The organism is Pseudomonas sp. RW409, from assembly GCF_003184125.1.
Lineage (GTDB): Bacteria > Pseudomonadota > Gammaproteobacteria > Pseudomonadales > Pseudomonadaceae > Aquipseudomonas > Aquipseudomonas chlororaphis_I.
Map to the genome: position 1 here is coordinate 1,329,445 of NZ_QHHP01000041.1, position 57,297 is coordinate 1,386,741.

The 57,297-nt window shown below is 65.6% G+C and carries 49 protein-coding genes (2 of these 49 cut by a window edge); 17 read left to right on the top strand and 32 right to left on the bottom strand.

Going from position 1 to position 57,297, the window contains the following annotated elements; translation table 11 throughout:
• The 10 genes from DK261_RS26480 to DK261_RS26525 all read right to left on the bottom strand — a co-directional run.
• Positions 1-433: the beginning of an FAD-binding oxidoreductase gene (locus tag DK261_RS26480; protein ID WP_009049171.1), read on the bottom strand. It extends 722 nt beyond the left edge of the window; the window shows 433 of its 1,155 coding nt (coding positions 1-433); its start codon is at positions 431-433; its stop codon lies off the left edge, out of view.
• Positions 430-1,836: an NAD(P)/FAD-dependent oxidoreductase gene (locus DK261_RS26485; protein WP_110176891.1), complete on the bottom strand. Its 1,407-nt coding sequence runs from the start codon at positions 1,834-1,836 to the stop codon at positions 430-432. Before DK261_RS26485 ends, DK261_RS26480 begins: the two co-directional genes overlap by 4 nt.
• Complete coding sequence (locus DK261_RS26490) at positions 1,818-2,126, bottom strand: (2Fe-2S)-binding protein (protein ID WP_009049173.1); 309 nt, start codon at positions 2,124-2,126, stop codon at positions 1,818-1,820. Before DK261_RS26490 ends, DK261_RS26485 begins: the two co-directional genes overlap by 19 nt.
• A complete protein-coding gene (locus DK261_RS26495) occupies positions 2,123-3,964 on the bottom strand; it encodes an ABC transporter ATP-binding protein (RefSeq protein ID WP_110176893.1) in 1,842 nt (613 codons plus the stop codon). The genes DK261_RS26490 and DK261_RS26495 overlap by 4 nt, the downstream gene beginning before the upstream one ends.
• A gap of 1 nt (position 3,965) precedes the next feature.
• Entirely contained in the window at positions 3,966-4,841 is an 876-nt protein-coding gene (locus tag DK261_RS26500) for an ABC transporter permease (RefSeq protein ID WP_028684087.1), read from the bottom strand.
• On the bottom strand, positions 4,838-5,794 hold the full coding sequence (locus DK261_RS26505) for an ABC transporter permease (RefSeq protein ID WP_009049176.1): 957 nt from the start codon (positions 5,792-5,794) through the stop codon (positions 4,838-4,840). Before DK261_RS26505 ends, DK261_RS26500 begins: the two co-directional genes overlap by 4 nt.
• A 48-nt stretch (positions 5,795-5,842) precedes the next feature.
• Positions 5,843-7,480: an ABC transporter substrate-binding protein gene (locus DK261_RS26510; RefSeq protein WP_016705154.1), complete on the bottom strand. Its 1,638-nt coding sequence runs from the start codon at positions 7,478-7,480 to the stop codon at positions 5,843-5,845.
• Positions 7,481-7,569: 89 nt separating this feature from the next.
• Positions 7,570-8,844, bottom strand: a complete 1,275-nt coding sequence (locus tag DK261_RS26515; RefSeq protein WP_009049178.1) for an FAD-binding oxidoreductase — start codon at positions 8,842-8,844, stop codon at positions 7,570-7,572.
• Positions 8,845-8,886: 42 nt separating this feature from the next.
• A complete protein-coding gene (locus DK261_RS26520) occupies positions 8,887-9,555 on the bottom strand; it encodes a haloacid dehalogenase type II (RefSeq protein WP_009049179.1) in 669 nt (222 codons plus the stop codon).
• A gap of 452 nt (positions 9,556-10,007) precedes the next feature.
• The gene (locus DK261_RS26525; protein ID WP_110176895.1) at positions 10,008-11,480 is read right to left on the bottom strand and encodes an aldehyde dehydrogenase; all 1,473 of its coding nucleotides are present in this window, start codon (positions 11,478-11,480) and stop codon (positions 10,008-10,010) included.
• 267 nt (positions 11,481-11,747) lie between these two features.
• On the opposite strand from DK261_RS26525, the gene DK261_RS26530 reads away from it, so the two are divergent.
• Both DK261_RS26530 and DK261_RS26535 read left to right on the top strand, forming a co-directional pair.
• Positions 11,748-12,605 (top strand): GNAT family N-acetyltransferase, encoded by an 858-nt coding sequence (locus DK261_RS26530; RefSeq protein ID WP_110176897.1) that lies wholly within the window; start codon positions 11,748-11,750, stop codon positions 12,603-12,605.
• A 61-nt stretch (positions 12,606-12,666) separates the two neighbouring features.
• Positions 12,667-13,392, top strand: coding sequence for a cupin domain-containing protein (locus DK261_RS26535; protein WP_110176900.1), 726 nt, complete (start codon positions 12,667-12,669; stop codon positions 13,390-13,392).
• Between the two features lie 78 nt (positions 13,393-13,470).
• On the opposite strand, the gene DK261_RS26540 is transcribed toward DK261_RS26535, so the two are convergent.
• From DK261_RS26540 to DK261_RS26580, 9 genes are all read right to left on the bottom strand, one after another.
• Entirely contained in the window at positions 13,471-13,719 is a 249-nt protein-coding gene (locus tag DK261_RS26540; protein WP_041983638.1) for a hypothetical protein, read from the bottom strand.
• A gap of 195 nt (positions 13,720-13,914) precedes the next feature.
• A complete protein-coding gene (locus tag DK261_RS26545) occupies positions 13,915-14,814 on the bottom strand; it encodes a polysaccharide deacetylase family protein (protein ID WP_028684093.1) in 900 nt (299 codons plus the stop codon).
• A 157-nt stretch (positions 14,815-14,971) separates the two neighbouring features.
• Positions 14,972-15,658 (bottom strand): phosphoribosyltransferase, encoded by a 687-nt coding sequence (locus DK261_RS26550; RefSeq protein ID WP_016705148.1) that lies wholly within the window; start codon positions 15,656-15,658, stop codon positions 14,972-14,974.
• A gap of 23 nt (positions 15,659-15,681) precedes the next feature.
• Positions 15,682-16,572, bottom strand: coding sequence for a universal stress protein (locus DK261_RS26555; RefSeq protein WP_016705147.1), 891 nt, complete (start codon positions 16,570-16,572; stop codon positions 15,682-15,684).
• 130 nt (positions 16,573-16,702) lie between these two features.
• Positions 16,703-17,470 carry an ABC transporter permease gene (locus DK261_RS26560; protein ID WP_038632653.1) on the bottom strand — a complete coding sequence of 256 codons (768 nt, stop codon included), beginning with the start codon at positions 17,468-17,470 and terminating at the stop codon, positions 16,703-16,705.
• Positions 17,470-18,669, bottom strand: a complete 1,200-nt coding sequence (locus tag DK261_RS26565) for an ABC transporter substrate-binding protein (RefSeq protein ID WP_009049188.1) — start codon at positions 18,667-18,669, stop codon at positions 17,470-17,472. The genes DK261_RS26560 and DK261_RS26565 overlap by 1 nt, the downstream gene beginning before the upstream one ends.
• 141 nt (positions 18,670-18,810) lie before the next feature.
• A complete protein-coding gene (locus DK261_RS26570; protein WP_110176902.1) occupies positions 18,811-19,620 on the bottom strand; it encodes an ABC transporter ATP-binding protein in 810 nt (269 codons plus the stop codon).
• Positions 19,617-20,687 carry an acyl-CoA dehydrogenase family protein gene (locus tag DK261_RS26575; protein ID WP_110176904.1) on the bottom strand — a complete coding sequence of 357 codons (1,071 nt, stop codon included), beginning with the start codon at positions 20,685-20,687 and terminating at the stop codon, positions 19,617-19,619. Before DK261_RS26575 ends, DK261_RS26570 begins: the two co-directional genes overlap by 4 nt.
• A gap of 63 nt (positions 20,688-20,750) precedes the next feature.
• The gene (locus DK261_RS26580; protein ID WP_110176906.1) at positions 20,751-21,311 is read right to left on the bottom strand and encodes a carboxymuconolactone decarboxylase family protein; all 561 of its coding nucleotides are present in this window, start codon (positions 21,309-21,311) and stop codon (positions 20,751-20,753) included.
• 104 nt (positions 21,312-21,415) lie between these two features.
• Here DK261_RS26580 and DK261_RS26585 point away from each other — a divergent pair, with 104 nt between their 5' ends.
• Positions 21,416-22,339: an AraC family transcriptional regulator gene (locus DK261_RS26585; protein ID WP_101282560.1), complete on the top strand. Its 924-nt coding sequence runs from the start codon at positions 21,416-21,418 to the stop codon at positions 22,337-22,339.
• 24 nt (positions 22,340-22,363) lie between these two features.
• On the opposite strand, the gene DK261_RS26590 is transcribed toward DK261_RS26585, so the two are convergent.
• Entirely contained in the window at positions 22,364-23,311 is a 948-nt protein-coding gene (locus tag DK261_RS26590) for an ABC transporter substrate-binding protein (protein ID WP_110176908.1), read from the bottom strand.
• Positions 23,312-23,649: 338 nt separating this feature from the next.
• Between DK261_RS26590 and DK261_RS26595 the strand changes: the two genes are divergently transcribed.
• From DK261_RS26595 to DK261_RS26610, 5 genes are all read left to right on the top strand, one after another.
• Entirely contained in the window at positions 23,650-24,642 is a 993-nt protein-coding gene (locus tag DK261_RS26595) for an aliphatic sulfonate ABC transporter substrate-binding protein (RefSeq protein ID WP_110176910.1), read from the top strand.
• A 64-nt stretch (positions 24,643-24,706) separates the two neighbouring features.
• Positions 24,707-25,555 (top strand): ABC transporter permease, encoded by an 849-nt coding sequence (locus tag DK261_RS26600; protein WP_028684098.1) that lies wholly within the window; start codon positions 24,707-24,709, stop codon positions 25,553-25,555.
• A gap of 18 nt (positions 25,556-25,573) precedes the next feature.
• A complete protein-coding gene (locus DK261_RS26605; RefSeq protein ID WP_028684099.1) occupies positions 25,574-26,287 on the top strand; it encodes an ABC transporter ATP-binding protein in 714 nt (237 codons plus the stop codon).
• Positions 26,288-26,420: 133 nt separating this feature from the next.
• The gene (locus DK261_RS33260; protein WP_009049197.1) at positions 26,421-26,582 is read left to right on the top strand and encodes a hypothetical protein; all 162 of its coding nucleotides are present in this window, start codon (positions 26,421-26,423) and stop codon (positions 26,580-26,582) included.
• 53 nt (positions 26,583-26,635) lie between these two features.
• Complete coding sequence (locus DK261_RS26610; protein ID WP_371356831.1) at positions 26,636-27,226, top strand: helix-turn-helix domain-containing protein; 591 nt, start codon at positions 26,636-26,638, stop codon at positions 27,224-27,226.
• A 142-nt stretch (positions 27,227-27,368) separates the two neighbouring features.
• On the opposite strand, the gene DK261_RS26615 is transcribed toward DK261_RS26610, so the two are convergent.
• On the bottom strand, positions 27,369-27,878 hold the full coding sequence (locus DK261_RS26615; protein WP_016705135.1) for a hypothetical protein: 510 nt from the start codon (positions 27,876-27,878) through the stop codon (positions 27,369-27,371).
• 66 nt (positions 27,879-27,944) lie between these two features.
• Between DK261_RS26615 and DK261_RS33090 the strand changes: the two genes are divergently transcribed.
• Complete coding sequence (locus DK261_RS33090; RefSeq protein ID WP_016705134.1) at positions 27,945-28,118, top strand: hypothetical protein; 174 nt, start codon at positions 27,945-27,947, stop codon at positions 28,116-28,118.
• 129 nt (positions 28,119-28,247) lie between these two features.
• On the opposite strand, the gene DK261_RS26620 is transcribed toward DK261_RS33090, so the two are convergent.
• Positions 28,248-28,463, bottom strand: a complete 216-nt coding sequence (locus DK261_RS26620; RefSeq protein ID WP_009049200.1) for a molybdopterin-binding protein — start codon at positions 28,461-28,463, stop codon at positions 28,248-28,250.
• 207 nt (positions 28,464-28,670) lie between these two features.
• Here DK261_RS26620 and DK261_RS26625 point away from each other — a divergent pair, with 207 nt between their 5' ends.
• From DK261_RS26625 to DK261_RS26650, 6 genes are all read left to right on the top strand, one after another.
• Complete coding sequence (locus DK261_RS26625) at positions 28,671-29,492, top strand: aldo/keto reductase (RefSeq protein WP_041983615.1); 822 nt, start codon at positions 28,671-28,673, stop codon at positions 29,490-29,492.
• 146 nt (positions 29,493-29,638) lie between these two features.
• Complete coding sequence (locus DK261_RS26630; protein WP_028684101.1) at positions 29,639-32,467, top strand: response regulator; 2,829 nt, start codon at positions 29,639-29,641, stop codon at positions 32,465-32,467.
• A complete protein-coding gene (locus tag DK261_RS26635) occupies positions 32,454-33,644 on the top strand; it encodes an EAL domain-containing protein (protein ID WP_009049203.1) in 1,191 nt (396 codons plus the stop codon). Before DK261_RS26630 ends, DK261_RS26635 begins: the two co-directional genes overlap by 14 nt.
• Before the next feature lie 111 nt (positions 33,645-33,755).
• Positions 33,756-36,971, top strand: coding sequence for a hybrid sensor histidine kinase/response regulator (locus DK261_RS26640; RefSeq protein WP_110176912.1), 3,216 nt, complete (start codon positions 33,756-33,758; stop codon positions 36,969-36,971).
• 74 nt (positions 36,972-37,045) lie between these two features.
• Positions 37,046-37,693 (top strand): response regulator, encoded by a 648-nt coding sequence (locus DK261_RS26645; RefSeq protein WP_009049205.1) that lies wholly within the window; start codon positions 37,046-37,048, stop codon positions 37,691-37,693.
• Between the two features lie 43 nt (positions 37,694-37,736).
• Complete coding sequence (locus DK261_RS26650; RefSeq protein ID WP_028684103.1) at positions 37,737-38,150, top strand: TIGR03067 domain-containing protein; 414 nt, start codon at positions 37,737-37,739, stop codon at positions 38,148-38,150.
• Positions 38,151-38,175: 25 nt separating this feature from the next.
• Here the strand turns inward: DK261_RS26650 and DK261_RS26655 are convergent, their stop codons facing one another.
• Positions 38,176-38,802 (bottom strand): TetR/AcrR family transcriptional regulator, encoded by a 627-nt coding sequence (locus DK261_RS26655; protein WP_110176914.1) that lies wholly within the window; start codon positions 38,800-38,802, stop codon positions 38,176-38,178.
• Positions 38,803-38,875: 73 nt separating this feature from the next.
• On the opposite strand from DK261_RS26655, the gene DK261_RS26660 reads away from it, so the two are divergent.
• On the top strand, positions 38,876-40,084 hold the full coding sequence (locus DK261_RS26660) for a serine hydrolase (protein WP_110176916.1): 1,209 nt from the start codon (positions 38,876-38,878) through the stop codon (positions 40,082-40,084).
• Here DK261_RS26660 and DK261_RS26665 read toward each other — a convergent pair.
• Both DK261_RS26665 and DK261_RS26670 read right to left on the bottom strand, forming a co-directional pair.
• Complete coding sequence (locus DK261_RS26665; protein WP_110176918.1) at positions 40,069-42,357, bottom strand: ATP-dependent DNA helicase; 2,289 nt, start codon at positions 42,355-42,357, stop codon at positions 40,069-40,071. The two genes, DK261_RS26660 and DK261_RS26665, sit on opposite strands and share 16 nt — an antisense overlap.
• The gene (locus DK261_RS26670; protein WP_038632671.1) at positions 42,354-44,006 is read right to left on the bottom strand and encodes a VRR-NUC domain-containing protein; all 1,653 of its coding nucleotides are present in this window, start codon (positions 44,004-44,006) and stop codon (positions 42,354-42,356) included. Before DK261_RS26670 ends, DK261_RS26665 begins: the two co-directional genes overlap by 4 nt.
• A gap of 218 nt (positions 44,007-44,224) precedes the next feature.
• Between DK261_RS26670 and DK261_RS26675 the strand changes: the two genes are divergently transcribed.
• Positions 44,225-44,449, top strand: coding sequence for a YgdI/YgdR family lipoprotein (locus DK261_RS26675; protein WP_007922767.1), 225 nt, complete (start codon positions 44,225-44,227; stop codon positions 44,447-44,449).
• Between the two features lie 21 nt (positions 44,450-44,470).
• Here DK261_RS26675 and DK261_RS26680 read toward each other — a convergent pair whose 3' ends face one another.
• The 7 genes from DK261_RS26680 to DK261_RS26710 all read right to left on the bottom strand — a co-directional run.
• Complete coding sequence (locus tag DK261_RS26680) at positions 44,471-44,863, bottom strand: hypothetical protein (RefSeq protein ID WP_016705125.1); 393 nt, start codon at positions 44,861-44,863, stop codon at positions 44,471-44,473.
• Between the two features lie 310 nt (positions 44,864-45,173).
• Positions 45,174-47,027 (bottom strand): polyurethanase, encoded by a 1,854-nt coding sequence (locus DK261_RS26685; RefSeq protein WP_038632672.1) that lies wholly within the window; start codon positions 47,025-47,027, stop codon positions 45,174-45,176.
• A 106-nt stretch (positions 47,028-47,133) separates the two neighbouring features.
• Entirely contained in the window at positions 47,134-48,834 is a 1,701-nt protein-coding gene (locus tag DK261_RS26690) for a polyurethanase (RefSeq protein ID WP_028684109.1), read from the bottom strand.
• Between the two features lie 37 nt (positions 48,835-48,871).
• Positions 48,872-51,955, bottom strand: coding sequence for an autotransporter serine protease (locus tag DK261_RS26695; RefSeq protein WP_110176920.1), 3,084 nt, complete (start codon positions 51,953-51,955; stop codon positions 48,872-48,874).
• 196 nt (positions 51,956-52,151) lie between these two features.
• Entirely contained in the window at positions 52,152-55,139 is a 2,988-nt protein-coding gene (locus DK261_RS26700) for an autotransporter serine protease (protein WP_110176922.1), read from the bottom strand.
• A gap of 72 nt (positions 55,140-55,211) precedes the next feature.
• Positions 55,212-56,567 carry a TolC family outer membrane protein gene (locus DK261_RS26705; RefSeq protein ID WP_009049216.1) on the bottom strand — a complete coding sequence of 452 codons (1,356 nt, stop codon included), beginning with the start codon at positions 56,565-56,567 and terminating at the stop codon, positions 55,212-55,214.
• A gap of 2 nt (positions 56,568-56,569) precedes the next feature.
• Positions 56,570-57,297 carry the 3' portion of an HlyD family type I secretion periplasmic adaptor subunit gene (locus DK261_RS26710; RefSeq protein ID WP_009049217.1) on the bottom strand. It continues 589 nt past the right edge of the window, so only the last 728 of its 1,317 coding nucleotides appear in the window; its start codon lies off the right edge, out of view; its stop codon occupies positions 56,570-56,572.

The following is a 57,297-nucleotide window of genomic DNA, read 5'->3' on the forward strand; positions in this document are numbered from 1 at the left end:
CGTCATGGGGCGCGTAGGAGCCGCCCTTGACGTCCGGCCCGAGGAACGGAAAACGCTCATGCAGCTCGCGGCCGCGGTAGATCTTCAGGTCCAGCTGCCGCGCCTCGGGCGCCGCGGCATAGGCCTCGAGCTCAGCGATCTCGTCCTCGCGGTAACACACCCGCATATGGCCGCTGGCGATGAATTCCAGGTCGTCGTCGATCAGTTCCGGCAGGCGCCTCCACAGGGCCCAGGAACGGTTGGCCAGCTCCAGCTGGCCGAGATAACGCCCCTGGCGCCGCACGTTGCCGAAGTTCACCCCGCTGGCGTACTGGCCGATCTGGTCGCGCTCCAGCAGGGTCACCGACTGGCCGCGCTGGCGCAGGAAAAACGCCGCCGCCGAGCCCATCAGGCCGCCGCCGACAATCAGTACATCGGACTGTTGCACCGTCATGGCGTCACCTCCCCGGTGAGCATCGAAAGGGGCTTGACCGGGGCCTGGCCTCGCTGCCGGCCCACCTCCTGCACCGCGACCCCGGCCGCGGCGGCGATCACCTCGGCCCCGGCCTGGGAACAGTAGCGACCCTGGCAGCGGCCCATGCCGACCCGGCTGAAGGCCTTGGCGCGGTTGACTTCGCAGGCGCCCTTCTCGCGTACCGTGCGCCGCAGTTCGCCGGCGCTGATCATCTCGCAACGGCAGACGATGGCGGTGTCCGGCAGCGCCTCGGCCTGGGCGCTCGGCCAGGGAAAGGCCTGGGCCAGGCCGAGGCGGAACTGGTCCATCACCGCCAGGGCCTGGCGCTGTTCGTCGCGTTCCGCGGCGTTGACCGGCAGTTGCAGATCCTCGAGCAGGGCCAGCGCCGCGAGGCGCCCGGCGTGTTCGGCGGCGTCGGCGCCACGGATCTTCGCCCCGTCGCCGGCGGCATAGACCCCGCTGACACTGGTGCGCCCGGCCTCGTCGAGCTCCAGCAGCCACTGGCTGGACGCCGGGTCGAAGGCCAGGCGGCAACCGGCAAGGTCGGCCAGCTGGGTTTCCGGACGCAGGTGATAGCCCAGGGCCAGGGCATCGCACTCGACATCCAGGCTGTCGCCCTTGGCGGTCTTGACCTGCACCAGGCTGACCCCGCCCAGGGCATCGCCCAGCACCCGGACCGGCTGGATCCCCAGGTGCACCGGCACCCGGGCCAGGCACAGTTGCGCCAGCAGCTTCATGCCGGTCCAGAGCAATCCCGGGCGTGCCAGCAGTTTCGGCAAGGCGCCGATGCGCTTGCCCAGCGACGAGGTGTCGAGCACCGCGGCGACCTGCGCCCCGGCCTTGAGGTACTGGCTGGCCACCAGATACAGCAGCGGCCCGCTGCCCATGAACACCACGCGGTGACCGATGGACACCGACTGCGCCTTGAGGGCGATCTGCGCGCCGCCGAGGCTGTAGGTGCCCGCCAGTTGCCAGCCTTCGAGCGGCATCAGGCGGTCGGTGGCGCCGGTGCAGAGGATCAGCGCGTCATAGTCCAGGGTGAAGTGCCGGCCCTGGCTGACGCAGCACAGCTGCCCGGGGGTCAGGTTCCACACCAGGGTGTCCGGGCGATAGTCGATGCGCGGGCGCAGGCGCTCGAAGCTGTCGTGCAGGGCCCGCGCCTTGTGCGCTTCGCTGCCGTACAGGGTGGCGTAGTCGCGGCGAAAACCTTCGGGCTGGCGGCGGTAGATCTGCCCGCCGTCGCGACGGTTCTCGTCGACCAGGGTCGGCACCAGGCCGGCCGCCAGCAGGGTTTCGGCGCAACGGACACCGGCCGGGCCGGCGCCGACTATCACGACCCGCGGCGCGGCGCCGGACGGGATGTTCAGCCGTGCAGTGGCCATACCGCCTCCGGTTGTGTGGTGAGGATATCCAGGCCCTCGCGGACCTCGCTGGAACAGGCGCGCAGGCGTTCGCCGGCACGGGTCCAGACCCAGCAGTCCTGGCAGGCGCCCATCAGGCAGAAGCCGGCGCGCCGGCCGGAATCGAACTCCGACTGGCGCAGGGCCGTCCCCTGGGTCAGCAACGCCACCATCAGCGTGTCGCCCTGCAACGCCTCGATCGGCGCACCATCCACCCACAGTCTGACCGGCGCCCGTTCGCGCTCGCCCAACCGTACAAAACGCCCCTTCATGCGTAGGCTCCCTCGGTCATGCCATTGAAGTTCTGTTGGCTCTGCAGCAACTCGCCGCTGTCGCGGTGGCAGAGAATCTCGCTGCCGCCGTCGATGGCGCGGCGGTTCGGCGCGGTGCGGTTGCACAACCCGTCGATGCGCACCGGGCAGCGATTGAGGAAGGTGCACAGCTCCGGCACGTTGGCCTTGGCGCCGATCGGCGGCAGGCTGGCGCAGGTGCTGCCGCAGCTTTCCAGCCAGCCCTGGCGCAGCTCCGGCACCGAGTGAATCAGCAGGTCGGTATAGGGATGGAACGGCGCCTGGGCAAAGGCCGCGCGGCTGCCCGCCTCGACCTTGTGCCCGCTGTACATCACCACAATGTCGTCGCACAGCGCGCGCACCGTGGAAATGTCGTGGCTGATGAACAGGTAGGACACCCCCAGTTCCTGGCGCAGGTCGCGCAGCAATTCGAGAATCGCCGCCCCAACCACCGTATCCAGGGCCGAAGTCACCTCGTCGCAGAGGATCAGGTCGGGCTTGGCCGCCAGCGCGCGGGCCAGGTTGACCCGCTGTTTCTGCCCGCCGGACAGCTCGCTGGGCCGCCGGTCCGCGAGATTGCGCGGCAGCCGCACCAGGTCCAGCAGTTCGTCGATGCGCTGGCGCAAGGCCGCGCCCTTGAGGCCGAAATACATCTTCAGCGGCCGGCTGAGAATGGCGCTGACGCTGTGCATGGGGTTGAGCGCGGTGTCGGCGTTCTGGAACACCATCTGGATCCGCCGGAACTGCTCGTCGGTGCGGCTCGACAGGCTGCAGCCCAGGGGCTGGCCGTCAAAGCTCAGCTGGCCCAGGGCCGGGCTCAGCAAACCGGCCACCACCCGCGCCAGGGTCGACTTGCCGGAGCCCGACTCACCGATCACGCCGATGGCCTGGCCACGGCGCACGGTCAGGTCGATGTCCTCCAGCACGCGGATCATCGGCATGCCTTGCAGGTTCTTGTTGCCGTAGCCGGCGGTCAGGCCCTTGATGGTCAGCAGCGGCTGGTCCTCGGCGATATCGCTGGGCGGGCGAATGGTCGAGTCCGGGCGCGCCGCCGCCAGCAGGCTGCGGGTGTAGTCGTGGGCCGGGCCCTCGAGCAGCGGCGCGGTGGCGCTCTGCTCGAGGATCTGGCCGCCGTTGAGCACCACGATCTGATCGGCCATCTGCGCCACCACCGCCAGGTCGTGGGACACATACACCGCCGTCGCTCCGCGTTCGCGCACCACCCGCTTGAAGGCCCGCAGCACGTCGATCTGGGTGGTGACGTCGAGCGCGGTGGTCGGCTCGTCGAGGATCACCAGCAGCGGGTCGCTGATCAGCGCCATCGCCGCCATCACCCGTTGCAACTGGCCGCCCGAGACCTGGTGCGGGTAACGCTGGCCGATGTGTTCCGGGTCCGGCAGGGCCAGGTCGCGGAACAGTTCGATGGCCTTGGCCTCCAGGTTGGCGCGGCTGTCCAGGCCATGGATCAGGGCGCCCTCCACCACCTGGTCGAGGAGTCTTTTCGCCGGGTTGAAGGCCGCCGCCGCGCTCTGGGCAATGTAGGACACGCGATTGCCGCGCAGGCCCTGCAACTGCTCCTCGCCCAGGGCCAGCATGTCATGTTCGCCGACCCGCACCACCCCGGACGCCAGGCGGCAACCGCGGCGGGCATAACCCAGCAGGGCCAGGGCGATGGTGGTCTTGCCGGAGCCGGATTCGCCGATCAACGCCAGCACCTCGCCCTGCTCCAGGGCGAAGCTCACGCCCTTGACGATCTCCACTTCGCCGCTCTCGCCGCCGGCGACCACCCGCAGGTCTTCCACTCGAATCAACTGGCTCATCTCAATGACCTCCCGGACGGCGGCTGCGGCGCGACGAGATCCTGTCGATGAACAGGTTCACGCCAATGGTCAGGGTGCCGATGGCCAGCGCCGGGATGACGATGGCCGGCGCGCCCTGGTTGAGGCCGCCGATGTTCTCGCGCACCAGCGAGCCGAGGTCGGCGTCCGGCGGCTGCACGCCGAGGCCGAGAAAGCTCATGCCGCTGAGCAGCAGGACGATGAAGCCAAAGCGCAGGCCGAGGTCGGTGAGCACCGGGTTGAGCATGTTCGGCAGGATCTCCACGCAGGCGATGTACAGCCGGCGCTCGCCCCGGGTGCGAGCCACCTGCACATACTCCAGGGCCTCGATATTCACCGCCAGGCTGCGGGCGATACGGAACGCCCCGGGGGTGAAGCTCAGCACCGCGGTGCACACCAGCAGCACCACCGAGGAGCCGAAGGCCGAGACCATGATCAGCGCCAGCATCTTGCTCGGGATGGAGATGAAGGCATCCATCAGGCGGCTGATGACTTCATCCAGCCATTTCGGCGCGACCACCGAGAGCAAGGCGCAGGCGGTGCCCAGGCCGCTGGCCAGGACCGCGGAAATCAGCGCCAGGCCGACGGTGAACCGCGCGCCCACCAGCACCCGGCTGAGCATGTCGCGGCCCAGGTAATCGGTACCGAACGGATAGGCCGCGCCCATGGCGTCGAACACATTGGCGGACACCACTTCGCCCACCGGGTGTGGCGCCAGCCAGGGGCCGAACAGCGCCACCAGCAGCCACAGTACACACATCGCGGCCCCGGTCAGGCCGAGCCAGGACGGCCCGTGGGACACCTTGCCAAGCGCCAGGTCGGGCGTGGCAGGCGTCGACTTCAGCATGAGATTGCTCATTGGTTTCTCAGCCTCGGATTGGAAAGAATCGCGCACAGGTCGGCAATCAGCACCAAGCCCAGGTAGGCCGTGCAGAACAGCATGGTGCAGGCCTGGACCAGCGCCATGTCGCGGTTGGTCACCGCGTCGACCATCAGGCTGGCGATCCCGGGATAGTTGAAGATGGTCTCGACGATCACCACCCCGCCCAGCAGGTACGACAGGCTCAGCGCCACCGCGTTGGCAATCGGCCCGATGGCGTTGGGCAAGGCGTGGCGCAGCACGATGCGCACCGGGCTGACGCCCTTGAGCCGGGCCATTTCCACGTAGGGGCTGTCGAGCTGGTCGATCACCGCGGCGCGGGTCATGCGCGCCATTTGCGCGACGATGACGAAGCACAGGGTCATCACCGGCAAGGCGTAGGTGCGCAGGAACTGCAGCGGCGAGTGGGTTTCGCTGGCGTAGGACAAGGCCGACAGCCAGCCCAGGTTCACCGCGAACACCAGCACCGCCAGGGTCGCCACCAGGAACTCCGGCACCGCCACCAGGGCCAGGGTGATAAAGCTCAGGACGCTGTCCAGGCGCCCGCCGCGGCCCATGGCCGAGCCGATGCCCAGGGTCAGCGCCACCGGCACCGAGACCACCGCGGTCACCGCCGCCAGCATCAGGGTGTTGGGCACCCGCCCGGCCATCAGTTCGCTGACCGGCATGGCGTTGGACACCGAGGTGCCCATGTCGCCGGCCAGCAGGCTGAGCAACCAGTGCAGGTAACGCACCACACCGGGCTGGTCCAGGCCCAGTTTCAGGCGCAGCGCCGCCACCTGTTCCGGCGTGGCGAACTGCCCCAGGGCCTGTTGCGCCGCGTCCCCCGGCAATACCGCGGTGATGGCGAACACCACCATGGAGACGATCAACAAGGTCACGACCGCGGCGCCCATGCGCCGCCCGATCAACCACAGTGTGTTGCTATTCATCGCCCTTCCCTCCTGCCTTGCAGCTCCGACGGAACCCGCTTTCGCCCCTCACGCGTCCAGCCACACCTGCTCGGCGAACATGTAGCCCATGAAGCCGCCCAGGGGGTTGCTGCCATAGCCCTTGATACGCTGGTCGACCCCGTCGATGTTGCTGATGAACACCGGGATGCCGATGCCACAGTGGTCGTGCACCAGGGTCTGCATGTCGGCGTACATGGTGCTGCGCTTGGCGTCGTCGGTCTCGCCGCGGGCCAGCATCAGCAACTGGTCGAACTGCTCGTTCTTCCAGCCCGACTCGTTCCATGGCGCGCTGGACTGGAAGAACTGCGAGAAGATCACGTCGGCGTTCGGCCGCGGGTTGATGTTGCCGAAGCTCAGCGGGTGCTTCATCCAGTGGTTGGACCAGTAGCCGTCGCTGGGCAGGCGGTTGACGTTGAGGGTCAGCCCGGCCTGCTTGGCCGACTGCTGCAGGAGCACGGCGATGTCCACCGAGCCGGTGGCGGCCGGCGAGGCCACCAGCGGCATGCTGACCTTCTCCATGCCGGCCTTCTTCAGCAGGAAGCGGGCCTTTTCCGGGTCGTACACGGTCTGCGGCAGGTCGGCGTTGTAGTAACGCGAACCGGGCGCGATCGGGTGGTCGTTGCCGACCACGGCGTAGCCGCGGAACACCGCGGATTTCACCTGTTCGCGGTCCAGCAGGTGCTTCAGCGCCTGGGTGAATTCCGGGCTCTGGCCAGGCAACTGGTCCTGGCGAATGATCAGGTCGGTGTAATTGCCCGACGGCGCGTCCACCACCCGGTGCCCGGCGCTGGCGGCGATGCGCGCGGTGGAGCGCGGGTTGACCTCGTTGATCAGGTTGACATCGCCGGAGAGCAAGGCGTTGACCCGCGAAGGCTCGTCGGCGATGGCGATGAACTCGATCTCGTCCAGGTACGGCAGGCCCGGCTTCCAGTAGTTCGGGTTGCGCGCGGAGACCGAACGCACGCCCGGCTTGAACTCCTTGACCTTGAACGGCCCGGTGCCGATGCCCTGGCTGAAGTCGGTGGTGCCTTCGGGCACGATCAGCAGGTGCGAGACCGCGAGGATCGACGGCAGCTCGGCGTTCGGCGCCTTGAGGCGGATCTGCACCTCATGGGTGCCGGTGGCCTTGATCTCGGCGAACTGCTCCATCAGCGGCATGACCTTGGAGCCGGTGGCCGGGTCCTTGTGCCGCGACAGCGAGAACACCACGTCGGCGGCGGTCAGGCCCTTGCCGTTGTGGAAGGTCACTTCCTTGCGCAGGGTGATGATCCACAGGGTGGCGTCGGTATTGTCGATGCGCTCGGCCAGCTCCAGCTGCGGTACCAGGTGGCTGTCGAAGCGGGTCAGGCCGTTGTAGAACATGAAGTGCCGCACATAGTCGGTGGACAGTGCGCCCCGGGCCGGGTCGAGGGTGTCGGCGGTGGAACTGGACATGCCGGCGACGCGGATGCGTCCGCCCGGCTTGCCCTTGCCCGGCGCCGCGCTGTCGCTGGCGAGCAAGGTGCCGGCACTGCCGAACAGGCTGCCGGCGCCCGCGGCGGCGACACCGGCCACGCCAAGCATGCGCAAGGCACTGCGGCGGGACATGCCACGGTTCAGGCCCTCGAAAACCCGCAGGCTTTCTTCGCCGGAAATCAGTTGCGGATCGACTTTGTTGTCAGTCATAGCAGTTCTACCTGTCGAATAATGAGAAGGCTCGAGTGCTCGCGGTTGACCGGAGCGTCCTGGAAACGCAAAACGACGGTGCAGCAAACTCAGTGCAGATAGTCCTGGAAGCGGTAGTAAGCCCCTACCAACGGCAGGAACCAGGGCTTGCCGAAGTGCCCGGGAATCGCCGGCCACGCCAGGTCTTGCCAGGGGTTGGCGCTGGCCTTGCCGTCCATGACCTCGGCCATGACCTGGCCCATGTGCACCGACATCTGCACGCCATGGCCGCTGTAGCCCATGGCGTGGTAGATGCCGTTGCGTTCGCCGGCCCGGGGCAGCCGGTCGCTGGTCATGTCCACCAGCCCGCCCCAGCAGTAGTCGATCCCGACCCCGGCCAGTTGCGGGAACATCTGCACCATGGCCGCCTGCAGCACCTTGCCGCTCTTGGCGTCGGAGCTGGGGCTGGACATGGCGAAACGCGCCCGGCCGCCGAACAGCAGGCGGTTGTCCGGGGTCAGGCGGAAGTAGTTGCCGATGGTGCGGCTGGTGACATAGGAACGCTGGTGCGGCAGCAGCCGCTCGACCAGGGCTTGCGGCAGCACCTCGGTGGTCACCACGAAGCTGCCCACCGGCACGATGCGCCGCCGGTACCAGCCGAGGTCGCCATGCTGGCAGGCGCCGGTGGCCAGCAGGATCTGCCGCGCCTGCAACGAACCGCGCGCGGTGTCGAGCCGGTAGCCGCCACTGTTGCCCTGCCAGCCTTTGACCGCACAGTCCTGATAGATCAGCGCGCCATGGCGCGCCGCCGCCTGCGCCAGGCCGACGCCGAAGCGCCCGACATGCATCTGCACGCCGTTGCGCTGCAACAGGCCGCCGTGAAAACCGGCGGAATCGACTTCGCCGCGCACCTGCTCGGCGGACAGCAACTCGACATCGGCATCGACCTCGCGGCGAATCAGCTCGCAGGTGCGCGCCAGCCCTTCGTAATGCAAGGGCTTGGCCGCCAGCTTGAGCTTGCCGTTGCGCTTGAGGTCGCAACCGATGCCCTCCTGCTCCACCAGCGCCACGACGCTCTGCACCGCCCGCTCGTAGGCCTGGTAATAGGCCCGCGCCCGCTCGGCGCCGAGGCTGGCGCTGAGGGCGGCATAATCCTGGGCCACCCCGGTGTTGCACTGGCCGCCGTTGCGCCCGGAGGCTTCGCCGATCACCCGGCCGGCCTCCAGCACCACCACCCGGGCGCCCTTCATGGCCAGCGCGCGGGCCGCGGACAACCCGGTGAACCCGCCACCGACGATCGCCACGTCGACGCTGTCCGGCAACGCGCCGGCCTGTGCCCCGGTGAACGCCGGCGCACTGTCGAGCCAATAGGATTCACTGCCCATGCCTGACTCCCTGACCATGCCTTGAAGAGCGCCCATGACCGATCAGAGACCGACCAGCGCGGCCAGGCCGCCGATGTCGGGGATCTGCTGGTAGCCGTAGATGGCGTTGGCCGGCTGTTCGTGGCCACGGGCGACGAAGGCCTTGTGCTTGATCTTCATGTCGTGGGCCGGCATCAGGTCGTAACGGAAGCTGGAAGACACGTGGAGGATGTCTTGCGGGCCGCAGCCGAGGTTGTCGAGCATGAACTCGAAGGCCGCCAGGCGTGGCTTGTAGGCCTGGGCCTGTTCGGCGGTGAAGACCTTGTGGAACGGCGCGCCGAGCTTGTCGACGTTGGACATGATCTGGCTGTCGCTGGCGTTGGAGAAAATCACCAGGGGGATCTTGTCGGCGATCTTCGACAGGCCGGCCGGCACGTCGGGATGGGGGCCCCAGGTCGGCACCGCGTCGTAGTACAGCTGGCCTTCGTCACGGTACTCGACGCCCCAGCGTTTGCAGGTCCGCGCCAGCGCGGTCTTGAGGATCTCGTCGTAGGGCCTCCAGTCGCCCATCACCTGGTCCAGGCGATAGGCCGAGAAGTCCTTGACGAACTGGTCCATCTGCTCGGGGCTGACGCGGTCGGCGAACAGCTCGCGGGTCATGGTGCCCATGTGGAAGTTGGTCAGCGTACCGTAGCAGTCGAACGTAATGAATTTGGGACGAAGAAAGCTCATTGAGTGCGGTCCTGAAGTTCGTTGAGGTCATGGCGTGACACGCAAGAGCGCGGCTGCCGGAGCCCTGATGCAGCGTTGCAATCACAGCTTCATTACAACACCGTGAAATCAGCAGATGGCGTTAAAAGCGCGGGCTGCTCGATACAAACCACCGTTTTTCGGGGTGCCCTCAGCAGACTTTGCGGGGCGCGCCAGCCTTGGGCAAAGCCCGTATTCATGCGCTTTTATGGACCTTTTCCAGCCTCTGGGGCTCAAGCCAGGGCCCGACCGCCGCAGAACCTGCGCCGCCCCAACAAAAACGGGCGCCCCCGTCTGGAAGCGCCCGTTTCGCTGAATCGCAGAGTGTGTCCCGGTCAATCCCCAACCGGTGGCGGCCGGCCTTCGGCCGCGCCGGAAGGTTCAATGCATACTTCGTACCGCCCCGCTCAGCCGCCGCCCGCCGGTCATGGCTTTCAGCCGGCGATATCGATCAGCACGCTCTTGAAGCGCAGGTTGGCCTCGAAGGCTTCGCGCCCCAGGTCCTTGCCGATGCCGGAACGCTTGTAGCCGCCGGTGGGCAGGATGTAGTCGTTGCTGCGCCCGTAGCGGTTGACCCACACCGTGCCGGCCTCCAGGCGCCGGACCAGGCGCAGGGCGCGGTTGATGTCGGCGGTGTGCACCCCGGCGGCCAGGCCGTAGGTGGCGTGCTCGGCCAGGCCCAGGGCCTCGGCTTCGTCGTCGAAGGCCTGCACCGTCAGCACCGGGCCGAAGATCTCCTCGCAGACCGCCGGGTTGCTGTTGTCCAGGCCGGTCAGCAGGGTCGGCTGGTAGTAGGCGCCGCCCAGGCCATCGAACAAGCCGCCGCCACAGAGCACCTCGGCGCCGGCCTGGCGCGAACGCTGGACGATGCCGTCGATGCGGTTGGCCTGCTGCCGGGAAATGATCGGCGACAGCGTGCTGGCCGACGACCAGGTCGGCCCCGGGCGTAATTGTTCGAAGTACGTCCGCAGGTGCTCGACGAAGGGCTGCATGATCGAGCGTTCGATCAGCAACCGCGAACCGGAGACGCAGACCTGCCCGGCGTTGCCGGTAATGGCCATGGCCACGGTGCGCGCGGTCCTGGCGATGTCCGGTACGTCGGCGAACACCAGTTGCGGGCTCTTGCCGCCCAGCTCCAGGGTCACCGGCTTGGGCCCGACCAGGGCACAGGTGGACATGATGCTCGAACCGGTGGCGGTGGAGCCGGTAAAGGTCACCTTGGCCACCCGCGGATGGCGACACAGGGCATCGCCAGTGACCCGGCCGTCGCCCTGTACCACGTTGAAGATGCCCGCCGGGATCCCCGCTTGCAGCGCCAGTTCGGCGAACCGCAGGCTGGAGAACGGCGTCAGTTCCGACGGCTTGAGCACCACCGCATTACCGGCGGCCAGGGCCGGGGCGACTTTCCACGAGGCCATGCTCAGCGGGAAATTCCACGGCGCGATGGCGGCGATCACCCCATAGGGTTCGGCGATCTGCATGCCCAGGCGGTCGGTCTGGGTGGCGGCCAGCGAACCGCCGTGCTTGTCCGCCAGCTCGGCGAAAAAGCGGATGCCTTCGGCGACATAAGGAATGTCCCAGGCGATCACGTCCTGGTGCGGACGGGTCGAACCCACGGCCTCCAGCGGCGCGAGGATCGCCGCGTCGGCTTCCACCAGGTCGGCCCAGCGCCGCATCACCCGCGCCCGCTCCCGGGGCGGACGGCTGGCCCAGTCGGAGCGGGCGAATGCCTGCCAGGCGTTGTTCACCGCCTCGTCCACCCATTCGGCGTCGGCGATCGGCAACTGTCCATAGGCCTGGCCGTCCGACGGGCGCAAGACTTCCAGCCCGGGCGCGGCGTCGCGGTACTGGCCGGCGATGAAATGAGCGCTGCGCACAGCGACAAGACGAGGATCGAAGCTATCCATGGAGCACTCCACTAAAGGCGGCAATAAGGTCGGCGAAGGCCGGTCCGGAAGGTAAAAACCAGGCCTCCATCCTAGGAAAAAAGCGCAAGCATTTGCTGCCGACCTTATGCCCCTTTTAAGTAGTTACTGTGGTCTGCCGGCCGCTCTTTTAGGGATTCTGCCGAATCGCTGCCGGGCTCTTGCCAGGTCTCGGCGCAGATGGGATACAGGCGCATCGCCGCACAGCAAAGCCGGCGATCGCGCTTATCTTTTCCACGGAGTCTTGCCATGTCCGCCACCCCTCGCCCCGCTTATGTGTATCGCCCGATGACTGTCGCCGACCTGCCGGCGGCCCACGCCCTGTCGGTGCAATTGAAGTGGCCCCATCGCCTGGAAGACTGGGCGATGTTGCAGCGGGTCAGCCAGGGCTTCGTGGTGGAAGACGGCGAGCGCCTGATCGGCAGCGCCTTCGCCTGCCTCCAGGGTGACTACGCCACCATCGGCCTGGTGATCGTCAGCAACGACTACCAGGGCCAGGGCATCGGCCGCACCCTGATGGAAAAGGCCCTGCACGCCTGCGGGTCGCGCACGCCGGTCCTCAACGCCACCCTGGCCGGCGCGCCGCTGTATGCCAGCCAGGGCTTCGTCGAGTTCGGCATGATCCAGCAGCATCAGGGCCAGGCGCAGGCGCCTGAGGTCGGCGCCCTGCCCGCCGGCGAAAGCTGCCGGCCGCTGCGCAAGGCCGACCGCCTGCGCCAGCTGAGCCTGGCCAACGCCGGCAGCGGCCTGGACCGCCAGCAGGTGCTGGAAGACCTGTTCGCGGTGGTCGAGCACGGCGTCGGCATCGAGCGCGACGGCCAGTTGCGCGCCTTCGCCCTGCTGCGGCCGTTCGGCCGTGGGCGCTGCATCGGCCCGGTGATTGCGGAAACCCCCGAGCAGGCCCGGCAGATGATCGCCAGCCTGCTGAGCAAGGTTCCCGATGCCTTCGTGCGCATCGACATTCCGGCCGACTGCGGCCTGGCCGACTGGCTGCAAAGCGCTGGCCTGAAACAGGTCGACCAGGTCGCGCAGATGGCCCGCGGCACCCCGCCCCGGGCGCTTGGCGGCGTTCGCCAGTTCGCCCTGGTGACCCAGGCCATCGGCTGATCCACAACGCCGCGGGCGCCCGCCGCGCGGCACCTTTTCCACTTCCCAGAGAGTCATCTGTATGTCCACACCCGCCGCTTTGCTGCTGGCAGGCGCCGACGGTCGCTTCGACGCCAGCCTGTTCACCCCCGCTGCCCTGGGCAGCCACGACCCTTTCGGCGCCGATCGGCTGGTCGCCTACAACGGCAGCGACGGGATTGCCGCCGGTGTCGTGCGCACCAGCGCCAGTTTTGCCATCGAGGATTTCCCCCACATCGAAATGCTCGTGGTGCACGCCGGCAAGGTGCTGCTCCACAGCGCCGAGCCGTCTGCGGAACCGGCCCTGGAACTGGCCCCGGGCGCCAGCGTGGTGATCGGCCGTGGCAGCACCTTCAAGCTCGAGGCCGAACCCGGCACGCTCTGGGCCTTCTGCGCAGTGAAACGCGCCGCCGCGGGCGCCGAACCGGGCCTGACGCTGCTTGACCCGCGGGCCATGCTCTCGCCTTCGGCGGCCCCCGAGCCGCAGATCCTGATCGGCCCGGAACCGCAATGCCGCTCGCGCAACGCCTTCGAGGACGACACCTGCGACCTGCGGATCGGTGTCTGGGACTCCACGCCTTACCGTCGCCATGGCCGGCCCCACAAGCTCCATGAGCTGATGCACCTGGTGGAAGGCAGCGTGACCCTCGAGGGCGCGGATGGCAGCCGACTGACCGCCGGCCCCGGCGCTACGCTGTTCGTTGCCCAGGGCACGCCCTGCGCGTGGCACAGCACGGCCTATGTGCGCAAGTTCTATGCGGTGAAGTAACGCCCGGCACAAACGACAACGGCGCCCAAGGGCGCCCAAGGGCGCCGTTGTCATATCGGGCGAAAACCGCCCTGCGACTCAATCGTCATCGTCGTCATCGTCACGGTCGCGACGATAGCGCCCGTCCTTGTCCCGCCGGTCGTAGCGGCGGTCGTAACGGTCGTCGTCATGATCGCGGTCGCGGTAGTAGTCGCGGTCATAACGACTGTGGTCGCGCCAGCGGTCATGGTCGCGATCGTAGCGCCGGCCGTCGTCCCAATGGGGGTAGCAGCCACCCAGCAGCAGCGTGGAGCAAAGGGTCAGGGTGAGTGTCGCGAATCGCTTCATGGGAAGTGTCCTAGAACCTGGGTCAGAACGATGGGTTGGCAAAGCTGCCCGGCAACGCGCCGGGCCCTGTGCGAACCGGCGGCGCCGGCGCCTGCAACCCCCCATGTGACTGTAAAACCAGAGATTTATTCGATCCTGGCAAGGCACTGGCGGACCGACGGTCATGTCTTGTCCCATGCGAACGGTCACGCCTGCTCAATGGGAATTCCTGTCCCACAGCCAGTTCCATAGCCCCGGCAACCGCACCGGCTGCTCGCTGCTGCTGACGGTGCGGGCCATGACCGCCCGTTGCAGCGCCGCGGTATCGTCGTAGAACGGCTTGGGCGCGGTCCGAAGGCCATTGGCCTGAGCGCTGTCGAGCAAGATCTGCAGGTATTCCCGGGTATGCCGGGCGGTGTAGCGATTGAGGTCGTGGAAGGTCACCACCACCGGGATCGCTCCGTCCACCGTCGGCAACTGGCCCAGGGCAATGCGTTCGCGCACCTCCGACAGCTGGCGCAGCATGTTGGCCCGGCGCCGTGGGCTGGCGTTGAAGCCCCAGACCTTGCCGTCGTTGGCGCTGAGGTCGGTCAGCAACACATGCAGGCCATGCCGTTGGTAGGCGGCGAAGGTGCGCTTGTCGTAGTTCCAGAATGGCGGGCGCACCAGGTTCGGCGGCACGCCGGTGATCAGCGCGATATCGGCGCTGCCGTCGTTCAGGGACGTCTCCAGCTCCTGCGGGTCGAGCGAGCGATGGTTGGTGTGCCTCGGCGTGGCGGTATGAAAGCCCAGCACATGGCCCTCGGCGTGCTCGCGGGCCATTATCCGCCGCCCGATGTCGCTGCCGCCGGCCCGCGAGGCGCGGGTCTGGACGAAGAACACCGCCTTGATCGCCGGTTGCAGCGGGTTGTCGAGCAGGTCGTCGAGCACCCGTTCGGTCGGGTTGTAGAGGCTGGAAGCGCTGGGGCCGTCGTCGAAGGTCAGCAGAAAGCGGATCGGCGCCTGAACGCGCAAGCGTTGCTCGGTCTGCGCGGTCATTTCGATGGGGGCAGCGATGCAACCGGCCAGGCCGGCGGCGAGTAGCACTGCGCAGAGAACCTTGAAGCCTCGTTTCATGTTTTGCCCTGTGTCGGACCGTTGCGGTCGTCACCTCAATGGCAAAAATCCCTCGCCCATGGATCCCTCGCCCGGCCTGCACGCAGCGCCGGGCACAGCTTGGAGGGGCAACCAGGGTTTTGGTTCCGGGGCGCCCGGTTTCAGGCCGCCGAGACGCTCATGCAGCAGCGCCTTCGCACGGCCGCTGCCAGGCGCGCTGCAGCAGTTCGATCACCTCCTCGTCCGAGGTCTGGGCAAAGTCCGCATAGCCGTTGCCGATCGACACGAACCACAGCGGGGTGATCGGGCAGATCAGCTCGTCGACCTCGAAACTCAGGGTGTCCACGGTTTCCTGCGGCGCCAGGGGCACGGCCACCACTATCCGCGCCGGGTGCTGCAGGCGCGTGGCCTGGACCGCGGCGTGCATCGAGGCACCGGTGGCCAGCCCGTCGTCCACCAGGATCACCACCTGGCCACGCAGGTCGGGCGCGGGCCGGTCGCCGCGGTAGACCCGATCGCGGCGCTGCAACTCCTGGGTTTCCCGCTGGGTTACCGCTTGCAGCGCGGCATCACCGATGTGATGACCGTTCAGGACGTCCTGATTGAGGATGCGGATGCCGCCGCTGGCGATGGCGCCCATCGCCAGTTCTTCATGACCGGGCACGCCGAGCTTGCGCACCAGCATCAGGTCCAGCCGCACCTCCAGGGCCCGGGCGATTTCCCAGGCCACCGGCACCCCGCCCCGGGGCAACGCCAGCACGATCACCTCGGGCCGGCGACTGTATTTCTGCAACGGCGCGACCAGCCCCTGCCCGGCGGCCTGGCGATTGCGCAAGGTCATCTGCAATGACGGATATTCGCTCATGTCTCACCTCCCCAGGCGCCCGGCTACAGCGCCAGCAGGCTGCAGGGCAGCTGATACAGCGCGTGCTCGGTGGTGCTGCCCACCAGTTTCTCCAGGCCCTCGCGATGCACACGGCCCATGACCAGCACGTCGGCCTGGTTCTCGGTGACGAAATTGGCCAGCACCGTAACCGGCTGCCCAAGGATGAAATGCCGCCGTTCCTCGGGCACGCCGTAGCGCTCGGCGAGTTCGAGGAAGGCTTTTTCCAGGGTGACCCGCAGTTCCCGGGTCAGGTCCGCCAGCACCAGGCCACCGCCCCCGGCATCGCCCAGGTAGACCGACGACACGTCATAGGCGTGCAACAGGTGCAGCTCGGCATTGCACTGCAGGGCCAGGCTGTTGGCTTCGTGGATGATCCGGTCGTTGAGCCCATTGTGCTGGTACTCCGGCCGCGACGGGTCGACCGCCGCCACCACCATCTGCGGCAAGGTATGGCCGTGGCGGCCCATCAGGTACAGCGGGACCGGGCACCGGCGCAGCAGGTGCCAGTCCATCGGCGTGAGAAAGGCGCGTTTGAGCGCCGGTTCGTGCTGCACGTCCTTGATCAGCAGGTCGGGCTGGATTTCCGCGACGTGCTGCAGGATTTCCTCCAGCAGGTCGTCGGCCCAGGTCACCTCGCCGTTGACCGTGACGCCATGGCCACGCAGCCGATGCACCTCCTCCTGCAACCAGTTCTGATGTTCCAGGCGATAACGTTCGCGCGCCTCATTGCGCACGTGGTGCTCGAACAGGGAAAGAATCGACACCGGCTTCAGCAAGGCCGCGATATGCAGGGTCGCGCCGCTGGCCTTGGCCAGGGCGGCTGCACGCGGGATCGCCGGGGATTGGCGCATTGCCGGGTCGATGACCAGCAACAAGCGTTGGTACTGGCTCATGGCGCACCTCCAGATAGGCTGGACGCCCACGCCGGCCACCGGCGCCTCTTTATAAACGCCGGTGCGTCAACGCCGGATCGAACGCCAGCATGACTTCAGACTTCCCACTGACAATGCGCCCGTCGCGGCGTTACGGCAAGTGCGTCCAGCGTCGGTGCAGACCGCGGGCCAGGCTGTCCAGGGCAAAGCCCAGGGCGCCGATCAGCAGCACCATGGCCATCAGTTCCGAATAGGCCAGGCGGTCGCGGGTATCGAGGATGAAATAGCCCAGGCCGGCGCTGACGCCGAGCATTTCGCAGGGCACCAGGACGATCCACAAAATGCCGATGGCCAGGCGCACGCCGGTCAGCACATGGCCCAGCACCCCGGGCAGGATCACCTTGCGCAGGGTTTCCCAGCGGGTGGCGCTGAGGCTGCGGCTCAGTTGCAGCCAGCGCGGGTCGAGCTGGCGCACCCCGGCCGCGGTGTTGAGCAGGATCGGCCAGACCGCGGCGAAGGCCAGCAGGAAGTAGATCGGCTGGTCCCCTACCCCCATCAGCATCACCACCACCGGCATCCACGACAGCGGCGAGATCATCCGCAGGAACTGGAACGCCGGGGTGGTGGCCGCCTCCAGGTGGCGGTAGCTGCCGATCAGCAGGCCCAGGGGCACGCCGACCAGCAAGGCCAGGGCCAGGCCAACCAGGATGCGCTTGAGGCTGACCAGCACATGCTCGTACAGCTCGGCGCGGCCCAGCAGTTCCAGCAGGCTGGCCAGGGTCGCCGCCGGCGAAAAGCGCGCCGCCAGCCCGTCGGTGCTGCCGAACAGGCGCACGCCCAGCCACCACAACAGCAGCAGGCACAACAGCCCGCCCACGCCCAGCAGCCAAGGCAGGTTCGATGCGGATCGCTTGGCCATCAGAGGCTGAACTCCTCGCTGCGTTCGAAGCTGTCGGGCAAGCCGAATGCCTTGAGCCCGCCGACCGACGCGATGGCGTTGCGCACAAAGCGCTCGTCCACCAGGTCGCGGGCGGTGTGCTGCGGGTCGAGGCTGGCCAGGAAACCCTTGTCGCCTTCGATCAGGGTGTCCTTGAGGCGCTTGACCAGCTCCTCGGTGTAGCTGGGGAACGGGTACGGCTGAAAGTCGATGCGCTGCTCGTCCCACTGCGCGTGCTGGATCGCGCCGTCGGCCAGGTATTGCTGGCGTTCGCCGGCACTCGGCGCCAGCACCCGGCTCAACACCTGCGGCGCATGCGGGGTGTAGCGGTTGGCGCCGTCCCGGGACAGCAGCCGGGCGGCCTCGGCGCGGTTGTCGCGGGTCCACAGCTGCGCCTTGACGATGGCGTTGACCACCTTCTGCGACCATTCGGGGCGGTTGTTCAGATCCTGCTCATGCATGAACACCACGCAGCAGGCGTGGTTGCGCCAGATATCCCCGGTAAAGCGCTGCACCCGGCCGACCTTGAGTTCCTCGGCCAGGGCATTGAACGGCTCGGCGACTATGTAGCCGGCGATGCGCTTGCTGGCCAGGGCCGGCGGCATGTCCGACGGCGGCAGCACCAGCAGGTTGACCTCGTTGGCCGCCAGCGGGCTGCTGGCCGGCCGGCTCACCGGGGTCAGGCCGTTGTCGCGCAGCAGTTGCTGCACCACCACGTTGTGAATCGAGTACCAGAACGGAATCGCCAGCGCCTGCCCGCCCAGTTGGCGGACCTCGGTGATGCCCGGCGCCACCGTCAGGCCAGAGCCGCCAACGTGGTTCCAGGCCACCACCTTGGCCGGCACCTTGCTGCCATAACGGGCCCAGACGGTCATCGGCGACAGCAGGTGGATCACATTGACCTGCCCGGAAATGAACGCCTCGATCACCTGCGCCCAGCTGCGCAACAGCACCGGGCGCTCGGAGCGGATGCCCTCGGCCTCGAACAGGCCGTTGTTATGGGCCACCAGCAAGGGCGTGGCGTCGGTGATCGGCAGGTAACCGATGCGCACCGGCGCGTCCGGCTCCGCGGCGGCGCGGGCCTGCAGGCTACCCAGCAACGGCAAGGCGCCGCCGGCGGTGAGCAAGGCGCTGAGTTTGAGGAAGTCGCGACGGCTGTGAGTGAAGTCATCCAGGCACATGGTGTATCTCCGACAATTCGGGCAAGGGTTTGGCCGCGATCTCCTGTAGGAGCGAAGCTTGCTCGCGAAAAACCTCAACGTTGACGGGGTGTCTGGGACACTGCGCCGCTCTGACGTTTTTATCGCGAGCAAGCTTCGCTCCTACAGGGGTAGAGGCTGGGCTAAGGCTTGGGGTTGTGCAGTGCGGCTCGCCCGCCGAAGGGTTTTGAGAATCTCGATACGCAGGGTGCCCAGTTCTTCCACCAGCTCGGCACGCGGCTGAGGCAGGTCGATGCGCCACTCGCCGAGGGTTCGCGCCGGGCTGTTACCCAGTAGCAGAATGCGCTCGGAAAGCAGCAGGGCTTCGTCGATGTCGTGGGTGATCAATAACGCCGCGGTGCGGTGCTCGGCGATCACCTTGAGCAGCAGTTGCTGCATGTCGGCGCGGGTCACTTCGTCCAGCGCGCCGAAGGGTTCGTCGAGCAACAGCACCTGTGGCTGGCGCGCCAGGCAACGGGCCAGCGCGGTGCGCTGGGCCATGCCGCCGGACAGCTGCGCCGGGTAGTGCCCGCGGGCATGCTGCAGGCCGACCTCGGCGATTGCCTGGTCGACCCGCGCCTGGCGCTGCTGGGCGCTCAGCGCCGGCTGGCGGGCGAAGTCGAGGCCGAAGGCGACGTTGTGTTCCAGGTTCAGCCAGGGCAACAGGCTGGGGTCCTGGAAAGCCACGGCCACCCGTGGATGCGGGCCGTCCAGCGTTTGCCCCAGCAGGCTGACACTGCCACCCTGAGGCGCCTGCAAGCCGGCCAGGACCCGCAACAGGCTGGATTTGCCGACGCCGCTGGGGCCGAGGATCGACACCACCTCCCCCGGCTGCAAGCGCAGGTCGAAGCCTTCCAGCACCGCTTGCCAGCCGTGTTCGCCGCCGGGGTAGCCGAGGCTGACCTGCCGGGCTTCGAGCAAGGCCGCGCTCATGCCGCCGCGTCCCGCGCCTGGCGCTGCAACTCGGCGCGCAACTGCACCAGGCTCGGCGTGACGACCGGCACGAAGGCCGACTCGCGCCAGCGCCGAGCAAAGCCGCTGCCATGTTCGCTCAGGTAGGCCTTGCCGCCACTGGCCTGCAACTCCAGCTGCACGGCGTTGGCGACGGCCTCGGCCAGGGCGATGCGCAGCCGGAACAGCGCCGCGGGCTGGGTCAGGAAACGCCCCTCCAGCAGGCCGCGCTTGAGCTCATCGACGCGCTCTTCCAACTGCTGGCGTTGCTCCTGCAAGGGCTCGCGCAGGATCGAACGGCCGCTGTGCAAATGGGTTTGCACTTCATCCAGCGCGCGCCGCGCCAGGCCGATGGCCATGCCACATTGCAGGCCGAGAAACGCCGGGCGCACCGCCGGCAGAAAGACCTTGGCGTCCTCGTGCAGCAACCAGTCATGGCCAACCTCGACCTGTTGCAACTCCAGCGCCGCGGTGTTGCTCGACTGCAAGCCCATCAGTTGCAAGTCCTCCGAGCGTTGCAGGCCATCCAGCGCCGCGGGAATCGCCAGGACAAAGGGCGCGCCACCCTCTTCGTGCTCGATGGCCGCGGCCACCACAAAACCGCTCTTGCGCAGATTGGTGACCCAGTGCAGGCGCCCGTTCAGGCACCAGCCGCCGGCTTGTGGCAACGCACGGACTTGCAGGGCCTCGATGCCCGAGAGGAACTTCATGGCGTTCGACAGCCCGGTGGCTCCCGCCAACTTGCCGCTGAGCAGGTCCGGCAACAGACGCTCGCGCAAGCCCGCGTTGGGGCTGTGCAGCAGGTATTCGATAAAGGCCCGCTGGCCCCAGAACACAAAGGCCGCCGCCAGGGAATGGCTGGCCACCGCGGCCACCGCTTCCACGGCAGCGCCCAGGTCGCCGTCGCTACCGCCCTGCCCGGCCGGAATGCCGATGCGCAGCACCTGGGCCTCGGCCAGTCGCGCCAGCACCTGCTGCGGGTCGCAGTGGCCCAGATCCAGGGCCTGGGCCTCGGCGTCCAGCCATTGACTCAATGCGGGGTCGAGCATGTGGTTTTCTCCTTTTCTACGCGGCAGCGGCCCACCGGCCGTGCCTTGAATCCAGCCGCTGCATCATTGCTGCGGCGCTTGCCAGCGGTACTTGGCCAGTTCCGGGTTCAGCGGCGTGCGGGCGAACACGTTGGCGAAGTTGCACAGGGTCGCCAGGCTCACCCCGAGAATCACCTCCAGGGCATTGCCCTCGCTGTAGCCGGCGGCCTTGAACGCCGCGAATGTCGGCTCGCTGACGTTGCCGCGGGTGGCGATCACCTCGGCGGCGAAGGCGGCCAACGCCTGCAGTTTTGCCTCCGGCAAAGGAGTCAGCTCACGCAACGCGCTGATCACTTCGTCCGGCAGCTTGGCCTTGTTCTGCGCCACCGCAGTGTGCCCGGCCACGCAGAAATCGCAACCGTGGGTGGTGGCCGCCACCAGTTGCACCACTTCCCGTTCGGCCAGGCTCAGCTCAGCCTTGCCATTGAGCGCCGATACCGTAACGTAGGTCTCCAGCGCCGCCGGGGCATTGGCCAGGATGCCCAGCAGATTGGGGATGAAGCCCGAGTTGTTCTGGGCGTTCTGCAAAAATGGCCGGGCCGCTTCGGGAGCGCTTTGCAGGCTGTGTAGAGTGATGCGCGACATGCGGTGGACTCCTGTTGTGTAGGTGTCCGGCCAGTCTGTTGGTTATAAGAATTTCGATCCATATTCTAAAGTAGCGATTACTTGCTCCTGAGTGTTTCCATTAGATGATTTCGTCCAGCCCACTGGTTGATTGGTTATTAGAAAGCCTCGAACTCGACGCCAGCTTGTTCCATGTCGGCCGTTACTGCGGCGGCTGGCACGCCAGCACCCACGGCCTGGCCCGGGCCAGCTTCCACCTGATCGTGCAAGGCCATTGCTGGCTGCATATCGAGGGCCAGGAGCAGGCCCAGCGCCTGAATGCCGGGGATGCGCTGTTCCTGCTGCGTGACCTGGACTATCGCCTGTCCAGCGCCGAACAGCGTAGTGCCGCCCATGAACTGCCACGCAGGGCCATGCAGGCGTTCGACGCTCACGCAAAAGATCAGGCCGAAGATGGCGTGGGCCTGGTCTGCGGTTTCTTTCACTTCAGCTCCGGGCTGTCGTCGCTGATCATCGACGGCCTGCCGGACTGGATCGTACTGCGCGCCGGCGACCCGTCCCTGAGCGCGGCCCGGGCGCTGTTCGAGCTGATCCTGGAAGAATGCCAGCGCATACCCGCGCCCTCTTCGGCGCTGCTGGAACGCCTGAGCCATCTGCTGTTCCTCTATGTGCTGCGCCAGCAGGTGGCCGACAACCAGGGCCTCGGTGGACTGGTGGCGCTGGCCCGACATCCGGCCTTCGCCGCGCTGCTGGAACAGCTGATCGAGCACCCCGAACAGCCCTGGCCCCTGGAAAGCATGGCGGCCTGCACCGGGCTGTCGCGCTCGGCCTTCTTCAAGCGCTTCAACGAACTGGCCGGGCAATCCCCGGGCCAGGTCCTGCTGGCGCTGCGCATGCGCCATGCCTGCCAGTTGCTCAAGGCCAACCACACCGTGGAACAGGCCGGCGCGGCGGTGGGTTATCAATCGGTGGCGGCCTTTACCCGGGCCTTCGCCAAGGCCGTGGGCGTGCAGCCGGGGGCTTATCGCCGCCAGCACGAAGGGCGCTGACGCTCCGCAGTCCTCAGCGTTCGCTTACGGGTTCAGCGCCTGGGTAAAGGACGTATCGACAACAGTCGCGGTGGCCAAGGGCGCCGGCAGCGCCTTGACCTTGAACAGGAAGTCCGCGGTGCTTTGCAGGTCGGCGGCGGCCTGTTGGTCCACCGGGCCGACGCTCATGTGCGCCTGGCGCAGCCAATGGCGGGAGACGTTCTGGTCGAGGTTGGCCTTTTTCGCCCACAGGTCGGCGTACTGGTCGGTGTGGCTGTCGACCCAGGCACGGGCCTGTTTCAGGCGGCCGAGGAAGTCGGCGATGGCGGCGCGCTTGCTGTCGATGGCCGGGGTCGAGGCGGCGATGGCGCTGAGGCCGGGCATCAGGTTCTTCGCGGTGAGGATCGGCCGCGCGCCGGAGAACAGGATCTGTTGCGAGATATAGGGTTCCCACACCGGGAAGGCGTCGATGCTGCCCTGGGGCAAGGCCGCGGCGGCGTCGATCGGCATCAGCTTGATGAACTCGACATGGTCCTCCGGCAGGCCGGCCTGCTCCAGGGCGCGCAGGGTCAGTTGCTGGCTCCAGGCGCCGGGCCAGTAGGCGACCTTCTTGCCCTTGAGGTCGGCGATGGTCTGCACCGGCGAGTCCTTGGGCACCAGCAAGGCGATGGTGTCCGGGTTCTGCCGTGAGACGCCGATCAGCTTCACCGGCGCCTGTTTCGCGGCGAGGAACAGAAAGCCCGAATCGCCGAGGAAACCCAGGTCCAGGGCGCCGGTATTCAGCGCTTCGGCCAGCGGTGCGGCGGCCTGGAAGTGTTTCCAGTCGACCTTGTAGGGCGCGCCTTCGAGCACACCCGAGGCCTCCACCGAGGCTCGCACGTTGTAGTAGTTCTGGTCGCCGACATGCAGGACCAGCGGCTCGGCGGCCTGGACCAGGGGTACCGCGAACAGGGTGCTGAAGAGCAGGCGGCGCAAGCGTCGGGAGAGCGTCATGGGAAATTCCTGGATGATTGGAAAAGCGGATTTTCTAGAACATAACGCTCTTAGAATCTGGTTTTGAAATTCTGTTAACGCATAAGCTCATAGCCGCTTCTGCATCCGCAACCCGTAGCTGTTGATAGAGAAACAGCAAGGCAACAGGCTGTTGGCCAGGCAACATCGCCTGAAGCTTCTTTCTCCTGGCAACGCCTGGAAACCGCCCTTCCCCGGTCTATGGCACAGAGCCTGCAATATTCCTTTCCGGCAGGACTCACCCCTGCCTTCCGTTACTTTTGAAATAAGAGACGGAAATAACAACATTGCCCTCTCGCCGCCTTGTCCGGAGCCGCTCCATGAAACCCGTCTTCCGCTTCCCCCTGGCCCGCGCCAGGTACCTGCTCGGCGCCTGCGCCCTGGCGCTTAGCCTGCAACCCCTGGCCCAGGCCGCGGAAAGCCCGCCGGCCGAAGTGCACCTGGACTACGCCTATTACTCGCCGGTCAGCCTGGTGCTCAAGCGCTTCGGCTTTCTCGAGAAGGCCCTGCCCCAGACCAAGGTCAGCTGGGTCCTCAGCCAGGGCAGCAACCGCTCCCTGGAATACCTCAACAGCGGCGGCGTCGACTTCGCCTCCTCCGCCAGCCTGGCGGCGGTGCTGAGCCGGGCCAACGGCAGCCCGATCAAGTCGGTGTACGTCTACAGCCGCGCCGAATGGACCGCCCTGGTGGTGCGCAAGGATTCGCCGTACCAGACAGTCGCCGACCTCAAGGGCAAGAAGATCGCCGCCACCAAGGGCACCGATCCCTACCTGTTCACCCTGCGCAGCCTGCAACAGGCCGGGCTGAAAAAAGACGATGTGGAACTGGTGCACCTGCAGCACCCGGACGGCCGCACCGCCCTGGAAAAAGGCGACGTCGACGCCTGGGCCGGCCTCGACCCGCATATGGCCGCCAGCGAAGTACAGGCCGGCTCGCGCCTGCTGTACCGCAACAGCGCCTTCAACAGCTACGGCGTGCTCAGTGTCACCGAGCAGTACGCCAAGGAGCATCCGCAGACCATCGCCACCGTGCTCGCCGCCTACGAGCAGGCCCGCGAATGGTCGGTCAAGCACCCGGACGAGTTGGCCAAGCTGCTGGCGGACGAATCCGGCCTGCCGCTGGAAGTGGCCCGGCTGCAACTGTCGCGCACCGACCTCGGCAGCCCACAGTTGAGTGCCGAGGATGTGCTGGCCTCCAAGGCCGCCGCGCCGATCCTGGTCTCCGAGGAACTGGTGCGCCGCGGGGTGAACGTCGATCAGGCGATCGACCAGTTGCTCGACACCGGCGTCAAGCAGGCCGTGGCCCGTCAATAACCTACCGCCCAGGCGACAACCGAGCCCGCGCCTGACGCGGATTCGGCGTTGCCGGAGAATCGCCATGAGCAGCGACAGCAACAACCTCTCGACCCGCCTGGCCTTGTCCGCGCAGGGCAAGCTCCCGCGCTTCAACCCCGTCCGCTGGCGCCTGCGCCTCAAGGGCCTGGTCCTGCCGATAGCGATCATCCTGCTGCTGGAGATCGTGGTGCGCCTCGGCTGGCTGCCGTCGTACCAGATGCCGGCCCCCAGCGAGATCGCCCTGACCCTCGGCGACCTGGCCCAAGGCGCGCTGTGGAAACACATCGGCGCCAGCCTGCTGCGGGTGCTGCTGGGCTTTGCCATCGGCGCCAGCCTGGCCCTGGTATTCGCCGCCTGGGTCGGCCTGAGCCGGGAAGCCGAAGCCTACCTGGAGCCGACCTTCGCCGGCCTGCGTTCGATCCCCAGCCTGGCCTGGGTGCCGTTGCTCCTGCTGTGGCTGGGCATCGACGAGACCTCGAAGGTGGTGCTGATCGCCATCGGCGCCTTCTTCCCGGTGTACCTCAATGGCGTGGCGGCGATTCGCGATATCGACCGCAAGCTGGTGGAGGTCGGGCATATGTACGCTTTCGGCCGGCGCCGGCTGGTGCGGCGGATTCTCCTGCCGGCCGCCCTGCCCGGCCTGTTCACCGGCTTGCGCAGCGGCATGAGCCTGGCCTGGATGTTCCTGGTGGCCGCCGAACTGATCGCCGCCACCAAGGGCCTGGGTTATCTGCTCAGCGACGGCCGGGAAACCTCGCGGCCGGACATCGTGCTGGCGGCGATCATCGTCCTCGCCGTGCTCGGCAAGCTCAGCGACGGCCTTCTCGCCGGCCTGGAAAAACGCTGCCTGGCCTGGCGCGACACCTTCAATGGCCAAGACAGCCATGACTGAAACACAGAGGATCGAGCCATGACCCAAGCCCTGCTGGATATCCACGTGGAGCGCAAGACCTTCGCCACCACCACCGTCCTCGACGATATCCACCTGCAATTGCAGCCGCGGGAAACCGTCAGCCTGCTGGGCCCCAGCGGCTGCGGCAAAAGCACCTTGCTGCGGATCGTCGCCGGCCTGGAGAAGGACTTCCAGGGGCAACTGCTGAGCCATACCGAACGCCTGGCCTTTGTCTTCCAGGAGCCGCGGCTGATGCCCTGGCTGACGGTGGAACAGAACATCGGCTTCAGCGACGACAAGCATTACGACCGGGCCTGGGTCGCGCAACTGATCGCGGAAGTCGGCCTCGCGGGTTTTGCCCAGGCCCTGCCCAAGGCGCTGTCCGGCGGCATGGCGCAGCGGGTGGCGATCGCCCGCGGCCTGTACTCGCGGCCGCAGGTGCTGCTGCTCGACGAGCCCTTCAGCGCGGTGGACGCCTTTACCCGGATGAAACTGCAGGACCTGCTGCTGCAACTGGCCGAGCGTCACGCCATCGCCCTGCTGCTGGTGACCCACGATGTCGACGAGGCGCTGTACCTGAGCGACCGGGTGCTGGTGATGGACAACCGTCCCAGCCGCATTCGCCAGGAACTGGCGGTGCAACTGAGCCACCCGCGGGACCGTCGCGACCCGCTGCTGGCGCGCCTCAAGGCGTTGGCCCTGACCGAATTGCACAAGGCCCATGTGATTTGAGCGGGCGTTGTTACGGGCTCGAAAGCTAAGAACACAAAGGAATTAATAAATAAATAATCAGTATTTATGGTTATAAAAATAACCACGTACTCTCAGCTCATCCCGCCCATTGGTCACGACAGTGAAGTGCCTTATGAAACCGACTGACAACGTTATCGACTTCGCCCAGTTCCGCAAACGCAAGCAGGCCCAGCAACTGGCCCGGGCCATGTGGGAGCTGTACGCGCGCAATGCCGGTTACCAGGCGTTCCAGTGGATTCAGGCGGCCCAGCCGACCAGGACATACCACGCGTGAGCGTCCAGGAACCCTCGCGCTTTCTGGCGAGCGCCGACGAACCCGGCCTTGATCTGAGCCACCTGGAAACGCAGGAAGAAGACCCGATCAGCGAGCGGGTCGCGCAGAACCTGCAACGCCTGCGCAGCAAGCGTCATCTGTCCCTGGATGCCCTGGCCCGCCAGTGCGGGGTCAGCCGGGCGATGCTGGCGCAGATCGAGTCCGGGCGCAGCGTGCCGTCGATCAAGGTGCTGTGCAAGATCGCCAAGGGCCTGAAGGTGTCGGTCGCGGCCTTTCTCGAACACCGCGCCTTCGAAGGTGTGGCGGTGCTGCCATCGAGCCAGAGCAAACGCCTGGTCAGCGCCAACGGCGCCTTTGTCAGCCGCGCCCTGTTCCCCTTCGACGTGGCGCGCCAGTCGGAATTCTACGAACTGCGCCTGAGCCCGCTCGGCGAAGACCAGTCCGAAGGACACGGACCGGGGGTCCAGGAAAACCTGGTGGTGTCCCAGGGCGTACTGGAAATCAGCGTCAACCAGGAACGCTACCTACTCTCCACCGGCGACTCGATCCTGTTCTACGCCGACCAGCCGCACCGCTACCGCAACCCGGCCGACAGCGAGGCGGTGGCCTACCTGGTGGTGACCTATCCGGAACGCCTGGACTGAACCAGCCGGGACTGTGCTGACAGGGCGGGTCCTGCGGCCCCGATCGCAGGCTGCGCCAGCGGCTACGAATGCCAATAGTCCCTCTATAGAAAAAGCCCGGCGGGATCATCCCGGCCGGGCTTTTTTGTGCCGCCGCGAGGAATCAGCAGGTGCAGCACATCATCGGCATGCCGTTGCAGCTCATCATCATTGGCATGCCGCAGTCGTTCATCATCTTCATCATCAGGGCGCAGCAGCTTTTCATCATGTCCATGTTCATGCCGGCCATCGGCATGATCTTGCACATCATGCAGTCGGCTTCGAGGGTGCATTCCATCACGCACTTCATCGACGGCATCGGCATGCCCATCATCGGCATTGGCATCATGGCGCCCATCATCGGCATGGCCATGCTCGCCTGGGACATGCACATCATGCTCATGTTGGCGCAATGCATCATCATCGGCATGCCGCAGTTCATCATCATCTGCATCATTTGCGCGCTGTTCTTGAACATGGCCATGTCCATGCCCGCGGCCGGCATCATCTTGCACAGCATGCCGTCGTCCATCATTTCGCAGCTCATGGTCGCCATCATCATCGGCATGCCCATCATCGGCATCATCGGCATGTTGGCGTTCATCGGCATTTGCATCTGCATGGCATTCATCATGGTGAAACTCCCTAAGCGATTCGATAGTTGGACGAAGCTGATGGGGCGGATTCTAGGGAGTGGCGAATGCCGCACAAGATGCCGATCGAACAGCAATCGCGGCTGCCGGGGCAGCTTCAGCGCAGCCGTTCGCGCGGGATTTTCCGCTTGAGCAGCCAGATGGATTTCATCGCGGACGGGAGCAGGACCGCAGCGTGTTTTCCGCTGCGATGGATATGCGCGAATCAGCGCAGCCAATAACCCAAAGAAATAATCATTCTAAGGAGGCCCGACTTTTCTCGGGAAAGGCGGCTTGCCACCCTTGCCGGTGCCCCTGTGGCAGGGTTCGGCGAGCGTGACAAGCGAGGTGCAGGGTCGGGATCGAAAGCCTCAGAGCTTGGCGATCGATACTTCGGTGGATTTGACGAAGGCGATGACCTCGCTGCCGACCTTCAATTCCAGGTCGCGCACCGAGCGCGTGGTGATCACCGAGGTGACGATGCCCGAGGCGGTCTGCACATCGATTTCCGAGACCACCTGGCCTTCATGGATCTCCTTGATGACGCCCTTGAACTGATTGCGAACGTTGATTGCCTTGATGGTCATGGTGGGCCTTCCTGTCTGGGGTGGGCACTGGCGCATCGCCGTGCAGGCCTCTAAGGTGCCTTGCACCTGGAAACATTAAAAGGAATAAATAGTAGTTATTTTATTCCCTAAGTGAATATAAAAGATTACCTCCCTCACTTCGTTACCTTGACCGGCAACCGCGCCTTTGCTTCTCTGGGTCCTTGCTAACCCTTTCAGGAGATTGTCATGCGAACACTCGATCTGGCGGGCGTGCCCGTCCCGGTGATTGGCCAGGGTACCTGGCGCATGGGCGAGGAGCGCCACCAGCGTAACGCCGAGATTGCCGCATTGCAGGCCGGTATCGAACGGGGCATGAGCCTGATCGATACCGCCGAGATGTATGCCGAGGGCGGCGCGGAGGAAGTGGTTGGCGCCGCCATCACCGGCCAGCGCGACCGGGTGTTCCTGGTCAGCAAGGTGTACCCGCACAACGCCAGCCGCAAAGGCATTCCCCAAGCCTGCGACCGCAGCCTGCGGCGCCTGGGGACCGACTATATCGATCTGTACCTGCTGCACTGGCGTGGCCAATACCCTCTTGAAGAAACGGTGGAAGCCTTCGAACGCCTGCGCGAAGACGGCAAGATCGGCCGCTGGGGCGTTTCCAATTTCGACCTCGACGACCTCGAGGAACTGGCGAGCCCGGCCTGCGCCACCAACCAGGTGCTGTACAACATCGAGGAACGCGGCATCGAATTCGACCTGCTGCCCGCCGCGCAACAACAGCGCTTGCCGCTCATGGCTTACTGCCCTATCGCCCAGGCCGGCAAGCTGCTGCGCCATCCCACGCTGCAGCAGGTCGCCGAACGCCATGGCCTGACCACGGCCCAGGTTTCCCTGGCCTGGGTCCTGCGCCAGGAAGGTGTGATCGCCATTCCCAAGGCGGTGCACCCCGAGCATGTCCGGCTGAACGCCGAGGCGGCCGGGTTGCGCTTGCACGACGAAGACCTGGCGGCCATCGACCAGGCCTTCCCCGCGCCACTGCGCAAGCAGCGACTGGCAGTGGTCTGAGCCGGTCGCGAGCGGCACCGCAGCGAAAAAACCTGGCACCCGTGCCAGGCTCTTTTCGTCGTCGACAAGGCTGGAAGCGGCGAAATACCAGCGACTTTAAGGATCGTCCTATCCCGGATTAAGGAGGGTTTATTTAGAGTGGGTCCATGAGATTAAAGACCTACCTTCATCAGATCAGTCCCGTATTTTCCAGTCCTGAAGCCGCTAGCAGGTTGCTGCGTCTTTTCGCGCTCATTCTTTTGGTTGGTATCCTCGGAGCCGTCTACAACTTCCTCAATTCCACCCTCAGCAACGACATTTCCCGGCGCCGCGGCTACATGAGCAGCGCCATCGCCGAAGCCCAGACCTTTTTCACCAGCCGCGAGGCCTTGCTGGAAAGCCTCAGCCTGTCCGCGGTACGCCGCTCCAAGCAGGCCCAGGCCCTGGTGTACCTGCCCTCCACCGAAGAACTGCACCTGCAACTGGGCGACCTCGATGACCCATGGAGCATCTGGCTAAGCGTGCGCATGCGCGAATACTTCAAGGCCAAGCAGGTCAACCTGCTGTATGTGAGTCCCGGTCCCGAGGCCCGGGTCATGCGCCTCTACAGCAGCAACCCGACCTCCCCCAACCTGCCCAGGACCATCCTCTCCAAGCTTGAGGCGCTCAACCATGGAGAGCATCCGGACACCAACGAGCTGTGGCTCACCGACCCGTCCACGCAGACTTCGCAGCTGTACATTTTCACCCGGCTCGACGAGCGCACCGATGACTCCGGCTGGCTGGGCCTGGAAATGGATGGGCGGGAAGTGCTCAAGGCCCTCAGCGACCAGAGCGCCGGCGAGTTCATGATGTTCAACTCCGAAGGCGCGCTGCTGTTCACCAACACCCCGGCCGGGCGCCTGGGGCAGGCCCTGCAACAACTGCAAGGCAGCAACTTCTTCGGTTTCGTCGGCAGCCGCTGGTGGCCCGATCACCTGGTGATCCGCAAGCAACTGATGACCTCCGACTGGCAACTGGTCTACTCCTTCAGCCTGCAGTCGCTGCTGATCGCGCTCTGGCCCCAGCTGGCCGGCGCGCTGGTGTTCTGCCTGTTCAGCATCAGCCTGATCTGCCTGCTGACCCGCCGCATCGAGCACCGCTTCATCACTCCTGCGCTGAGCCGTATCCAGGCCCTGGTCGAGAGCGAGCTGTTCAGCCGCGACGTGATCCAGACCGCGCCCGTGGCCTTGTGCGTGCTGCGGCGTACCGATGGCCAGGTGGTCCTGGAAAACACCCTGGCGCAGCAGTGGCTGGGCGACGGCATCGAACGGGAAATACTCTGCGCCGGCTGGATCCAGCAAGCCTTCAAGAGCCACGAACCGAACCGCTTCGACTACTTCGAGACCGCCGACGGGCGCCACCTTTACCTGAGCTCCGCGCCCACCCGCTACAAGGGCGAAGACGTGTTGTTCTGCGCCTTCAGCGACATCAGTGCGCGCAAGCAGGTGGAAGCCGCGCTGGAAGAAGCCCGGCAGATGGCCGACGCCGCCAACGAAGCCAAGACCCTGTTCCTCGCCACCATGAGCCATGAAATACGCACCCCGCTGTATGGCGTGCTGGGCACCCTGGAGCTGCTCGCGCGTACCCAGCTGGATACCCAGCAGCGCGACTACCTGCGCGCCATCGAGTGTTCTTCCTCGACCCTGTTGCAGCTGATCTGCGATGTGCTGGACGTGTCCAAGATCGAAGCCGGGCAACTGGCCCTGGAGCTGAATGAGTTCTCGCCGCTGGACCTGGTCCACGAGCTGATCCAGGGCTATTCCGCCGCCGCGTCGAACAAGGGCCTGCTGCTCTATTCCTGCGTGGACCCGCAGATCCCCGAGCGTCTGATCGGCGACGTCACCCGCATCCGGCAGATCCTCAGCAACCTGCTCAACAACGCAGTGAAGTTCACCGACCTGGGGCGCATCGTGCTGCGGGTCAACCTGCTGAGCCGCGATGGCGAGCGCTCCAGCATCCTGTGGCAGGTTTCCGACACCGGCAAAGGCATTGCCCAGGATCATCAGCCACTGATCTTCGAACCCTTCTATCAAACCGGCGGCAATACCAACGTGGTGGCGGGCACCGGCCTGGGCCTGCCTATCTGCCAGCGCCTCACGCAATTGATGAACGGCAGCCTGCGCATGGTCAGCGAACTGGGGCTGGGCAGCAGCTTCTCCCTCACCCTGCCCCTGGAAGCCGCGATCGATGGGCCGGTCACCCTGCCCGCCACCCAGCTGCTGCCGGAAACCATCTATGTGATGTCCAGCGTGCGGGAGCTCGCGGAGTCCATCGGCGGCTGGCTGCGCCAGTGGGGAGCCCGGGTGCAGCTGTGCCATCCCTCGAAGATCGCCCCGACCAGCGATTGCCTGCTGGTGGAGGTCCACCCCGGCGAACTGGAACAACGCCTGCAACCGGACTGGCCCGGTCCGCTGATCCTCGCCACCGGCACCGGCAACAACGAACCGCAGGTTCGTACCGGGTGCTGGCACGTGAACCTGAACCACCTGCGCTCCATTCACCAGGCGGTCAGCCAGGCCCAGGGGCTGTGGGTGGCCAAGGCCGAGAGCCACAACGAACACTGGACGCTGAAGCAACTGGAACTGAAGGTGCTGGTGGCCGAAGACAACGTCATCAACCAGTTGATCCTCAGGGATCAGCTCGAAGAGCTGGGCTGCAGCGTGGAGCTTGCGTCGAACGGCGAGGAAGCCCTGTCGATGTGGAACCCCGAGCGGTTCGACCTGGTCCTCACTGACGTCAACATGCCCGTGATGAATGGCTATGAACTGGCCAAGGAGTTGCGACGCCGTGGCTGTACGGTCCCGATCATCGGTGCCACGGCCAACGCGATGCGTGGAGAAGAAGAGCAATGTCTGGCGGCCGGAATGAACCATTGCCTGGTCAAACCTTTTGCATTACGCGCCCTGTTCAATTACCTAGCGCCCTATGAAAGAGCGAAGAATGAAGCCCTGTAGCATATTGATCGTTGAAGACCATCCCTTCCAGCACATGTACCTGCAGCATCTGTTCGGTGAGCTGGGCCCCTATTACCTGGAAGGCGCAAGGGATGGCGAAGAGGCGCTGGAACGCTTGAAATGGCGCAAGTTCGACCTGGTGCTCACCGACCTGTTGATGCCGGGAATGGATGGCGTGCAGTTCATCCAGGGACTGGCGGCCCTGCACTCCAAGCCGGCGCTGGCGATCATGAGCTCGGCTTCGCGGCGCATGCTGATGAGCGCCAGCCTGGTCGCCAAGAACCTCGGGGTGAAAGTCATCGGCCTGATTTCGAAACCGGTGAACCTCGCCGCCCTGCAAACCCTGACCACCCAGCTGAGCATCTCGCAGCCGAGCTCGCCACGCCCCTTGCCGACCGCCATGCTCAATCGGGCCGCGCTGGCCCAGGCCATCCAGGAAGAGCAATTCGAGGCCTGGTTCCAACCCAAGAAATCGCTGTTCAACGGCCGCATCGTCGCCGCCGAAGCCCTGGTCCGCTGGATGCATCCGACACAGGGCATGCTGCTCCCCGACGCCTTCCTGCCCGCCCTCAAGTCCTTCGATCTCGAGGAGGAGCTGCTGTGGCTGGTCCTGCGCCAGGCGATCCAGGCCCAGGCCCGCTGGCGCCAGCATGACTACGACATTCCGGTGTCGATCAATCTGCCGACCCATCTGCTCAACAGCCACGACCTGGCGGACCGCCTGTTCGACTTTGTCATGGAACATCAGGGCGTACCGGGGCAGATCTGTTTCGAACTCATGGAATGTTCGGTGCCCCAGGACATCAGTAACTTCTATGCCGGCGCCTGCCGCTTGCGCATCAAGGGCTTCGGCCTGTCCCAGGACGACTTCGGCAAGGGCTACAGCTCGTACATGAACCTGGTTTCCACCCCGTTCACCGAGCTGAAGATCGATCGCGCCCTGGTCCAGGGATGCCATGCCAGCGAAGAACTGACCAAGGCCCTGACCAGCATCATTGCCCTGGGTCGCCAACTGGGCCTGACCGTGGTCGCTGAAGGCGTGGAAAGCGCCGAGGAGTTGGCGCTGTTGCGCAAGATCGACTGTAGCCAGGTGCAGGGGTTCCTGATCTCTCGCGCAGTCCCCTCCGAACAGTTTCAACAGCTGCTGGTGAACGACGGTCCAGCCGCCAGTTATTGAACCGAGGACACCCACCCTTCAGGATTACATGCCCCACATCACTGACAAGTCGTTGTTTAAAGGTAAAATCCTCAAGGCTTCGACTTTTTCATGCTTTTTTGGATACCAGTGATGAACCACCAGGACACGCTTCTCGAGAATCTGAAACGATACTCGACTCGCCTGAACAAGGGATTGTTGATTTTTCTCGGCTTGACCCTGCTGTTGATCGCCATCAGTTACTGGTCGTCGCACAAACTGCTCGAAGAACAACACGACAGGTTCAAGGCGCACTTTGCGCGGATGATGGAAGACATCCGCGAACATGAAGACTTCCTCCGTGGCGTCGCCGTACAAGGCACCCAGGTCCCCTTGCGCTCCAGCGACTCGGGTTCGTACCTGAAAAGCGCCTTGCCCGAAGAGGGATTGCACAACTACCTGGGCCAGGAATTCGCCTTTTCCACGCCCTTCAGCCTGTCCGTCAACCAACAGAACATCGCACCTGACACCTTGGCCAGGCTATCCGATCTGGGAGAGCACCTGACCGATTACTACAGCGCCTTCTGGTCCACTTCCCATTACCAGTCACCGCCGTTTTTTCTGTTCGATGTCGAGGACAGCTTCAATATCGGCATTCCGGCAGCCGGGCATTCACGAGACCCGCTCTGGAAAAACGACACCCCCAACAAGGCACTCGTCCTGCAAACACTCAAGCTGCTGCTGGCGAACGATCCGGCACGGGCCGATGGCGTGGTCGATTGGGAACCCCTGGTCCCGCATCAGGCCAACGAGGCCCCCGTCCGGCTGCTGGCCTATGTCAGCGCCCACCTCGGGCCGCAAGGGTCAGGCGTCCAGGACGCCGGCAACCCGGTCGGCATTGCGTCGCTGTTGAGCATGGACCTGGTCAGCGACATCAAGCGACTCATGCCGTGGTCGACCTATGACCATGTGACCCTGATCGCCCCCTCCGGCAAGGTGCTGAGCGGTTCGCTGCAACCGGGCGACGTGCTGCATGACGGGCTGAACATCACCGGCGACGGCATGGTCTTCAAAGTCTCGAGCAACTCCGCCGAGCCCTGGACCGCCCTCTACACCATCGGTTTCAAGAGCTACTTCAACTACACCCTGTGGCCCTTGCCGGTCTTGCTGGCCTTGCTGATCGGCGGCATCGGCTGTGGCTGGCTGGTCAGTCGCCGGTATCAGTCGCGCATCGTCAAACCGGTCTACGAGGCTTACCAACGCACCGCCGAAAGCGAGGCCTTCAGCCGGGCCGTGATCGATAGCGCGCCCACCGGCCTGTGCGTGGTGCGTCGCGCGGACTTCAAGGTCCTGCTGGAAAACCGCAAAGCCCAGCAGTGGCAAGGCAGCACAAAACTGCGGATGGCCCTGGAGAACCGGCAGGACCTGTCCGTCGCCGGTGAAACCCGGCTGGACATTGACGGTACCCACCTGCAGGTAGGGTTCGTGCCCACCCGTTACCAGGGCGAGGATGCCGTGCTTTGTGCCTTCCACGACGTGACCAGCCATATCGAGGGCGCGGCCATGCTGGAACAGGCGCGACGCTCCGCCGATGCGGCGAGCGAAGCCAAGACCCTGTTCCTCGCCACCATGAGCCATGAAATTCGCACCCCGCTCTACGGCGTGCTGGGCACCCTGGAACTGCTCGGGCTGACGCGCCTGGATGCGCGGCAGCGCGAACACCTGCAAACCATCCAGCGCTCGTCCAGCACCCTGTTCCAATTGATCAGCGATGTGCTGGACATTTCCAAGATCGAATCCGGGCAGATGGCGATCGAGTCCCAGGCGTTCTGCCCGTTGCAGATGATCGAGGACACGCTGCATGCCTACAGTGTCTTCGCCGAAAACAAGGGCTTGCTGCTGTACGCCTGTGTCGATGCAACGTTGCCCGACCAGTTGCAGGGCGACCCGATACGGATCCGCCAGATCCTCAACAACCTGCTCAGCAATGCCATCAAGTTCACCGACACCGGCCGTGTCGTGCTGCGGGTCAGGGTCCTGGAATCCGTGGAGGGCCAGGCCAGCCTGGAATGGCAGGTCACCGACTCCGGCATCGGCATCTCGCCAGCCCAGCAGGAGCGGCTGTTCGACACCTTCTACCAGGTACGCGACGCTTCCAGCGAGGCCGGTGCCGGGCTCGGCCTGGCGATATGCCGCTGGTTGACGGAAATGATGGACGGCCAGATACGCGTGGTCAGCGAGCCCGGCCTGGGCAGCAGCTTCTCGCTGCGGCTGGGGCTGAAGGTCATGCCGGGCTCGCTGGATGGCTGCGCGGACATCCTGCCGACCACCCAGGCGGTGTATGTGCGGGCGCCCGCCGTGGAGCTGACGCAGAGCACCTGCGACTGGCTGAATCGCCTCGGCGTGGTCGCCAAGCCATTGCCGGCCTTTGTCGAAGAGTCGCGCCAGGCCAACCTGCTGGTCGATGTCCTGCCCTCCGACAACCTGCCCGCCTGGGCCGGCCCCCGGGTCCTGTGCGCCAGCGGCGAACACCCGCCGGCACAGCCAAAGCCAGGCTGCAGCGTGGATGCCCATGATGTGCGGGCCATTGCCAGGGCCGTCTCCCTGACCCTGCATGGGAAAACCATTGCGCCCGCCGCTCCCGAATACGACCTGAGCAGCAGGCTCGGCCTGCATATACTGGTGGCCGAGGACAACGCGATCAATCAGGCGATCATCAAGGAGCAACTCGAAGCCCTGGGCTGCACGGTGACCGCCGCCTCCAACGGCGAAGAAGCCTTGCAGCTCTGGCAGCCGCAGGTGTTCGACCTGGTGCTGACCGATGTGAACATGCCGCTGCTCAACGGTTATGAACTGACCCGGGCCCTGCGTGAGCGCGACCGGGAGGTTCCGATTGTCGGGGTCACGGCCAATGCCCTGCGCGAAGAAGGTGCCCGCTGCATGGCCGTCGGCATGAATGCCTGGCTGGTCAAACCCTTGAGCCTGCAGACGCTGCACCACTACCTGTCGAATCTCTGCGCGAACGCGCCTGCCCAGGAACCGCAACCGATGATCGATGCAACGCCTCCCCCCGCGACCGGCGACACCATGATCGAGCTGTCTCCGAAAATGCGTGCGCTGTTCATTACCACCATGCGCCAGGATATCCAGAGCGTGACCGACGCCCTCGACGCCCAGGATGCCAAGCGGCTCGCCGAGCGACTGCACAGCGCCGCCGGCGCGCTGGGTGCCGTGCAGTTGAGCGCACTGGCGAAAAACTGTGCCGAACTGGAGTCCCGGATACTGCAAAGCGCGACGACTTCTTCCGTGACCCTTGAGGTGAAAAGCCTGATACAAAGCTTGACGGATATTCTTAATGCACTTGAATGAGACGCGACAAGATTTGATGAACGCAATCCCTTATTCTTTCTCCTTACCAACCGGCGTATTACGAGTGGCTAGTCATGGAAAAATTTAAAGTAGTCATCGCCGACGATCACCCGATTGTTCTGCTCGGCGTTCGCGAGTTGATGGAACGAGAAAGCAACTTTGAAATAGTCGGTGAAGCCATCAGCTCACAGGGCTTGATCGAAATCCTCGAGCAACAACCGGTCGATATCGTCATTACCGATTACAACATGCCCGGGGATTCTCCCTACGGCGACGGCCTCAAGCTGGTCGAGTACCTCAAGCGCCACTTCCCGCGCCTGCAGGTACTGATCCTGACCATGATCTCCAACCAGTTGATCCTTACACGCCTGCATGAGCTGGGGGTGGTCGGGGTGATCCAGAAAAGCCAGCTGCACAATGAAATCCAGGTGGCGCTCAAGACCATCGTCGAAAGAGGTTCCTATCAGAGTATCGAACCTGCGCCGAGCTCGGTCATCGAGTCCAATGCAAGCATCGACGACCGGATTTCCATGCTCTCGCCCAAGGAGTTTGAAATCCTGCGGCTGTTCGTTTCCGGCAAGAGCGTCAGTGACATTGCCCGAAGCCAGAACCGCAGTTCGAAGACCATCAGCGCGCAGAAAATCTCCGCCATGCGCAAGCTGGAAGTCGAGAGCGACCAGGACCTGCTGACGTACTGCATCGGTCGCAACATCTTCAACTGACCCCGCCCCTTTCACCCAGCAAAGACAGAAGGCCCGAGCAGCGATGACCGGCGACGACCAGTTCGATCTGCAACAGCTTCAAGGTGCCTGGGAACAGGTGGAGTACGAGGACAACGGGGTCAGCAACCCACCTGACGAACATGGCGCCCCAGGCGCCCTTACCCTGATCCAGGGGCAAGGGTTCCGTGTCGTGACGCTTGAAGGCGAGCTGTTGCTCGCGGGTAGTTTTACCCTCGATACCCGGACCACGCCGAAGTCCATTACCTGGGTCGATTCCATGGGCGCCGACACCGGCAAGCACTTGCCGGCCAGCTATCGACTCGAAGGCGATGAGTTCGTCTTCATCGCCGCGGACGAGGGCCAACCCAGGCCCACCGAGTTCCGCACCGGGCCGGGTGAAACCCTGCGCCGGTTCATCCGCGTCTCACAGGACGGCACAGGCCTCGGCAACCGCTGAGGCTCGCTTATTGGCGGGCATCCCGTCAGGCCCTGGCCCGCTGTATTTCCCGTCCCGCCAACTCGCCGATCGCCAGCAACGCTGCGCAATCCGCGCCATCCTGGGCCTGTACCGACATGCCTTGAATGATCGCCCCGATATACCGGGCCAGCGCCGCGGCCTGGGTATCGGCGTGCAGTTGCCCGCTGGCGATGCCCTGCTCGATATGCCCTTCAAAGGCCTGGAGGGTGTTGGCCCTCAGGGCACTGACAAATTCACGAATAGCATCGTTTTCCACCGCGCAGGTCAGGGTCGCGGTGGAGATCATGCAGCCCCGCGGCCGGCCAGGCAGGCTGTACTCATGAGCCGCCTCGCGCAGCAGGCGGAGAAAACCGTCCACCACGTCCGCTTCCTCGCGCAGTGCCCGCTCGGCAAAGGCCCCGGTGCTGCGCTGGTAATGCAGCAGCGCCTGCTGGTAAAGCTCGGCCTTGGACCTGAACGCCGCATACAGGCTTTGCACCGTGATGCCCATGGCCGCCGACAACTCCGGCATCGAGGCGCCTTCATAACCCAGGCGCCAGAACACCTCGGCCGCAAGGGCCAGGACCTGGTCGCGATCAAAGGCAATCGGCCGTCCACGACGGCGCACCACGGCAGTAGGGTTATTTATCATAGTGATCACTATTGAAATTAGAACGAATGCCGGTTAATCATAACGAACACTGTGATTATAGAGGCTTCCTCCCATGGATCGAACCTGTAAAGGTCTGCTTGCCCTGGCCGTCACCCTCGGCGCTTCGCTGGCCGGCGCTGCCACGCCGGACGAGGAACTCGGCAGGCGCATGGACACGGCCATCGAACGGGCCATCGACGAACAGCGGATCGTCGGCACCGTGGTGGTGGTGATGCGCGATGGCCAGGTGGTGTACCAGCGCGCCGCCGGTTTCGCCGACCGCGAAGCGGCCCGGCCCATGACCGGCGACACCATCCTGCGCCTGGCGTCCGTCACCAAGCCCATGGTCTCCGCGGTCGCCATGCGCCTGGTGGAACAGGGCACGCTGTCGTTGGACGACACAGTCAGCCAATGGCTGCCGGATTTCCGCCCAAGGCTGGCCGATGGCACGCAACCGCCGATCACCCTCAAGCAGTTGCTGACCCACACCGCCGGCCTGAGCTACGGCTTTCTCGAGGCCGAGCACGGAGCGTATCGCACGGCGGGGGTGTCGGATGGCCTGGCCGAGCCGGGCATGAGCCTGGAAGACAACCTCAAACGCATTGCCAGCGTGCCCTTGAGTTATCCGCCGGGCACGCAATGGCGCTATTCCATGGCCATCGACGTACTGGGCGCCGTGCTGGAAAAGGCCAGCGGCAAAAGCCTGCCGACCCTGACCGAGGAACTGCTCACCAAGCCTCTGGACATGAACGACACCGCGTTCTCGGTCAAGGATCCCGCGCGCCTCGGCGCGGTGTACCGCGATGACCGTCCGCGGCCGAGCCGGATGCAGGACGAAGCGGCGATCAGGGTCGGCGAAAGCACCACGCGGTTCTCCCTCCAGCGGATCTTCGACCCGCGCTCCTACCCCTCCGGTGGCGCCGGCATGGCCGGTACCGCCATGGATGTGGCGCGTTTTCTCGACACCTTGCGCCAGGGTGGTGGCCCGCTGCTTTCCGCGCGCAGCGTGCAGGCGATGATGACCGACCAGGTCGGCGCCCAGGCCCAGACCCAGGGGCCGGGCTGGGGCTTCGGCTACGGCTGGGCGGTGCTGGACGATCCGGCCCTGGCCGGCACCCCGCAATCCAGGGGCACCCTGCAATGGGGCGGCGCCTACGGCCACAGTTGGTTCGTCGACCCCCAGGCCAGGCTGACCGTGGTGGCGCTGACCAACACCGCCTTCGAGGGCATGTCGGGGGCCTTTACCCGGGAGATCCGCGACGCCGCCTACCCGGCGCCCTGAAGCGCCTCGCCGCCCGGGGCGTCGAGCGACCACCAGCCCGGCAGCAATTGCCGGACCCTGGGCTCGGCGAACCGGTCGTCGATCAGCATCACCACGCCACGGTCCTGCTGGCTGCGAATCACCCGGCCCGCGGCCTGCACCACCTTCTGCAGGCCGGGGTACAGGTAGGTGTAGTCGTAACCGGCGCCAAAAATCGCCGCCATGCGCTGTTTCAACTGCTCGTTCACCGGGTTCAACTGGGCCAGGCCGAGGGTGGCGATAAAGGCGCCGATCAAGCGCGAACCCGGCAGGTCGATGCCCTCGCCGAACGCCCCGCCCAGCACGGCGAAACCCACTCCCTGGCCATCGGCGTCGAAGCGCTCGAGAAACGCCTGGCGTTGCCCTTCATCCATCCCGCGGGACTGCTGCCACAGAGGAATATCCGGGTGCTGTTCGGCCAGCAGGCTGGCCACCTGTTGCAAGTAATCGAAGCTGCTGAAGAACGCCAGGTAATTGCCGGGGCGCCGGCGGAACTGGCTGGCGATCAGCTCGACGATGGGCGCCAGGGACGCCTGGCGATGGGCAAAACGGGTGGAGATCCGGCTGACGATGTACACGTCCAGCTGCGCGGCACTGAACGGCGACTCGACATCCACCCACACCGTGGTCTCCGGCAGCCCCAGCAGGTCGCGGTAGTAATGCCAGGGATTGAGCGTCGCCGAGAACAGCACCGTACTGCGCGCCGCACTCAACCGCGGCGCCAGGAAGCCCGCCGGCACCACGTTGCGCAGGCACAACTCGGACAGGCTGCGGCGGGCATTGAGTTCGCGCTTGCTGATATCGAACAGGAACTGCTCGTCGAACAGTTCGGCCACCCGGGCGAATTGCAGGGCGTCGAAATAGAAGCCCTGCAACCGACTGTCCAGCCCTTGCGGATGGTCGTTGAGGTAATCGCCGATCGCCGAGATACACAGCGACAGCGCCTTGAGCAACGGGGCCGGCGCCTGGTCATAGGCCTGGTACGGCCGCGACTGCTCCTTGTGCAAGGCATTCCATTCGCGGTTGAGCCGTTGCAGCGGCTTCTTCAGCGGCTCCGGGGCAACCTGACGCACGTTGTGCAACTGGTACTGGTCGAGGCTGGCGCTGTACATCGAGCGCCCGCGCTCCACCAGGTTATGGGCTTCGTCCACCAGCGCGGCGACCTTCCATTGGTTGGCCTGCGCCAGGCCGAACAGCAAGGCGCTGAAATCGAAGTAGTAGTTGTAGTCCGCCACCAGCAGATCGCTCCAGCGGGCCATTTCCTGGCTCAGGTAATACGGGCACAGCCCATGCTCCAGGGCGATCTCGCGCACCGCCTGCTGGTCCAGCAGCGACACCTGGCTCGCCGCCTGCCGCGCCGCCGGCAGACGGTCGTAGAAACCCTTGGCCAACGGGCAGGACTCGCCATGACAGGCCAGTTCCGGGTGCTCGCAGGCCTTGTCCCGGGCCACCAGTTCCAGCACTCGCAACGGCAGCCCGGGGCTGCGCTCGAACAGCACCTCGGCGGCGTCCAGCGCCAGTTTGCGCCCCGGGGTCTTGGCGGTGAGGAAGAACAACTTGTCCAGTTGCTGCCCCGGCATCGCCTTGAGCATGGGAAACACCGTACCCAGGGTCTTGCCGATCCCGGTCGGTGCCTGGGCCATCAGGCAGCGCCCGGTGCTCACCGCCTTGTACACCGACTCGGCCAGGCTGCGCTGCCCCGGACGGAAGTCGGGATGGGGGAAACTCAACGCCGCCATGGCCTGGTCGCGGGCGTGCCGGTGGGCCAGTTCCTGTTCGGCCCATTGCAGGAACAGGCTGCATTGCTGGTTGAAGAACTGCTCCAGGGCCTCGGCCCCGTGCTCTTCCACCAGCGACGTCTCGCGCTCGCTGAGGATGTCGAAGTACACCAAGGCCAGACGGATGCTGCTCAGTTGCAACTGCTGGCACAGCAGCCAGCCATAGATTTTCGCCTGGGCCCAATGCAGCTGGCGATGGTTGGCCGGCATGCGCTCCAGGTCGCCGCGGTAGGTCTTGATCTCTTCCAGCAGGTTGGCGTCCGGGTCGTAGCCGTCCGCCCTGCCCTTGACGGTCAACGCGCCGAAGCTGCCTTCGAGGGACACTTCGCTCCGATAGTTCGCGCTGCGCCGCGCCGCCACCGTGCGGTGGCCCTGGATGCCTTCCAGCGCGGTGGGCGACGGGGTGAAGCGCAGGTCGAGGTCGCCGACCTTGGCGGTGAATTCGCACAGCGCCCGTACCGCGATGCGGTAGTTCACGCGCCCTGCTCCGCCCATTGCACGTAGCAGACCGCCACCGGCATCTGGTGCTGCTGGCAGAACTCCAGCCAGCGCAGCTGGTTGTCCTGCAGGCGGTCGCCAGGGCCCTTGACCTCGATCATCCGGTAGGTTTTCTGCTGCGGCCAGAACTGGATCAGGTCCGGCATGCCGGCGCGGTTGGCCTTGATGTCCTGCAGCAGGCGGTCGAACCAGTGCTTGAGGTGCTCGGCCGGCAGGCAGGCCAGGGCCTGCTCCAGCAGCTCTTCGCTGAGGGCGCCCCAGAACACGAAGGGCGATTGCACGCCCCACTTGTCGAGGTAACGCTGGCGGATGGTCTGCACATAACGCCCGTCATCCAGCTCCGCCAGGCAGGCCTGGAACAGCTCGGTGCGCCGGCTGTGGAAGTCCTCGCTCAACAGGTCCGCCGGGCCGCGCTGGAACGGATGGAAGAACGCCCCGGGCAGCGGCGCGAAGATCGCCGGCCAGCAGAGCAGCCCGAACAGCGAATTGATCAGGCTGTTCTCCACGTAGTGCACTGGCGCCTGCTCCTCGTGGAGATGGGCCTGCACATGGAATTCCACCGACAGCTCTGGATCGACCCGCGGCAGGCTGAGGTCCAGGCGCAGCGTCGGCCGGGTGCCGCCACGCGGCGTGGCCGGGCCGCCGAGTTTGCGTCGCAGCCTGGGCAGCAGGCGCAGCAGTTGCTGCTGCTCGGCCGCGTTGTACGGGGCCAGTGCCGCCGCCTCGGCCAGGGCCAGCGCCTGCGGGTAATCGCCGCTGCGCTCGAAGACGCGGATCAGCCGCGCTCTCGCCCCGGGATAAGCGCAGGCCTGGTAGATGGCGGCCGCCAGCGGCCATTCGGCTAGCCGCTCACAGTGCTGGCCCAGCAGGAACAGCAGCTTGGCCCGGCGCCGCTGCAGCCAGGGATTGTCGCTGGCGAACGCCTGGATGCCCGCCAGCACCTCGTCCAGCGCCGCGCCGCTTTCGAAGCACTGCCGGCAATCCTCCAGGTACAGGAAACCCTCGACATCGGCGCGGCTGCGCAGGGCCCGGGCGTCGTCGCGGAACTCGACCTTCTCGTAGGTGAAGATGCCCAGGTCGGCCAGCACGAACTCCGACCAGTCCTGGTACAGGTTGCCGAAGAACATCAGGCGCAAGCGGTCGCACAGCGCCATGACCGTCAGGCTGCACACCCCGTCTTCCAGCCCCGGGCACCATTGGTCCAGGCTCCGCGGCTCGTCGAACAGCGGCGCCAGCGCCGCCAGCCAGTCGGACTTACGGGCCTTCGGCTGCTCGATCACCGGGCGAAAACCGTGGAGGATTTCCGCCTTCTGCAACAGGTTGAACAGCTCTTCCAGGGTCAGCGGCGCGTGTTCGTCGACCCAGCCCAGGCGCACCAGCGGTGCGACGGCCGCGCGGGTATCACCGATTTCTTCATAGACCAGCCGGGACATGCGAAAATGACAGCCCTTGCGCATGATCATGCGCACCAGCAGGGCCTGGGATGGCTGGGCCAGGGCCGCGAAGTCGGCAATGAAGCTAAGCTCTTCAGGTGACAGCACATCGGCGTAGCGCAGCTCGAGCCAGGCCAGCACCTGCTGGAAGTTGTGCAGGTAATAAAGAGGGTTTTCCAGAGGGTTGGAAGTCACAGAACAAGCGCGCCGCAAAGAGGTGGATACTGGTTATACATACAGATAACAGCTGCCGACCTGCCCTGGCAAACACTATTGGATAAGTGGCGTTACAGGTTTTTTTACGGGGCCGCAGAACTTTCTTGCGGTTAATCACACCAAGGGCGGATAGCCATATAGTCGCGAGCCGCCAATCATGGGTGGACTCACAGAGATTCATGAAGAGAGGTTTGTCTATGAACGTCAAATACCTGGGCCTGCCGTTGGCCGTTGCAGCCTTCCTGGCACTGGGCGGCTGCGCCTCGCCGACCGTGGTGACCCTGCAGAACGGCACGCAATACCTGACCAAGGACATGCCTAACGCCAAGACCGCCGATGGGTTCTACGAATTCGAAGACATCGCCGGCAAGAAGATCCGCATCAAGGCGGCCGATGTCGCCACCGTCCGCCAGGAGGACTGAGCCGATCGAACCTGGTCGCCCTCAGGGCGACCAGGGTGCCGAATTCTGCCCCGGCACGCTGTTATCGCAGGAAATGTATCGCTGTTCCCCACGCTTCTGCAGCTCTCCACGCACCCGCTGGCAACGCTCGAATTCCCGGGCGGCCGCATTATCGATGCTGATATTGCCGGTGGTTTCAGGCTTTTTACCCTCCCCCAGAGTCACGCTCGCCCAAGGCCGTTCCGCGTCGATATGAAAGCGGCTGCTCGGCTCGGGCTCTACTTGCTTGTCGGTGGCCGGCGCAGCGGCCGGGAGCTGGTCCGGGGTTACGCCGTAGCGCTTCAGGATCGATTGCTGAGGCAAGTCCTCGGCCATGACGCTGCCTGCTATCAGGACCAGCGCCAGACCGATGCCATACCTCTGGTTATCACTCACCTTGTAGTTCTCCTGCTGTCACTGTTGCCGTTGAATGAGCATTGGCCGCTACCTGGGCTGCGGCCGCCTGCCTTGATAACGCGCCAGCTCCTGCGGACTTTAATGGCCCTGGAACGCACGCGCGCCATCGCCCCGCCTGGCGCTGAGTCGATGCTCTATCGAGCGCCGCGTCGCAGCTGGGCAGGTATTGGAGTCATTTCCAGGCTTGCGGGTCACCCTACGGGCGAATCCCCTTGCTTTGGCGAGAAGTGCTGCCGAGGGAAAGTCCGTGACCGCGCGAGGCAAAATCGCCGCCCCGCGCGGCCAGGCTTCAGGCGATGGTGATGCTCGCGCCGTTGAGGCTGTCCAGGCTCACACCCACCAGAGTCACCGAGTCGCCGCCGAAGGTCAGCAGGGTATCGTTGCCCACCGTGCTGGCATGGGCGCGGAAGTCGTCGTTGGCGACCACGCCTTCGACGCCGAGGAACACCAGTTTGTCGCTGCTCTGGTAACCCAGCACGCGGTCCTGGCCGAAGTCGCCGTTGAACAGGAAGGTATTGCTGCCCCCGCCCGCCTCCAGCAGGTCGTTGCCCGCGCCACCAACCAGCACATCGTTGCCCCGGCCGCCGATCAGGTGGTCATCGCCGTCCAGGCCGAACAGCCAGTCGCCGCCAGCGTGGGCGGTCAGGGTATTGGCCGCGGCGTCGCCCTTCACCGAAGAGGCGTACTGGGTCAGGTTGCTCCCCGCCAGCAGGCCTTTGTCGGTGACGCTGTGGGTCACGTCGTCCTTGAACAGCCCCCAGAGGAAGCCCGGCTCCTTGCTGGTGATCGCACCGATATCGCGGGTGATGCTGATGCCGCCATTGGCATCGCGCACATACAGGGTGCCGGCGCCGTCGTTGGCGAAGCTGAAGTTCTTCACCGACTGCTGCAGGTCCAGGGTGTTGTTGCCCTGCCCACCCAGCAGGATGTTGTAGCCACCGGCGTCGCGGAAGGTGTCGTTGCCGGCGCGGCCTTCCAGGTAGTCGTTGCCCTGGCCGCCCTGGATCAGGTCGTTGCTGTCGGTGCCGATGATGAAGGTGCTGCCCTTGTGGGTCTCGGCATTGCGGTTGAGGTCCTGGACCCAGGTGGTGGCCCGGGCCGGGTCCGACAGGTTGGCGACGATGATGGTCGAGTCCTTGCTCGTCAGGTCGTAGAACTTCGACTCGAGGATCCGCGTCATGCCGTCGCCGTAGCCGGTGGGCAGGTGCGACAGCCAGGTCGGAATATTCAGGATGGAAAACGGCAGCAGGTTCCAGGCCGCCGAAGCGTAATGGTCGTTGAAGCTGACGATGTTGTTGGTCGCCGATTCCTGCGCCGTGTCGTGCACGCCGAGGGACGCCAGGTTGAACGAAGAGCCGTCGAGGGCGCGGAACACCGGGTCGTTTTCGTAGCCGATGTTCAACACCTTGTCCCCCGCGCTCTGGGTCGGCGAGGCGTAGGCGACATAGCTGGCATCCTGGTAGAACCCCGACCAGTGATCGCCGCTCAGGTCCGCCAGGCTGTTGACCGCCAGGCCGCCGAGGCTGTGGCCGCTGACCAGGATGTCCTTGCCCGTCAGGCCGTTGGCCTGGGCGAAGGCCGCGACATCGGCGAGCAGCTTGCCGAAGGCTTCGCCGGCGTAGTTCTTCGCGTAGTCCTTGGGCCCGAACGCCGCCATCAGGTCGTTGATCACATCGCCGATGGAGTCGCCGATCACCGATTCACGGGGCCCGCTGGTGCCGCGAAAGGCGATGCCGATGGAGGTCAGGTGGCCCTGGTCGTCGTACTTGCCGAGCACTTCCGCCTGGGCCGTGGTGTAGCCGGCCTTTTCCCCGTAGTAGGTGCCCCTGAAGTCGGTCTTGCCGTCGTAGCCCAACTGGGAAGCGCCGATCGGCGTCCAGCCGGCCTTTTGCACCGCCTCCAGCGCGGCTTTCTCCGAGTCGGGGTTCCAGGGCAGCCCGGGAATCACCCCTTGCGAATCGCTGCTGCCGATCAGCGCCGTAACCAGGGTCGCCGGTAGGCCGAGGCCGAAACCGTACTGCTGATAACCGGCGGAAAAGCCGTTGTCGAGGTTGTGGTAGGAATACAGCGTGATCGCCAGCGCATCGGAAAACAGCGCCTTTGAATCTTCTGTGCCGAGGTTTTTGTAGTCATACACACCCATGGTATTGCCTCTCTTTGTTGTTGAACTTTATTCGAGATAGCTCACGCGGACGGGACGCCCTCAACAGACGCCCCGCCCTTAGTGCAATGCCTTTTGCCGCTCTTATCTAGGCGAAGACGATCCCCCCTGCGGAGAGACTGTCCGGCGCGACCCCGACCAGCGTCACGGCGTAGTCGCCGACGCTGAGCAAGGTGTCCTGGCCATTCTGTGACAGGTGCTGCGTGTAGTCGTAGCCCTGCCCCGCGCCCGCCACGCCCATGAACACCAGCTTGTCGCTGCCCTGGTAGCCATGGATCGCGTCGAAGCCGAAGGCGCCGCTGAACAGGAAGGTGTTGGCCCCGCCGCCACTGGAGTACATGACATCGTTGCCGGCGCCGCCGACAAAGGTCACGTCGCTCTTGTCGCTGCGCAGCACATCGTCGCCCCCGTGCCCGAACAACCAGTCGCCATCGACGCTGGCCACCAGCGCATTGCCGTAGGCGTCGCCATTGAGCGAGTGGTTGTAGGGGGTCAGCTGGTTGCCGGCCAGCAGGCCCTGGTCTGTCACGCTGTGGGTCACCTCCTTGCTGAACAGGCCCCAGGCAAAACCCGGCTCCTTGCTCACCAGCGCGCCGATGTCGCGGGTCATGCTGATGCCACCATAGGCATCGCGCACATACAGGCTGCCGTCGCCATCGTTGACCACGCTGAACTTGCCCAACGACTGCTGCAGGTCGAAGACGTTATGCCCCTTGCCGCCCAGCAGGATGTTGTAGCCACCGTCGTCGCGGAAGGTGTCGTTGCCGTCGCGGCCTTCGATGAAGTCGTTGCCGCGCCCGCCCTTGAGCAGATCATTGCCATCGGTGCCGAAGATAAAGGTACTGCCCTTGTGCGGCTCGGCATTGCGATTGAGGTCCTCGACCCAGGTCTTGCCGCGACTGCCCTCGGACAAGGTGGAAACGATCAGGGTCGAGTCCTTGCTGGTCAGGTCGTAGAACGCCGAATCGACCACCCGGTTCAAGCCATCGGCGTAGCCCGCGGAACCGTGGGCCTTCCACGACAGCGGGTTGAGGATGCTCTGCGGCAACAGGTTCTCCAGGGTCGACGCGTAGTGCTCGTTGAAGTTGACGATGTTATTGGTCGCCGACGCCTGGACCTTGTCATGGCTGCCCAGGGACGAGGCGTTGAAGGTGGTGCCGTCGAGCACCCTGAACACCGGGTCGTTTTCGTAGCCGATGTTCAGCACCTTGTCCCCCGGGCTCTGGGTCGGCGAGGCGAACGCCACATAGCGGGCGTCGGCGTAGAAACCGCCCCAGTGCTCACCGCTCAGCTCGGCCAGGCTGTTGACCCCCAGGCCGCCCAGGCTGTGGCCGCTGACCAGCACATCCTGGCCGCTCAGGCCCTGGGCCTTGGCGAACTCGGCGACGCTGGCGAACAGCTGGTCGAAGGCATTCTTGCTGTAGTTCGCCGCGTAACCCACCGGCCCGACCGCCGCCAGCAGGTTGTTCTTGATGTCGCCCAGGGTATCGCTCAAGCCCAGCCCGCCGGTGCCGCGAAAGGCGATGCCGATCGACAGCAGCTTGCCGGCCTCGTCATAACGCCCCAGCACTTCCACTTCGGCGCTGGTGAAGCCCGGCTGCTCGCCGAAGAAGGTGCCCTGGGGCCCGACCTTGCCCTGATACCCCAGCCGCTCGGCGCCAATCGCCGTCCAGCCCGACGCCAGCGGCTGCCCGGTGGGCGTGTAGGCGTAGAGCGTCAAGGCCAGGGCATCGCTGTACAACGCCTTGCCCGCCTCGCCCTTGAAACTCCGGTAATCGAATACACCCATGTTGTGTCTCACTCTTATGGTCATTGGCCCGCAGGCCTCAGAACTGCCAGTCCAGGGTCAGGCCGACCCCGTGACTCTTGTCCCGAGAACCCAGCAGGCCGTTGTAGTCCAGGTTTACCCGGGTATCGCGCCCCAGCAACAGGCCGGCGCGAGCCCCGACCACAGCGGCATTACGATCCAGCGCAACGCTCTGTATGTTGAACGAACCACCATTGGCAAAAGCCAGGTGCTGATCCGAGCGGGTGTCGCTCAGGTTGTGCTGCCAGCCGAGGGTGCCGGCCAGTTCCAGCTGCCGGGCATCGGACAGGGCGAAGCGTTTGCTGGCCCGCAGGCCGAGGGTCGAGAGCACCGCGTCGCGGTTGTCATCGCCACTGCGCAGGGCGGTGGCCCCGCCTTTTTCGCGGAAGCTGTCGCTGCCCACATGCACGTAGGCCAGGTTGACGAAGGGCTCCAGGGCCACGCCTGGCAGCGCCACTTGCCATGCTGCTTCGGTGAACAGCTGGGCGGTCTGGGCGTCACGCTTGACCTTCTGCCGGTCGGAGAACTCGCCGTATTGCAGGTCGCGCTTCACATCGATGCGATGCCAGCTGTAGGAGCCGCCGACGCTCAGGCGCACGGCATCCAGCTGGTGGCCCAGGTAGGCACCCAGGTGATAGCTGTCCACCGAGGCCGAGGAATGGGTGCCATCGCCCATGCTCAGGGAGCTGTCGCTGTAGCCGGTGAACAGGCCCAGACGAGTGTCCTCGGCGATCAAGCCATCGACCCCGGCGAGCAGGCCGCCGATCGAGGTGGTGTAGTTGGCATGGTCATAACCGCCGTCGGCCTTGCCCCAGGCCCCCAGCACCTTGAACCACACGTTGTTGTCGCTGGTCGCGGGCGCCGACGAATCGAGCAGGCCGTCCTGACGCAGACGGTCGCCCACCGCATCGCGCAACTGGCGGCTGTCGTTGATCAGCAGCGTGCCGATGGCCGGATGGATCTCCCCGGTCAATTGCTGGAAGGCCTGTTGCGCGCTGGCGGCGTTTTCCGACAGCAGCAGGCTTTCATACACCGGATTGCCCGCCCCCAGTTGCTCGGCGGCGGCCGCCACGGAGCGCTGGTTCGGGGTCAGGCCGACATCGCTGAAGGACGTCGCGTTACGCGCGACCTGCAACTGCACGCCGGTGGCCGAGTAATCGAGGCTGCCACCAATGAACAGGTAGTTCGGCGCCACCGAACCGAAACGGCCTTCGATGCCACCGGCCGCCTGCAGGATGTTGTATTGGCGGCCCAGCAGGCTTTGCGCCTCGCGGGCGCTGAGCAGGGTCGGGCTGTTCTCCAGGGCCAGGGTCACGTTGGCTCCTTCGACGCTGGCCTTGCCGCCGGCGACTATCTGGTCGCTGCTGGTCGGCGACAGCTCCACCGCGTAGGTCGAACCCGGTTGCAGGGTCACGTCGCCCGCCACCTGCAAGGTGCCGATGGAGTTGCCCGGCGCCACGGTACCGCCGCGGTTGGCGGTCAGCGCGGCGATGCGCCCGTTGCCACCGAGGATGCCGCTGTCATTGACCGTCACGGCAGACGCCAGCGAACCATTGATGGCCAGGCGTCCCTGATTGACCAGGGTCGGGCCGCTGTAGCTGTTGTTGCCGGTCAGCACCAGGGTGCCGATGCCCTGCTTGGTCAGGCCGCCGTGTCCGGAAATGTCGTTGCGCCAGACATCCAGCCCGCAAGACAGGCCAGTGCACAGGCGCTCGGTGGGTTTGCCGGCATCCACCACGGCGCCGATGCCAGGCAGGTCGACGACGAACTGGCCGGAGCCGTAGGCGCCTTCGACCCGGAACTCCTGGGGAATGTCCGCTTCGGTGACGAACATGCCCGGGCCGTCGATGCCCTTTTGCAGATTGATCATGCCCCAGCCGTACAGGGCGTCGATGCCCGGATCGCCCATGTCGGTGGCGGTGGTCCTCAGCACCGTGGCGATCTGCGAAGCGCTCATGTAGGGAAAGCGCTCCATCAACACCGCCGCCGCGCCCGCCACATGGGGCGCGGCCATGGAGGTGCCGCTCTTGTTGGCATAGCCGATGGTCATGTCGTCGAGGTTGGTGCCGCCGATCACCGCACTGTAGACCCGTGTACCCGGCGCCGAGACGCAGAAGCTCGCGGTGTAGCCGCAGCGCGAGGAGAAGGTACTGAGGGTGTAGGGATTGGGGCTGGCGGTGTCCGGGTTCACCTGCAAGGCCGCTACCGTCATCCAGTTCGGCGCGATTTCCGGCACGAAATAGGCCAGGCCGGCGATGGCGTCCGGGTTGTTCAGGTTGTAGTCGTTACCGGCGGCGAAGATGGTCAGCACGCCACCGCGAGCGGCGTCGATCGCCCCGCTGTAGGCGCCACCCTGGCGGGTGCCCAGCAGCGGCTGGATCTGGTCGAACTGCAACTGGGCGTCCTGCACGGTGAAATGCGGAAAGGCCGGGTCGCGACCACCCTGGTCGAAGCGGTCGGTGATGCCGATGCCCCAGCTGTTGTTGATGATCCGCGCGCCGCTGTTCACCAGGGCGTCCCAGCCGGCCCGGTAGACCGCGCCGTCGTTGCCGAGAATGATCCCGTCCTCGGGGCCCGGGTCGCCGTTCTCGGCGCTGATGATCTGCGCGTCGAAGGCCACGCCATGCATCGGCCCACCATCGCGACTGCCGGCGGCGATCCCGCCGACGTGGGTGCCGTGGGAGCCGAGCTTGCCGTCGGAACCCACCGAAGGCGTGCCGTCATAACGGAAGGCATCGCCGGCCTTGACCGGAATGTAGGGGTCGGTGTATTCGCGGATGCCGCTGGTGACCAGGGTGATCACCTTGTTGTTGCCGCTGAATTCCGGGTGCTGGGCATACACCGGCTGGTCGAAGATCCCCAGCTTGACGCCCTTGCCGGTATAACCGGCGGCATACGCCTGCTCGGCATGGATCGCCCCCAGACCCCATTCGGCATTGAACTCGGCACTGCGCCAACTGCCGGGATCGCCCGGCTTGCCGCCTTCCACATAAGGCGCGGCCTGGGCGCCACCCACCACGGCCAGGCCACAGATCAAAGCGCCGCAGGAGGCGCGCACCAGGCTGTTGGCTGCCGGAGCAGCCCCCGTAAAGCTGTATTTCATCGGTACCTTCCTTAGTTGCCTTGCTGGAAATAGTTGCCTTGCTAGAAACAATTACCTTGATAGAAACACCGCGCCAGACCCGACGCGGCTGGTTTTACCGAACAGCCGGCCCGCCAACGGCGACCCGTGCTGTGCCGATAGCTGCTGTGCCGTGCCGACGCGACCTTGCGTCAGCACGGCGGTGTCAAAAGCCGGGTCAGAACTGCCAGTTCAGGCTCAGCCCTGCCCCGTGGTTCTTCTCGCGGCTGGCCAGTTGGCCGTTGTAGTCCAGGCTCAGGCGCAGGTCGCGACTCAACGCCAGGCTGGCATGGGCGCCGACCAGCGCGGCATTGCGCGGCAGCGAGGTGCTTTCGACGCTGAACGGCGTGCCACCGGACGCAAAGGCCAGGTGCTCTTCGGCCCGGGTGTTGCTCAGGTTGTGCTGCCAGCCCAGGGAGCCGGAAAGGTCCAGGCGGGTTTGCCCGGACAGTTCGAGGCTTTTCAGGGCACGCAGGCCGAGGGTGCTGAGTGCGGCTTCGCGGCTGTCGCTGCCGCCTTTCAACGCGGCGGCATCGCCCTTCTCGCTGAAACTGTCGCGGTGCAGGTGCACGTAGGCCAGGTTGGCGAAGGGTTCCAGGGCCAGCGCCGGCAGGTCCAGGCGATAAGCCGCCTCGCCGAAGACCTGGCTGGTGCGGGCATCGACCTTGGCTTTCTGCTTGCCGCTGACTTCGCCGAACTGCAGGTCGCGCTTGACGTCGGCGCGATGCCAGCTGTGGGCCGCGCCCGCGCTCAGGCGCCAGGCGCCCAGCTCGTGGCCGAGGTAGGTGCCCAGGTGATAGCTGTCCACGGAGGCCTTGGAATGGGTACCGCCGCCCATGCTCAGGGAGCTGTCGCTGTAGCCGGCGAAGGCGCCCAGGCGCGTGCTGTCGCTGAGTGCGCCGTCGGCCCCCAGCAGCAACCCGCCGATGGACGTGTTGTAGCCCTCGGTGTCGTGGTCGCCGTCGTTCTTGCCCCAGGCGCCCAGCACCTTGAGCCAGAGGTTGCCCTCGCTCTGCACCACCGCGCCCGGCACCTGCAGACGCTCGCCAACTGCCTCGCGCAGCTGACGGCTGTCGTTGAGCAGCATCGAGCCCAGCGCCGGGTAGATTTCCCCGGACAGTTGCTGGAACGCCTGTTGCGCCACACCGGCGCTCGGCGAGCGCAGCAGGCTTTCATACACCGGGTTGCCCGCCCCCAGCTGCTCGGCGGCGGCCGCCACCGAGCGCTGGTTCGGGGTCAGGCCGACACTGGCGAACGAGGTGGCGTTACGCCCGATGCTCAGTTGCACGCCACTGGCCGAATAATCGAGGCTGCCACCGAGGAACAGGTAGTTCGGCTCCACCGAGCCGAAGCGGCCGTCGATGCCGTTCGCCGCCTGGAGGATCTGGTACTGGCTGCCGATCAGGCTTTGCGTCTGTTCCAGGCTGAGCAGCTGCGGGCTGTTTTCCAGGGCCAGGGTGACCCCGGCGCCATTGAGGGTGGCCTTGCCGCCGGCGACGATGCGGTCGCTGCTGGTCGGCGACAGCTCCACGGCATAGGTCGAGCCCGACTGGAAGGTCACGTCCCCCGCCACCTGCAAGGTACCGATGGAGTTGCCCGGGGCCACCGTGGCCCCACTGTTGGCCAGCAACGCGCCGATGCGGCCGGAACCGCCAAGGGTGCCGCCGTCATTGACCGTAACGCTGGACGCCAGCGAGCCATTGACCGTCAGCAAACCGCCATTGACCGTAGTCGCCCCGCGATAGCTGTTGTTGCCGCTGAGCACCAGCCAGCCGGCGCCGGACTTGACCAGGCTGCCCTCGTACACCCGCTGCGCCGCGGCCGCGTCGCGGGCCATGCCGACGGCGTAGTCGGTCTTGTCCTGCTGGCTGGCACCGGCGCCGAGGCCGTTTTCCCAGCCCTTGTCCTTCAGGGTCTGTTGCCAGGCCGCGTGCTCGGCGGCGTCTTCGCCCTGGCGCTGCAACAGCGCCTTGTCCGAGATGTCGTTGCTCCAGACATCACCCTTCCCGGCGCCCAGGTTGGCGTCGAACGCCCCCAGCAACTGCCCGGGGCCGCGCATGGCCCGCTCCAGGTTGGGCACGCCCCAGCCGACCAGGCGGGTGGGCGCCTCGGTGATCGAACCGTCCAGCTGGGTGGCGGTGGTCAGCAGCACCTCCAGGGCCTGCTGGTTATTCATGTAGGGATAACGCTCCATCACCAGGGCCAGCGCGCCCGTGGCATGGGGCGCGGCCATCGAGGTGCCGGACTTGGTGGCGTAACCGCCGCCCGGCACGGTGCTGGAGATCAACCGCCCGGGCGCGGCCACGCACCAGTACTTGGCGATGCCGCACTGGTTGTAGCGCTGCTGGTTATTCGCATCCAGGCCGGACACCGCCAGCCAGTGGCCTTCCAGCTCCGGCTGGAAGTACGGCAGCGCCGCGCGCACGCTGGCGTTGGCGTAACCGCTGTTGCCGGCGCTGAACACATTGATCACGCCCTGGCGCGATATATCGGCGGCCGCGTCCAGCCAGGTGCCCTGGCCATAGTGCTGGGCATAGGCGGCGTGCAGGTCGCCCAGGGTCTGGTAGCTGACACCCGGCGGCTGGCTGCCCCAGCTGTTGTTGATGGCGCGCACCCCGGCATCCGCCAGGGCCCCGTACACCGCCTTGAAATACTGCGGGTCCGGGGTCGGGCCGAACAGAAAGCTGTCGTTCTTGTTGGTGTTGCCCACATAGACCTGGGCATTGAAGGCCACGCCGTGCATGCCAACGCCGTCGCGGGCCGCGCCCATGGTGCCGGTGACATGGGTGCCATGGCTGTCGTTGTTGCCGTTGAGCACCCCGGAGACGCTGAACGGCGAGCCATCGACATAAGTGCCGCTGGCGGTGACCCCGTGGAAGCGCTCGGGCGATGCTTCGCCGTGGCTGGCGTCGAAGCCCGAGTCGAGGGCGCCGATCTTTACCCCGCTGCCGGTGATCCCGGCGGCATAGGCGGCGCTGGCGCGCATGCGTTCCAGGCCCCAGTCCTGGGTGTATTCGGCCGATTGCCAGCTGGCCGGCACCCCCAACTGGCCGGTTTCCTGGTACTGCGCCTGGACCATGCCGGGCAGTGCCACCGCCGATAGCGTGGAACAGGCCAGCAACGAGCGGCGACTCAGCGCCTTGAGCTGATAAAAGCGTCTATCCATGTGATGACTTCTCGTTTTTTGTTTTTGTCGAAAATGTCAGGTCGGGCCGCCCGCGGCCGCCTTTTTGTCAGTTCATGAGCCGGGCCTGAAGGCTTCGTCGACCCGGGCCAGGTCATCTTCACGCAGGGTGCCTGCGTAGTAGTGCAACTTGGTCCAGGCCATCAAATAGTCGTAACGGGCCTGCGCCAGGTCGCGCCGTGTGGTGTACAGCTGTTGCTCGGCGTTCAGCGCGTCGAGGTTGACCCGTTCGCCGCCGAGGATGCTCTGCTTGGTCGAGATCACCAGGGCCTCGGCCGAGGTCAGCGCCTTCTGATAAGCCCGCAGCTTGCTGACCCCGGACAGGCAGGCGCTGAACTGGCGCCGCAGCTCGATCAGGGTGGTGCGGGTCTGCGAATCCAGCTCGTACTCGGCCTGCTCCATGGTCCGGCTGGCCTGGCGGGTGGCCGCCGAGACGCCGCCACCGGCGTACAGCGGCATGCTGATTTCGATGCCGATGGTGTTGGTGTCATAGCGCTGGTTGTAGGTGTTGCCGCTTTCCGACTCGACCCGGCGCGAGGTGGCATAGGCACTGAGCCGCGGCAGGTGGCCGGCGCGGTTGCGCTCGATCTCGTAACGCGCCACTTCCACGGCGTGGCGCTGGGAGGCCAGGTTCGGGTTGTTGCTGATCGCAAGTTCATGCCAGGCGTCGTAGTTGGCCGGCGACAGGGTGAAAGACTCGAAACGATCGCGCAGCGGGTCGAGATCGCGGATGTCCACGGTCGGCACGCCGATCAACGCCCCCAGCTCGCGCAGCGCCGCGTCCTGCTCGTCGCGGGCCTCGATCTCCTCGGCGGTCGCCAGCTCGTAGCGCGATTCCGCTTCGAGGATGTCGGTGCGGGTGCCCTCGCCCTGGCGAAACATGTGCTCGTTCTGCTGGAACTGCTGTTCGAAGGCCTTCTTCTTGGCCTGGGCGATCTCGATCTGATCCTGGGCGAACAGCGCCTGGGTGTAAAAGGTCAGCACCCGTACCAGCAGCTCCTGGCTCTTGCCGCGAAAGTTCTCGTCGGCGAACAGCGCCTGGGCCACGCCCTTGCGGTAGGAGGCATAGGCCTCGTAGTCGATCAACGGCTGTTGCAGGGTGAAGGTCGAGCCGTAGCTGTCGTAGTTGCGGTCATCGTGGCTGGTGCCGCCACGGCCGTCGGGCACGGTGGCCTCGGAGTTGTTGCGGCCCTTGTTGTAGCTGTAGTTGAGTTTCGGCAGCAGCCCGGCGCGACCGATGATGCGGTTTTCCAGGCCGGCATCGCGCTCCTTGATCGCCCCGAGGAACACCGGGTCGTTGCGCAGGGCCTGTTCGTAGACCTGGAACGGCCCCATGGCCTGGGCGTTGGTGCATACCAGCAAAGCGACTGTGGCTCCGAAGATGGAAAGCTGACTCATGCGACGGAACATCCTTATTCCTCGGTCAATGCGGAACCCGCCCGGTCGAGCAGGGGTTTGAACAGGTAATTGAGCAGCGAGCGCTCGCCGGTGCGGACGAACATCTCCGCCGGCATGCCCGGCTTGATCACCAGGCCGTTGAGCTTTTCCATGGCCTGGTCGCTGACGCTGCTGCGCAGCACGTAATAAGGCACCCCGGTCTTTTCATCGACCATCTGGTCGGCGGAGATCAGGCTGACCTCGCCGGACACCCGCGGCGTGCGGCTCTGGTTGAAGGCGGTGAACAGGATGTCCACCGGCAAGTGGCTGCCGACCTTGTCGATCAGGTTCACCGGCAGGTGCCCTTCCACTTCCAGGCGCGTGCCCTGGGGCACGATCTCCAGCAGGTTTTCCCCGGGGCGGACCACGGCGCCTTCGGTGTGCACCCCGAGGTTGACCGCGATGCCGTCGGCCGGGGCGAGGATCTCGCTGTGCTGCAGGTCGAAACCGGCCGAGGTCAGCTGCTGTTCCAGGGTCAGGCTTTTCAGCTGGGCGTCGGCCAGCTGGCTGCGCACTTCCTTCTGGTACTCCTCGCTGTGCTGCTGCAACTTGAGCCGCGATTCGAGAATGCCCTGCTCCACCCGCCCGCTTTCGCCGGTGTTCTGCGCCAGTTCCTGCTGCACCTGGGACAGCTGGCGCTGGTACTCCATCAGGCGGTTGCGCGGGATGTAGCCGTTGTCCGCCAGGGGCTGCAGGTTGGCCA

Bases quoted from the DNA above. Each gene is read 5' to 3' on its own strand.
- DK261_RS26485 (WP_110176891.1), bottom strand. From the start codon at position 1,836: ATGGCCACTGCACGGCTGAACATCCCGTCCGGCGCCGCGCCGCGGGTC.
- DK261_RS26490 (WP_009049173.1), bottom strand. From the start codon at position 2,126: ATGAAGGGGCGTTTTGTACGGTTGGGCGAGCGCGAACGGGCGCCGGTC.
- DK261_RS26495 (WP_110176893.1), bottom strand. From the start codon at position 3,964: ATGAGCCAGTTGATTCGAGTGGAAGACCTGCGGGTGGTCGCCGGCGGC.
- DK261_RS26500 (WP_028684087.1), bottom strand. From the start codon at position 4,841: ATGAGCAATCTCATGCTGAAGTCGACGCCTGCCACGCCCGACCTGGCG.
- DK261_RS26505 (WP_009049176.1), bottom strand. From the start codon at position 5,794: ATGAATAGCAACACACTGTGGTTGATCGGGCGGCGCATGGGCGCCGCG.
- DK261_RS26510 (WP_016705154.1), bottom strand. From the start codon at position 7,480: ATGACTGACAACAAAGTCGATCCGCAACTGATTTCCGGCGAAGAAAGC.
- DK261_RS26515 (WP_009049178.1), bottom strand. From the start codon at position 8,844: ATGGGCAGTGAATCCTATTGGCTCGACAGTGCGCCGGCGTTCACCGGG.
- DK261_RS26520 (WP_009049179.1), bottom strand. From the start codon at position 9,555: ATGAGCTTTCTTCGTCCCAAATTCATTACGTTCGACTGCTACGGTACG.
- DK261_RS26525 (WP_110176895.1), bottom strand. From the start codon at position 11,480: ATGGATAGCTTCGATCCTCGTCTTGTCGCTGTGCGCAGCGCTCATTTC.
- DK261_RS26530 (WP_110176897.1), top strand. From the start codon at position 11,748: ATGTCCGCCACCCCTCGCCCCGCTTATGTGTATCGCCCGATGACTGTC.
- DK261_RS26535 (WP_110176900.1), top strand. From the start codon at position 12,667: ATGTCCACACCCGCCGCTTTGCTGCTGGCAGGCGCCGACGGTCGCTTC.
- DK261_RS26540 (WP_041983638.1), bottom strand. From the start codon at position 13,719: ATGAAGCGATTCGCGACACTCACCCTGACCCTTTGCTCCACGCTGCTG.
- DK261_RS26545 (WP_028684093.1), bottom strand. From the start codon at position 14,814: ATGAAACGAGGCTTCAAGGTTCTCTGCGCAGTGCTACTCGCCGCCGGC.
- DK261_RS26550 (WP_016705148.1), bottom strand. From the start codon at position 15,658: ATGAGCGAATATCCGTCATTGCAGATGACCTTGCGCAATCGCCAGGCC.
- DK261_RS26555 (WP_016705147.1), bottom strand. From the start codon at position 16,572: ATGAGCCAGTACCAACGCTTGTTGCTGGTCATCGACCCGGCAATGCGC.
- DK261_RS26560 (WP_038632653.1), bottom strand. From the start codon at position 17,470: ATGGCCAAGCGATCCGCATCGAACCTGCCTTGGCTGCTGGGCGTGGGC.
- DK261_RS26565 (WP_009049188.1), bottom strand. From the start codon at position 18,669: ATGTGCCTGGATGACTTCACTCACAGCCGTCGCGACTTCCTCAAACTC.
- DK261_RS26570 (WP_110176902.1), bottom strand. From the start codon at position 19,620: ATGAGCGCGGCCTTGCTCGAAGCCCGGCAGGTCAGCCTCGGCTACCCC.
- DK261_RS26575 (WP_110176904.1), bottom strand. From the start codon at position 20,687: ATGCTCGACCCCGCATTGAGTCAATGGCTGGACGCCGAGGCCCAGGCC.
- DK261_RS26580 (WP_110176906.1), bottom strand. From the start codon at position 21,311: ATGTCGCGCATCACTCTACACAGCCTGCAAAGCGCTCCCGAAGCGGCC.
- DK261_RS26585 (WP_101282560.1), top strand. From the start codon at position 21,416: ATGATTTCGTCCAGCCCACTGGTTGATTGGTTATTAGAAAGCCTCGAA.
- DK261_RS26590 (WP_110176908.1), bottom strand. From the start codon at position 23,311: ATGACGCTCTCCCGACGCTTGCGCCGCCTGCTCTTCAGCACCCTGTTC.
- DK261_RS26595 (WP_110176910.1), top strand. From the start codon at position 23,650: ATGAAACCCGTCTTCCGCTTCCCCCTGGCCCGCGCCAGGTACCTGCTC.
- DK261_RS26600 (WP_028684098.1), top strand. From the start codon at position 24,707: ATGAGCAGCGACAGCAACAACCTCTCGACCCGCCTGGCCTTGTCCGCG.
- DK261_RS26605 (WP_028684099.1), top strand. From the start codon at position 25,574: ATGACCCAAGCCCTGCTGGATATCCACGTGGAGCGCAAGACCTTCGCC.
- DK261_RS33260 (WP_009049197.1), top strand. From the start codon at position 26,421: ATGAAACCGACTGACAACGTTATCGACTTCGCCCAGTTCCGCAAACGC.
- DK261_RS26615 (WP_016705135.1), bottom strand. From the start codon at position 27,878: ATGATGAATGCCATGCAGATGCAAATGCCGATGAACGCCAACATGCCG.
- DK261_RS33090 (WP_016705134.1), top strand. From the start codon at position 27,945: ATGCCGCACAAGATGCCGATCGAACAGCAATCGCGGCTGCCGGGGCAG.
- DK261_RS26620 (WP_009049200.1), bottom strand. From the start codon at position 28,463: ATGACCATCAAGGCAATCAACGTTCGCAATCAGTTCAAGGGCGTCATC.
- DK261_RS26625 (WP_041983615.1), top strand. From the start codon at position 28,671: ATGCGAACACTCGATCTGGCGGGCGTGCCCGTCCCGGTGATTGGCCAG.
- DK261_RS26630 (WP_028684101.1), top strand. From the start codon at position 29,639: ATGAGATTAAAGACCTACCTTCATCAGATCAGTCCCGTATTTTCCAGT.
- DK261_RS26635 (WP_009049203.1), top strand. From the start codon at position 32,454: ATGAAGCCCTGTAGCATATTGATCGTTGAAGACCATCCCTTCCAGCAC.
- DK261_RS26640 (WP_110176912.1), top strand. From the start codon at position 33,756: ATGAACCACCAGGACACGCTTCTCGAGAATCTGAAACGATACTCGACT.
- DK261_RS26645 (WP_009049205.1), top strand. From the start codon at position 37,046: ATGGAAAAATTTAAAGTAGTCATCGCCGACGATCACCCGATTGTTCTG.
- DK261_RS26650 (WP_028684103.1), top strand. From the start codon at position 37,737: ATGACCGGCGACGACCAGTTCGATCTGCAACAGCTTCAAGGTGCCTGG.
- DK261_RS26655 (WP_110176914.1), bottom strand. From the start codon at position 38,802: ATGATAAATAACCCTACTGCCGTGGTGCGCCGTCGTGGACGGCCGATT.
- DK261_RS26660 (WP_110176916.1), top strand. From the start codon at position 38,876: ATGGATCGAACCTGTAAAGGTCTGCTTGCCCTGGCCGTCACCCTCGGC.
- DK261_RS26675 (WP_007922767.1), top strand. From the start codon at position 44,225: ATGAACGTCAAATACCTGGGCCTGCCGTTGGCCGTTGCAGCCTTCCTG.
- DK261_RS26685 (WP_038632672.1), bottom strand. From the start codon at position 47,027: ATGGGTGTGTATGACTACAAAAACCTCGGCACAGAAGATTCAAAGGCG.
- DK261_RS26690 (WP_028684109.1), bottom strand. From the start codon at position 48,834: ATGGGTGTATTCGATTACCGGAGTTTCAAGGGCGAGGCGGGCAAGGCG.
- DK261_RS26695 (WP_110176920.1), bottom strand. From the start codon at position 51,955: ATGAAATACAGCTTTACGGGGGCTGCTCCGGCAGCCAACAGCCTGGTG.
- DK261_RS26700 (WP_110176922.1), bottom strand. From the start codon at position 55,139: ATGGATAGACGCTTTTATCAGCTCAAGGCGCTGAGTCGCCGCTCGTTG.
- DK261_RS26705 (WP_009049216.1), bottom strand. From the start codon at position 56,567: ATGTTCCGTCGCATGAGTCAGCTTTCCATCTTCGGAGCCACAGTCGCT.